This is a genomic window from Stenotrophomonas sp. Ker107b, assembly GCF_053847245.1.
Window position 1 is genome coordinate 1 of the sequence record NZ_JBSPHX010000003.1, and the last position, 57002, is coordinate 57002.

At 66.1% G+C, this 57002-nt stretch carries 51 protein-coding genes and 1 rRNA gene (1 of these 52 running past the window's edge); 33 read left to right on the top strand and 19 right to left on the bottom strand.

Annotated elements, in window-relative coordinates; translation table 11 throughout:
- Positions 1-122 precede the first annotated feature (122 nt).
- Positions 123-237 (top strand): 5S ribosomal RNA (gene rrf, locus ACWV8V_RS15310).
- A gap of 451 nt (positions 238-688) precedes the next feature.
- Here rrf and ACWV8V_RS15315 read toward each other — a convergent pair.
- Together ACWV8V_RS15315 and ACWV8V_RS15320 are read right to left on the bottom strand one after the other, a co-directional pair.
- Positions 689-2419, bottom strand: coding sequence for a M28 family metallopeptidase (locus ACWV8V_RS15315; protein WP_455900135.1), 1731 nt, complete (start codon positions 2417-2419; stop codon positions 689-691).
- Positions 2420-2473: 54 nt separating this feature from the next.
- On the bottom strand, positions 2474-3136 hold the full coding sequence (locus tag ACWV8V_RS15320; RefSeq protein WP_346467173.1) for a DUF4097 family beta strand repeat-containing protein: 663 nt from the start codon (positions 3134-3136) through the stop codon (positions 2474-2476).
- Between the two features lie 97 nt (positions 3137-3233).
- On the opposite strand from ACWV8V_RS15320, the gene ACWV8V_RS15325 reads away from it, so the two are divergent.
- Both ACWV8V_RS15325 and ACWV8V_RS15330 read left to right on the top strand, forming a co-directional pair.
- A complete protein-coding gene (locus tag ACWV8V_RS15325) occupies positions 3234-4559 on the top strand; it encodes a murein hydrolase activator EnvC family protein (RefSeq protein ID WP_455900303.1) in 1326 nt (441 codons plus the stop codon).
- A gap of 126 nt (positions 4560-4685) precedes the next feature.
- Complete coding sequence (locus tag ACWV8V_RS15330; RefSeq protein ID WP_455900136.1) at positions 4686-6200, top strand: S41 family peptidase; 1515 nt, start codon at positions 4686-4688, stop codon at positions 6198-6200.
- A 94-nt stretch (positions 6201-6294) separates the two neighbouring features.
- Here ACWV8V_RS15330 and ACWV8V_RS15335 read toward each other — a convergent pair whose 3' ends face one another.
- Positions 6295-6987 carry a rhomboid family intramembrane serine protease gene (locus tag ACWV8V_RS15335; protein ID WP_019186003.1) on the bottom strand — a complete coding sequence of 231 codons (693 nt, stop codon included), beginning with the start codon at positions 6985-6987 and terminating at the stop codon, positions 6295-6297.
- 225 nt (positions 6988-7212) lie between these two features.
- On the opposite strand from ACWV8V_RS15335, the gene ACWV8V_RS15340 reads away from it, so the two are divergent.
- From ACWV8V_RS15340 to ACWV8V_RS15350, 3 genes are all read left to right on the top strand, one after another.
- Positions 7213-8556, top strand: a complete 1344-nt coding sequence (locus ACWV8V_RS15340) for an outer membrane protein transport protein (RefSeq protein ID WP_259262086.1) — start codon at positions 7213-7215, stop codon at positions 8554-8556.
- A gap of 198 nt (positions 8557-8754) precedes the next feature.
- Entirely contained in the window at positions 8755-9279 is a 525-nt protein-coding gene (locus ACWV8V_RS15345; protein WP_455900137.1) for an SLOG cluster 4 domain-containing protein, read from the top strand.
- A gap of 89 nt (positions 9280-9368) precedes the next feature.
- A complete protein-coding gene (locus ACWV8V_RS15350) occupies positions 9369-10001 on the top strand; it encodes a hypothetical protein (protein ID WP_455900138.1) in 633 nt (210 codons plus the stop codon).
- A gap of 55 nt (positions 10002-10056) precedes the next feature.
- Here ACWV8V_RS15350 and putA read toward each other — a convergent pair whose 3' ends face one another.
- On the bottom strand, positions 10057-13296 hold the full coding sequence (gene putA / locus ACWV8V_RS15355) for a bifunctional proline dehydrogenase/L-glutamate gamma-semialdehyde dehydrogenase PutA (RefSeq protein ID WP_455900139.1): 3240 nt from the start codon (positions 13294-13296) through the stop codon (positions 10057-10059).
- Between the two features lie 276 nt (positions 13297-13572).
- Here putA and ACWV8V_RS15360 point away from each other — a divergent pair, with 276 nt between their 5' ends.
- From ACWV8V_RS15360 to ACWV8V_RS15385, 6 genes are all read left to right on the top strand, one after another.
- Entirely contained in the window at positions 13573-14049 is a 477-nt protein-coding gene (locus ACWV8V_RS15360) for a DUF2244 domain-containing protein (RefSeq protein WP_121042248.1), read from the top strand.
- Positions 14050-14060: 11 nt separating this feature from the next.
- Positions 14061-14996 carry a cytochrome c oxidase subunit II gene (gene coxB, locus ACWV8V_RS15365; RefSeq protein WP_455900140.1) on the top strand — a complete coding sequence of 312 codons (936 nt, stop codon included), beginning with the start codon at positions 14061-14063 and terminating at the stop codon, positions 14994-14996.
- A 64-nt stretch (positions 14997-15060) separates the two neighbouring features.
- Positions 15061-16671 carry a cytochrome c oxidase subunit I gene (gene ctaD / locus ACWV8V_RS15370; RefSeq protein ID WP_019185997.1) on the top strand — a complete coding sequence of 537 codons (1611 nt, stop codon included), beginning with the start codon at positions 15061-15063 and terminating at the stop codon, positions 16669-16671.
- Positions 16672-16679: 8 nt separating this feature from the next.
- On the top strand, positions 16680-16814 hold the full coding sequence (locus ACWV8V_RS15375) for a hypothetical protein (RefSeq protein ID WP_259462181.1): 135 nt from the start codon (positions 16680-16682) through the stop codon (positions 16812-16814).
- The gene (locus ACWV8V_RS15380; RefSeq protein WP_121042251.1) at positions 16811-17398 is read left to right on the top strand and encodes a cytochrome c oxidase assembly protein; all 588 of its coding nucleotides are present in this window, start codon (positions 16811-16813) and stop codon (positions 17396-17398) included. Before ACWV8V_RS15375 ends, ACWV8V_RS15380 begins: the two co-directional genes overlap by 4 nt.
- Positions 17399-17418: 20 nt before the next feature.
- On the top strand, positions 17419-18294 hold the full coding sequence (locus tag ACWV8V_RS15385; RefSeq protein WP_455900141.1) for a cytochrome c oxidase subunit 3: 876 nt from the start codon (positions 17419-17421) through the stop codon (positions 18292-18294).
- A 40-nt stretch (positions 18295-18334) separates the two neighbouring features.
- Here the strand turns inward: ACWV8V_RS15385 and ACWV8V_RS15390 are convergent, their stop codons facing one another.
- The gene (locus ACWV8V_RS15390; protein WP_019185993.1) at positions 18335-18553 is read right to left on the bottom strand and encodes a twin transmembrane helix small protein; all 219 of its coding nucleotides are present in this window, start codon (positions 18551-18553) and stop codon (positions 18335-18337) included.
- 57 nt (positions 18554-18610) lie between these two features.
- Between ACWV8V_RS15390 and ACWV8V_RS15395 the strand changes: the two genes are divergently transcribed.
- From ACWV8V_RS15395 to ACWV8V_RS15420, 6 genes are all read left to right on the top strand, one after another.
- Positions 18611-19345, top strand: a complete 735-nt coding sequence (locus ACWV8V_RS15395) for an SURF1 family protein (protein ID WP_455900142.1) — start codon at positions 18611-18613, stop codon at positions 19343-19345.
- A gap of 27 nt (positions 19346-19372) precedes the next feature.
- Positions 19373-19948, top strand: coding sequence for a hypothetical protein (locus ACWV8V_RS15400; protein ID WP_102788907.1), 576 nt, complete (start codon positions 19373-19375; stop codon positions 19946-19948).
- An 11-nt stretch (positions 19949-19959) separates the two neighbouring features.
- The gene (locus tag ACWV8V_RS15405; protein WP_455900143.1) at positions 19960-21171 is read left to right on the top strand and encodes a COX15/CtaA family protein; all 1212 of its coding nucleotides are present in this window, start codon (positions 19960-19962) and stop codon (positions 21169-21171) included.
- A gap of 4 nt (positions 21172-21175) precedes the next feature.
- Entirely contained in the window at positions 21176-22066 is an 891-nt protein-coding gene (gene cyoE / locus ACWV8V_RS15410; protein ID WP_123731371.1) for a heme o synthase, read from the top strand.
- Between the two features lie 99 nt (positions 22067-22165).
- Positions 22166-22963 (top strand): calcium-binding protein, encoded by a 798-nt coding sequence (locus ACWV8V_RS15415; RefSeq protein WP_455900144.1) that lies wholly within the window; start codon positions 22166-22168, stop codon positions 22961-22963.
- Between the two features lie 450 nt (positions 22964-23413).
- On the top strand, positions 23414-24322 hold the full coding sequence (locus tag ACWV8V_RS15420) for a hypothetical protein (RefSeq protein WP_455900145.1): 909 nt from the start codon (positions 23414-23416) through the stop codon (positions 24320-24322).
- A 98-nt stretch (positions 24323-24420) separates the two neighbouring features.
- Here the strand turns inward: ACWV8V_RS15420 and ACWV8V_RS15425 are convergent, their stop codons facing one another.
- The 3 genes from ACWV8V_RS15425 to ACWV8V_RS15435 form a co-directional block, all read right to left on the bottom strand.
- On the bottom strand, positions 24421-25401 hold the full coding sequence (locus ACWV8V_RS15425; protein WP_152153742.1) for a bile acid:sodium symporter family protein: 981 nt from the start codon (positions 25399-25401) through the stop codon (positions 24421-24423).
- Positions 25402-25501: 100 nt separating this feature from the next.
- Complete coding sequence (dnaG, locus tag ACWV8V_RS15430) at positions 25502-27232, bottom strand: DNA primase (RefSeq protein WP_455900146.1); 1731 nt, start codon at positions 27230-27232, stop codon at positions 25502-25504.
- Between the two features lie 63 nt (positions 27233-27295).
- The gene (locus ACWV8V_RS15435; RefSeq protein ID WP_455900147.1) at positions 27296-28210 is read right to left on the bottom strand and encodes a YihY/virulence factor BrkB family protein; all 915 of its coding nucleotides are present in this window, start codon (positions 28208-28210) and stop codon (positions 27296-27298) included.
- Between the two features lie 147 nt (positions 28211-28357).
- On the opposite strand from ACWV8V_RS15435, the gene ACWV8V_RS15440 reads away from it, so the two are divergent.
- Positions 28358-29293 (top strand): hypothetical protein, encoded by a 936-nt coding sequence (locus tag ACWV8V_RS15440; protein WP_259262099.1) that lies wholly within the window; start codon positions 28358-28360, stop codon positions 29291-29293.
- A 69-nt stretch (positions 29294-29362) separates the two neighbouring features.
- On the opposite strand, the gene ACWV8V_RS15445 is transcribed toward ACWV8V_RS15440, so the two are convergent.
- Both ACWV8V_RS15445 and rpsU read right to left on the bottom strand, forming a co-directional pair.
- On the bottom strand, positions 29363-29809 hold the full coding sequence (locus tag ACWV8V_RS15445; protein WP_259262100.1) for a GatB/YqeY domain-containing protein: 447 nt from the start codon (positions 29807-29809) through the stop codon (positions 29363-29365).
- Between the two features lie 136 nt (positions 29810-29945).
- Positions 29946-30161, bottom strand: a complete 216-nt coding sequence (gene rpsU / locus ACWV8V_RS15450; protein ID WP_002808376.1) for a 30S ribosomal protein S21 — start codon at positions 30159-30161, stop codon at positions 29946-29948.
- Between the two features lie 167 nt (positions 30162-30328).
- Here rpsU and tsaD point away from each other — a divergent pair, with 167 nt between their 5' ends.
- A complete protein-coding gene (tsaD, locus tag ACWV8V_RS15455) occupies positions 30329-31354 on the top strand; it encodes a tRNA (adenosine(37)-N6)-threonylcarbamoyltransferase complex transferase subunit TsaD (RefSeq protein ID WP_259262101.1) in 1026 nt (341 codons plus the stop codon).
- Positions 31355-31378: 24 nt separating this feature from the next.
- Here tsaD and ACWV8V_RS15460 read toward each other — a convergent pair whose 3' ends face one another.
- Positions 31379-32032 carry a hypothetical protein gene (locus tag ACWV8V_RS15460; RefSeq protein ID WP_455900148.1) on the bottom strand — a complete coding sequence of 218 codons (654 nt, stop codon included), beginning with the start codon at positions 32030-32032 and terminating at the stop codon, positions 31379-31381.
- Between the two features lie 396 nt (positions 32033-32428).
- On the opposite strand from ACWV8V_RS15460, the gene folB reads away from it, so the two are divergent.
- The 4 genes from folB (at position 32429) to ACWV8V_RS15480 (ending at position 37187) form a co-directional block, all read left to right on the top strand.
- Positions 32429-32797: a dihydroneopterin aldolase gene (gene folB / locus ACWV8V_RS15465; RefSeq protein WP_088434566.1), complete on the top strand. Its 369-nt coding sequence runs from the start codon at positions 32429-32431 to the stop codon at positions 32795-32797.
- Between the two features lie 26 nt (positions 32798-32823).
- Positions 32824-34098, top strand: coding sequence for a mechanosensitive ion channel family protein (locus ACWV8V_RS15470; RefSeq protein ID WP_455900149.1), 1275 nt, complete (start codon positions 32824-32826; stop codon positions 34096-34098).
- A gap of 137 nt (positions 34099-34235) precedes the next feature.
- Positions 34236-36410, top strand: coding sequence for a glycoside hydrolase family 3 N-terminal domain-containing protein (locus ACWV8V_RS15475; protein WP_455900150.1), 2175 nt, complete (start codon positions 34236-34238; stop codon positions 36408-36410).
- Positions 36411-36527: 117 nt separating this feature from the next.
- Positions 36528-37187, top strand: a complete 660-nt coding sequence (locus ACWV8V_RS15480; RefSeq protein ID WP_455900151.1) for a hypothetical protein — start codon at positions 36528-36530, stop codon at positions 37185-37187.
- Positions 37188-37256: 69 nt separating this feature from the next.
- Here ACWV8V_RS15480 and ACWV8V_RS15485 read toward each other — a convergent pair whose 3' ends face one another.
- The 7 genes from ACWV8V_RS15485 to ACWV8V_RS15515 form a co-directional block, all read right to left on the bottom strand.
- A complete protein-coding gene (locus tag ACWV8V_RS15485) occupies positions 37257-38411 on the bottom strand; it encodes a PQQ-dependent sugar dehydrogenase (RefSeq protein ID WP_455900152.1) in 1155 nt (384 codons plus the stop codon).
- A gap of 147 nt (positions 38412-38558) precedes the next feature.
- On the bottom strand, positions 38559-38906 hold the full coding sequence (locus ACWV8V_RS15490) for a hypothetical protein (protein WP_152153756.1): 348 nt from the start codon (positions 38904-38906) through the stop codon (positions 38559-38561).
- A 105-nt stretch (positions 38907-39011) separates the two neighbouring features.
- A complete protein-coding gene (locus ACWV8V_RS15495; protein WP_123731358.1) occupies positions 39012-40313 on the bottom strand; it encodes an APC family permease in 1302 nt (433 codons plus the stop codon).
- Positions 40310-41068, bottom strand: coding sequence for a L,D-transpeptidase family protein (locus tag ACWV8V_RS15500; protein ID WP_455900153.1), 759 nt, complete (start codon positions 41066-41068; stop codon positions 40310-40312). The genes ACWV8V_RS15495 and ACWV8V_RS15500 overlap by 4 nt, the downstream gene beginning before the upstream one ends.
- 18 nt (positions 41069-41086) lie before the next feature.
- On the bottom strand, positions 41087-41935 hold the full coding sequence (locus tag ACWV8V_RS15505; RefSeq protein ID WP_455900304.1) for a MurR/RpiR family transcriptional regulator: 849 nt from the start codon (positions 41933-41935) through the stop codon (positions 41087-41089).
- A 10-nt stretch (positions 41936-41945) separates the two neighbouring features.
- Positions 41946-43055 (bottom strand): dipeptide epimerase, encoded by a 1110-nt coding sequence (locus ACWV8V_RS15510; RefSeq protein ID WP_259262107.1) that lies wholly within the window; start codon positions 43053-43055, stop codon positions 41946-41948.
- On the bottom strand, positions 43056-44501 hold the full coding sequence (locus ACWV8V_RS15515; RefSeq protein WP_455900154.1) for a C40 family peptidase: 1446 nt from the start codon (positions 44499-44501) through the stop codon (positions 43056-43058).
- 134 nt (positions 44502-44635) lie between these two features.
- Here ACWV8V_RS15515 and ACWV8V_RS15520 point away from each other — a divergent pair, with 134 nt between their 5' ends.
- The 9 genes from ACWV8V_RS15520 to hglS all read left to right on the top strand — a co-directional run bounded on the left by ACWV8V_RS15520 (position 44636) and on the right by hglS (position 55533).
- Positions 44636-46120, top strand: a complete 1485-nt coding sequence (locus tag ACWV8V_RS15520; RefSeq protein ID WP_455900155.1) for a transglutaminase-like domain-containing protein — start codon at positions 44636-44638, stop codon at positions 46118-46120.
- Positions 46121-46163: 43 nt separating this feature from the next.
- Positions 46164-49190, top strand: a complete 3027-nt coding sequence (locus tag ACWV8V_RS15525) for a TonB-dependent receptor (RefSeq protein WP_152153766.1) — start codon at positions 46164-46166, stop codon at positions 49188-49190.
- A gap of 138 nt (positions 49191-49328) precedes the next feature.
- Positions 49329-50906 carry a serine hydrolase domain-containing protein gene (locus tag ACWV8V_RS15530; protein ID WP_455900156.1) on the top strand — a complete coding sequence of 526 codons (1578 nt, stop codon included), beginning with the start codon at positions 49329-49331 and terminating at the stop codon, positions 50904-50906.
- Positions 50860-51606, top strand: coding sequence for a M15 family metallopeptidase (locus ACWV8V_RS15535; RefSeq protein WP_455900157.1), 747 nt, complete (start codon positions 50860-50862; stop codon positions 51604-51606). The genes ACWV8V_RS15530 and ACWV8V_RS15535 overlap by 47 nt, the downstream gene beginning before the upstream one ends.
- Positions 51607-51649: 43 nt before the next feature.
- Positions 51650-52027: a hypothetical protein gene (locus ACWV8V_RS15540; protein WP_121042305.1), complete on the top strand. Its 378-nt coding sequence runs from the start codon at positions 51650-51652 to the stop codon at positions 52025-52027.
- 219 nt (positions 52028-52246) lie between these two features.
- The gene (locus ACWV8V_RS15545) at positions 52247-52663 is read left to right on the top strand and encodes an EF-hand domain-containing protein (protein WP_259262113.1); all 417 of its coding nucleotides are present in this window, start codon (positions 52247-52249) and stop codon (positions 52661-52663) included.
- Positions 52664-52771: 108 nt separating this feature from the next.
- Positions 52772-53524, top strand: a complete 753-nt coding sequence (locus tag ACWV8V_RS15550) for an HAD family hydrolase (RefSeq protein WP_455900158.1) — start codon at positions 52772-52774, stop codon at positions 53522-53524.
- Positions 53521-54066: a hypothetical protein gene (locus ACWV8V_RS15555; RefSeq protein ID WP_455900159.1), complete on the top strand. Its 546-nt coding sequence runs from the start codon at positions 53521-53523 to the stop codon at positions 54064-54066. The genes ACWV8V_RS15550 and ACWV8V_RS15555 overlap by 4 nt, the downstream gene beginning before the upstream one ends.
- Positions 54067-54165: 99 nt before the next feature.
- Positions 54166-55533 (top strand): 2-oxoadipate dioxygenase/decarboxylase HglS, encoded by a 1368-nt coding sequence (gene hglS, locus ACWV8V_RS15560; RefSeq protein ID WP_455900160.1) that lies wholly within the window; start codon positions 54166-54168, stop codon positions 55531-55533.
- An 83-nt stretch (positions 55534-55616) separates the two neighbouring features.
- Here hglS and ACWV8V_RS15565 read toward each other — a convergent pair whose 3' ends face one another.
- Positions 55617-57002: the 3' portion of an acetyl-CoA hydrolase/transferase family protein gene (locus tag ACWV8V_RS15565; protein ID WP_455900161.1), read on the bottom strand. 129 nt of this gene lie beyond the right edge of the window; only the last 1386 of its 1515 coding nucleotides appear in the window; the start codon falls outside the window, past its right edge; the stop codon is at positions 55617-55619.

The following is a 57002-nucleotide window of genomic DNA, read 5'->3' on the forward strand; positions in this document are numbered from 1 at the left end:
CGAAAACCCCGCTGCTCACGCAGCGGGGTTTTCTTTTTTTGCAGGCACCTGGTTTTTACAGGTACTTGTTTCTCGGAAGAGACCCCTGCTGAGCTGGCGCAATGCGCTGCTCCAACCGTCTCCCTGGTGAAATTAGCGCTGTGGCACCACCCGATCCCATCCCGAACTCGGAAGTGAAACGCAGCTGCGCCGATGGTAGTGTGGCCTAAGCCATGCGAGAGTAGGTCATCGCCAGGGTTTACACCCAAAACCCCGCTGCTCACGCAGCGGGGTTTTTTTTTGTCCTTCTCCCAACGGATGGGAGCGCCTCATTTCATGTGCGACAGCAATGAGCACGGTCATGCGTATGCGGCCAGTGTCCCCCGGTCCCCCGGCCGCCGCCTGACGGCGACGCCCTCCTCGTTGATTTTGCCCAGGGACCTACCGGCCGCTACGACGCTCGGATGCGGTACGCGCACTGCTAACCGGAGCTTGCTTTGAGGCGCCAGTGGTCTCCACACGTGGGGCGCGATGCCCTTGTGGGCGAAATCAAGGAGGAGGGCGTCGCCGCAAGGCGGCGGCCGGGGGCGTCACCGGCAAGGGTATCGCGCCCCAAAGCCCGACCAACCCAGCCGCCGACCCAAAAAAAACGGCGCCCCGAAAGGCGCCGTTTTCATGAAGCAAAGATCACGTCACAGCAATCAACCGCTCAGCGTGCAGACTCCGCGGCCGGCGCCTCAGCGCCCTTGCCCTTCATCATCGCATCGCGTGCCGCCTTGAACGGATTGCCCTCGTACCAGTTCGGCCACCGGTCGCCGCCGGCCAGTTCCTTGCCAACCCCGTACAGCAGCTGCAGATCCTCAACCGTGCCATCCAGCTTCCAGGTGGCCGGATCGAACTCGTCCTTCGGGCCGTGGTAACGGTTGCTGCCATAGTCTTCGGCGGCCTTGCGGCCCGCCTCGACACCGCCGTCGCGCAGATCCTCACCCCCGTCCGCATAGAGCGCCGGCACACCCGCCTTGGCGAAGTTGAAGTGATCCGAACGGAAGTAGAAGCCGCTCTGCACCGCCGTTTCGCCGTGCAGGGTACGACCCTGATTGGCCGCCAGCGGCTTGAGGATGTCTTCCAGCTCGGAGCTTCCGAAGCCGGTCACGGTCATGTCCTTGGCACGGCCTGCCACCGACATCGCATCGATGTTGATCACACCGGCGATCTTGTCCAGCGGGAAGGTCGGGTGGCTGACGTAGTACTTCGAGCCCAGCAAACCGGACTCTTCCAGCGTCACTGCCAGGAACACCACCGAACGCTCCGGTGCTGGCTGCTGGTGCACCATCGCATCGGCGACTTCGAGGATGCCGGCCACGCCGGTCGCGTTGTCGACAGCGCCGTTGTAGATGTTGTCGCCCTGCTCACCCTCGTGCTTGCCCAGGTGATCCCAGTGCGCCATGTAGAGCACGGCTTCATCGGCACGCTTGCTGCCCGGCAGGACACCGACCACGTTGCGCGACTTCTTCTCGGCGATGGTGCTCTTCAGATCGAAGGACACCTTGGCCTTCAGCGGGACCGGCTTGAAGCCGCGCTTGCTGGCGTCCTTGTAGGCCTTGTCCAGATCCAGGCCGGCCTCAGCGAACAGCTGACGGGCGGCATCGGCGCTCAGCCAGCCCTGTGCGGGCAGACGCGCTTCCGGGTCGTCCTTGGCCGGCAGGTCGTACTGCGGGCCGGCCCACGAGTTCTTGACCACGTCCCAACCGTAGGATGCACCGGCGGTGTCATGCACGATCAGCGCGGCGGCGGCGCCCTTGCGTGCGGCCTCTTCGAATTTGTACGTCCAGCGCCCGTAGTAGGTCATGCGCTTGCCGTCGAACAGCTTCTCGTCGTTGACGTGGAAGCCGGGATCGTTGACGAACATCACGACCGTCTTGCCCTTCCAGTCCTGGCCGGCATAGTCGTTCCATTTCTGCTCGGGCGCATCCACGCCGTAGCCGACGAAGACCAGGTCGCTCGCCTCGACCTTCACGTCCGGCTGGCCGCTGCGGGTACCGATCACCATGTCGGTGCCGAACGTCAGCTCGCGGGTCTTGCCGGCCTGGTCCAGCGTCAACACGGTCGACTCATCGGCCGTGGTCTCGGTCATCGCCACGTCCTGGAACCAGCTGTCGCCGTTGCCCGGCTGCAGGCCGATGCGCTGCATCTGGTCGCGGATGTAATTGACGGTCAGCTCTTCGCCCTTGCTGCCCGGCGAACGACCTTCGAACTCATCGGAGGCCAGGGTCTTGACCAGCTCGGCGAAGTCGCCGGCGTTGATCTCGGGCGAGAAGGCATGGCCCGGCGCGGTCGGTGCCGCGTCAGTGGCGGGTGCCGCGGTGGGCGCGTTGGATTCGCCCTTGCACGCGGTCAACGCAGCGGCAGCGGCAAGGCACAACAGAAGTTTGCGGGGCATCATCGGTTCCTGGAACGGGAAAGGCGGGTGCGCAGCGCACCAGCGACCACCATATCAATCCTGTGGCGCGGTGTCGGTATCGAAGGGAACGGCCACGGCGCCGCTGATCGGGCCGATGCGGGCAGTGCGGTGCACATACAGGGTGACCTCGCGCTCGAACTGCAGGGATCCATTGACCGACGCGTTCGGTCCGATGATCACGCGCGGTTTGCGGCCGGGCGTCAGCGACAGATTGAAGTTCGGCTTCTTGACCTCGATCCCGCCCTCGACCTGCGAGCCCACGCCGACGGTGATGTCGCCGTTGACCGTCTCGATGCCGCGCGCCACGCGCGTTTCGACCAGGCCGATGCTGCCATTGACGGTTTCCAGGCTGCCGTCGACCTGGGTGCCACGATCGAGGAAGATGCCGCCATTGACGGTGTCCACCCCGCCGCTGGCAATCACTTCGCGCCCGACCCGCACACTGCCGTTGACGGTGGAGATGCCGCCGGTACGTGCGCGATCGGCGACGCGGATGCCACCGTTGACCGTTTCAATGCGGCCGGTGACGACGCCTTCGGCGACCTTGATGCCGCCATTGACGGTCTCCAGGTTCCCGTAGGTCTGGCCGGCCTCGGCGGAGATGCTGCCGTTGACCTTGCTGATGTTGTCGTTTGCGATGGCCGGCGCACAGGGCAGCGTCAGGGCCAGCAACAGCGGAAGCAGGGAGCGTTTCATGAGGACCTCGATGGTGGAGCGCGGCTGGCAGGCCGCCTGCAGGAATGTCACCATGCATCGTTGCAATCCGCATCTGCCTGAAGTCACTGGAAAGCCCTTGCGCCACAACGCTTTTTCCTCACGCCGGGATAACAATCCGACCGATGGACGCGGTCGCACGCAGTGGCTGACCCCGGCGTTGCGTGCACTGCTGCTGGCGGTGGCCGTTCTGGGGGCCAGCCCGCTGGCCGCGCAGTCCTCCAAGGAAGCCGAGCGCAAGCTGCAGAAACTGCGCAGCGAGCTCAAGGGCGTGGCGCAGGAACGGCGGAATCTGGAAGGGCAGCGGGGACAGGCCTCGCGCCAGCTGCGCGAAGCCGACGAAAAAGTGGCCCGCACCGGGCGCGTCCTGGCCCAGACCGAAACCGCGCTGCAGCGCGAGACCCGCGCGATGAACGAACTGCAGGCCAAGCGCGATGCGCTGCAGGCCGGCCTGGAGCAGCAGCGCACCGAGCTGGCCTCGCTGCTGCGCGCGGCCTACCGCATCGGCAACAACGCACCGCTGAAACTGCTGCTGTCGCAGGATCGCGTCGCCGATGCGAACCGCAGCCTGGCCTATCACCGCTACCTGCAGCGTGAGCGCGCGCAGCGGATCCAGTCGCTGACGGCCGACCTCACCGAGCTGCAACGCGTGGAGACGGAGATCGTCGAGCGCCGCAAGGCGCTGGAAGGCACACGGCAGCAACAGAAACAGCAGGTCGCCACGCTGGCCGATGACCGCCGCGAGCGCGCGGCCACCGTGGCCACGCTGGACGAACGCTACAAGGACCGCAGCGAGCGTGAGAAGGCGCTGGGTCAGGACGCCAAGGCATTGGAAACCCTGCTCGCGAACCTGCGTGCGGCCGCCGCCCGTGCCGAAGCCGAGCGTCGTGCTGCCGCGCGACGTGCCGCTGCGGAGAAAGCGGCTGCCGACAAAGCCGATCGCGCGGCGGCTGCCAGCGGTACCCGCCCGCCGCCGCGAGCGACCAAGACGCCCCCTCCCGTTGCCTCCGCGCCTGCCCCCAAGGTGGGCGGTCTGGGCTGGCCGTTGTCGGGCAATCTGCTCGCCCGCTACGGTGGCAAGCTGCCCGATGGACGCACCAGCAGTGGCGTGCTGATCGGTGCACCCGCTGGCAGCACCATCACCGCCGTGGCGGATGGCACGGTGGTGTTTTCCGACTGGATGACCGGCTACGGCATGATCCTGATCGTGGATCACGGCAACGGCTACATGAGCCTCTATGCGCACAACGACACGCTGCTGCGTGATGCCGGCGCCACGGTGAAGAAGGGCGAGGCGGTGGCCAAGGTCGGCAATTCCGGTGGCCAAGGCGTGACCGCGCTGTACTTCGAACTGCGCCGCAATGGACAGCCGGTGGACCCGGGCAGCTGGCTGCAGCGGCGATAAACCGCGCCCAACACGGGCGCGCCGCCAGGCACGGGGTTCAACGGGAATTTATCGTCGCTTCGCGCATAATCGGGCGACGCGCCCCTGTGCGTGGTCAACCGTCCCCCGCTCATCCTGGAGTGCTTCATGCGCGTAGCCCGTTCCGCCACCTTGCTGCTGGCCCTGTTGCCCGCGGTGTCCTGGGCGCAGCAGACCGCCGAAGCGCCGGCACGCGGGGCCGATGCGGCCACCACGGAAGAAGCGGTGACCTCACGGGTTCCGTTGGAAGAGATCCGCCGCTACGTCGCCGTCTACAACGCGGTGCGCGCCGCCTACGTGGATCCGGTCGACGACAAGAAGCTGATGCAGTCCGCCATCCGTGGCCTGCTGTTGGACCTGGATCCGCACAGCACCTACTTCGACAAGGAAGACGCCGAAGCCTTCGATGAGCAGGCCAACGGCGCCTACGACGGCATCGGCGTGGAGCTGCAGCAGCAGCCCGACAACAGCAGCCTGAAAGTGATTTCGCCGATCGACGAGACCCCGGCCGCACGCGCGGGCATTCTTGCCGGCGATCTGATCATCGCCATCGACGGCAAGCCGATCAGCGCGATCGAAGCCACCGAACCGCTGCGCGGCGTGGCCGGGACCAAGGTCGTGCTGACGCTGGTGCGCGAAGGCAAGCCCAAGCCGTTCGATGTCACCGTCACCCGCGAGACCATCCGCGTCACCAGCGTGCGCAGCAGGATGCTGGAACCCGGCTATGGCTACATCCGCCTGAGCACCTTCCAGGCCGACACCGGTGCCGATTTCCAGAAGCACGTTGGCCAGCTGCAGCAGCAGGCCGGTGGCAAGCTCAAGGGCCTGGTGCTGGATCTGCGCAGCAACCCGGGTGGCCTGCTCACCGCCGCCGTGCAGGTGGCCGACGATCTGCTCGAAAAGGGGAACATCGTCAGCACCCGCGGCCGCATCTCGATCAGCGATGCCCGTTTCGATGCGACCCCGGGCGATCTGCTCAAGGGGGCGCCGGTCGTGGTGCTGGCCGACGCCGGTTCGGCCAGTGCCTCCGAAGTACTGGCCGGCGCGCTGCGCGACAACGGCCGCGCCCGCGTGGTCGGCAGCCGCACCTTCGGCAAGGGCTCGGTGCAGACCGTGCTGCCGCTGGACAATGGGGACTCGGTGAAACTCACTACCGCGCGGTATTTCACGCCGAGCGGCAAGTCGATCCAGGCCACCGGCATCATCCCCGACGTGCTGCTGCAGCCGGAAAAGCGCGCCGGCGATGACGACCTGCCGGCCAGCCTGACCGACTACAGCGAAGCCACGTTGCCCGGTCACCTGCGCGGTGATGAAGAAGGCACCGAAGGCTACAAGGCCGGTGACGTGCTGCCCGGTGATGGCCCGATCAATGACGCGCTGGCCGAATTGAAGCAGCCGGGTTCGGTGCTGGCCAGGCAGAAGGCAGAGGCGGCGAAGAAGCCGGCGGCCAAGCCGGCCGGCAAGCCTGCAGCGGCAGCGGCAGCGGCCAAGCCGGCCGACGCGAAGTCATCAGATGCGAAGCCGTCAGAGACGAAGCCGGCCGAAGCACCTGCGGGTGCACCGGCTCCTCCCGCACCTGCAAAGCCGGATGCGCCGGCGTCGACAGCACCGGTCAAGCCCTGAACGGTAGTGCCGGCCGCTGGCCGGCTCAGCAGAAATCCAACCGTACGTGGAGCCGGCCAGCGGCCGGCACTACCACAGCGCGATGGGTGTTCGCTTAGAACCCATGCCGCTTGCGCAGCCGCCGCGCGATCGCGGCGCGCACATACACGCCGTAGCCCAGGCCGAACACGAAGCCGGCGATATGCGCCCACCAGGCCACCATGCCGAAGGTCGGGCCGATGTAGGCGAACACCACCTGCAGCGCCGCCCAGACCCCGATCAGCAGATAGGCCGGGGCGCGGACGAATTCCAGGAACAGGCCCAGCGGGATCACCACGCCCAGCCGCGCGCCCGGGAACAGCGCCAGGTAGGCGCCGATCAGGGCCGACACCGCGCCGCTGGCACCGATGATGATCTGGTCCGGGCTGCCCATGGTGTAGATCGCGGTCAGGTTGGAGATCGCCCCGCCCACCAGGAACAGCAGCATCAACCGCCACGGCCCCAGCACGCGTTCGGCCGGCAGCCCGAAGATCAGCAGGAACACCAGATTGCCCAGCAGGTGCGACCAGTCCGCGTGCAGGAACAGCGCGGTGAACAGCCGCAGCACGCTGCCATCCTGCAGCGTCGCCCACCAGTCCAGCGGGTGGGTGAGACCGGTCGATAGCGCCCCCCAGTCCATCCACAGGCTGCGGCGGGCGTCATCCGGCCGCGAAATCGACCACAGGAAGGCCACCCACAGCGCGGCGAACAGCAGGGGAGTGGCCCAGCGGTAGGCGGCTTTCTTGCGGGAGGGGGTGGACACGAACATGCGGCACTAGCCTAGCGCGGAGGCCGACCTGACGGGGATATGTCGCGTTCAGCATGAATAGCCATAACGGCCAACCGCGTTATTGTTTCATTAACCGCTCTCGGTATACTCGCATACGGCGTCGTATGTCGGGAGGGGAATCCGGCGCGTTGCCCTGACCTGAAAAGGGAAGGGAAACGCAGGCGCGCGTTGCCAAACATGATCGCTATCCGGAGAGAACCAACAATGCATACCGCTTCCACGCTTGCCCGCGTCACCGCCCTGGCTGTCGGCATTGCCGGCGTCCTGGCCGTCGGCCACGTCCACGCTGCCGCCTTCCAGCTGAAGGAAAACAGCGCCAAGGGCCTCGGTCGCGCCTTCGCCGGTTCCGGCAGCGCCGCCGGCGATGCCTCCATCATGGCCGTCAACCCGGCTGGCATGCGCCAGCTCGAAGGCATGCAGGTCCAGGGTGACCTGAGCGCCATCAGCTTCTCGGCCAAGTTCAACGGTACCGGCCGCAAGCCGACCGGCCAGCCGCAGACCGGCGGTGACGGCGGCGACGCCGGCATGATCGCTCCGGTTCCGGCCGCGTACTTCCACATGCCGATCGGTGAGAAGGCCCATTTCGGCGTCTCGCTGACCGCGCCGTTCGGTTTCAAGACCGATTACGACAATGGCTGGGTCGGCCGCTACAGCGGCATGAAGACCGACATGAAGGCCATCGACCTGGGCTTCGCCGCGTCCTATGACGTCAACCCGTACGTGTCCTTCGGTGCGTCCGTGTTCGTCGAGCACCTGACCATCGAGTTGAGCAACAACATCGACTTCGGTACCGCACTGGCGCAGTCGCGCGTGCCGGGCTTCGCGCCGGGCAGCGCCGATGGCAAGCTGACCGTGGAAGGCGACAACAATGCGGTGGGCTGGACCGTCGGCGGCTTGTTCAGCCCCGATGAGAACACCCACATCGGCATCAGCTACCGCTCCAAGGTCGAGCACAAGATCACCGGCGGCGATGCCACCTTCGATGTCCCGACCAACGCTGCTGCCGTGCTGGCTGTCGCTCAGCCGGGCCGCTTCACCAGCACCTCGGGCAAGGCGACGCTGACCCTGCCGGCTTCGGCCACGCTGAGCGTCACCCACAACGTCAACGACCGCTGGACCGTGATGGGTGACGTCACCCGTACCGCCTGGTCGACCGCGTTTGACCAGGTCACCATCGATTACGCTTCCAACCAGCCCGATTCGGTGCTGGAGTTCGGCTACCGCGATACGACCTTCGTCTCGCTGGGTACCGACTTCAAGCTGAGCGACACCGTGACCCTGCGTGGCGGTATCGCGCTGGATCAGACCCCGACCACCAACGCACACCGCGACGTGCGCGTGCCGGACACCAGCCGCAAGTGGCTGTCCGTGGGCCTGGGCTGGACCCCGTCGGCGAACACCGAGTACAACTTCGGTTACACCCACCTGTTCACCAAGGATCCGGACGTGAACATCGCCGGTACCACCAACAACCAGGGCAACTCGCTGACCGGCAAGTACAAGGTCCGTGGCGACGTGCTGGCCGCTTCGTTCAACTACAAGTTCTGATCAACGCATCACTGATCGGTTGAATGCAGCAGCAGAAAACCCCGCGAAAGCGGGGTTTTTTGTTGTCTGCGCCCTGCTCGTGCGGCATCCGCTGCGCGCAGCGTCCACGGTATCGGCGTTCACGTCGAAGGCGTGACGCGATAGGATCGCACTCCTGTGCCGACCGCTACACCGGCACGATCATTTAAAAGGACATGAATGAAGTCTCCGCATCGACGACCGCAGGTCTGCATTCTGGGCAGCGCCGAACCGGGTTCCGCCGCGTACGAATTGGCTGGAGACGCTGGCGCGTTGATGGCCAGACTCGGCATCACTGTCGTCAGCGGCTGTGGAAGTCCTGCCACCCGTGTGGCCGCCGAGCGCGCGATAGCCGCAGGCGGCCTGGTGGTCAGCATCATTCCCCCTGATGTGATGCCGGCGGCTGACTGGCCGGCAACCGTCGTGTTGCCGTGTGGCATGGGCGATGCCCGCAACCTGATGATGGCCTTGGCCGGCGATGCCTGCATCGTCATTGGCGGTCGCGCGGGCACCATCTCCGAAGTCTGCCTGGCGTGGCTGCACAAGCGGCCGTTGTTGCCGCTGGAAGGATGCGGTGGCTGGTCCGATACGTTGCGGACGCATCCGCCGGATGAGCGTCAGAATTCGCCCATCCTGCCGTGGACCAGCCTGCAGACCCTGGAAGCGCAGCTGCGCCACCTCGATCTGGCATCACTGCCGGGCTAGGTATCTCCATTGAATCAACCTCCCGTTGGCGACGCAGGTCGCCAGCGCAATGCCGTTTCGCCTCCACTCTTCTCCCCACGGGTTCTCCCATGACGTCTGCTCTGCTCCGCTCCACCCTTGCCATGGCACTCGCCGCCATCTCGCTGCCCGCAGCGGCCGCGCCGGATTTCGCTGCCTGTTTCACCCTGACCCCGGGGCTGTCCTGGTCCAACGCCGATGAAACGCTGACCATCGAAAAAGTCACCTTCGCCGGCCAGAACGCCATCAAGATGCACAGTGCCGGTGGTGGCATCGGGATGGCCACGTTCCATGACATCAGCGGCCGCCAGCTGCTGGGCCAGGAGCGTTACAGCATGTCCAGCGACGGCCCCACGCGGACCGATACCTTCAAGCCGGCGCCGACGTTCCCGCAGAGCGCCAAGCCGGGCGATCGTTTCGAGGTCACCGGCGCTGGCGAGCGCATGAACCATGTCGACGAAACCGTTGAACCGATCGACTACGACGGCTTCTCCGACTACACCTTCGTCGGTTTCGAAGACATTGACGCGGACGTCGACAACCAGCCGCGCACGTTCAAGGACACCTGCCACGTCACCGCGACCTTCGAAGACAACCGCATCGAGGCGTGGTACGCCGCCGGCTTCGGGCGCATCAAGTTCGAGCGGTACATGGCTAACGAGCTGCTGATGCAGGACCAGATCGAGTCCATCGAAAGCCCGTGACCTACAAAAAACCCCGCTTTCGCGGGGTTTTTTGTTTACCGCAGGACGCTGGGAATCAGTCGCCCAGGGTCAGCAGCGAGGCATTGCCGCCGGCTGCCGTGGTGTTCACGGTGACGGTCTTCTCGGTGGCAAAGCGCAGCAGGTAGTGCGGGCCGCCGGCCTTCGGGCCGGTGCCGGACAGGCCCTGGCCGCCGAACGGCTGCACGCCGACTACGGCACCGATCTGGTTGCGGTTGACGTACACATTGCCGACATTGATGCGCGATGAAATGCGGTCCACGGTTTCATCGATGCGCGAATGCACGCCCAGGGTCAAGCCGTAGCCGGTCGCGTTGATCTGGTCGATCACCGCATCGAGCTGGTCGCCCTTCCAGCGGATCACGTGCAGCACCGGCCCGAAGATCTCCTTGTGCAGCTGGTCCAGGTTCTTCAGTTCGTACGCACGCGGGGCGAAGAAGGTGCCGTGCGCGGCGTCGTCGCTGAGCGTGGCAGCGGCGATCAGGCGCGCGTCCTTCTCCATGCGCACGGCGTGATCCTTGAGGATCTGCAGCGCGTCGGCGTCGATCACCGGGCCGACATCGGTCGACAGCAGGCCCGGGTCACCGACCTTGAGTTCGGCCATCGCGCCGGACAGCATGGTCATCACCTTGTCGGCGATGTCGTCCTGCACGAACAGCACGCGTGCGGCCGAGCAGCGCTGGCCAGCGGAGGTGAAGGCCGACCCGATCGCATCCTTGACCAGCTGCTCCGGGAGCGCCGAGGAGTCGGCGATGAAGGCGTTCTGGCCGCCGGTCTCGGCGATCAGCACACCGATCGCAGCGTCGCGTGCGGCCATCGCGCGGTTGATCGCACGGGCGGTGTCGGTCGAGCCGGTGAAGGCCACGCCGGCCACGCGCGGGTCGGCGGTCAGGGCGGCACCGACGGTCGCGCCGTCGCCCGGCAGGAACTGCAGCACGCCTTCGGGCACGCCGGCATCGAGCAGCAGCTTCACCGCGTAATAGCCGATCAGGTTGGTCTGCTCGGCCGGCTTGGCGATCACGCTGTTGCCGGCGGCGAGCGCGGCGCTGACCTGGCCCAGGAAGATCGCCAGCGGGAAGTTCCACGGGCTGATGCAGACGAACACGCCGCGGCCGTGCAGCTGCAGTTCGTTGGATTCACCGGTCGGGCTCGGCAGCGTTTCGGCGTGGCCGAACTGCTCGCGCGCCTGCTTGGCGTAGTAGCGCAGGAAGTCGACCGCTTCGCGCACTTCGGCGATGCCGTCGGGCAGGCTCTTGCCGGCTTCCTTGACGCACAGCGCCATGAACTCGGGCATGCGCGCTTCCAGCTGGTCGGCGGCGTGTTCCAGGATCGCCGCGCGGCTGGCGGCGGGGGTGCGGTTCCAGGCCGGCTGCGCGGCCACGGCATTGGCCAGCGCCTTCTCGACGGTGGCGCTGTCGGCCGGCTGCCACTGGCCCACCACCTGGCGCGTGTCGGCCGGGTTGGTCACGTTCAACAGCGCGCCGGTCGGGTTGGCACCCGGCACCAGCGGCGCGGCGTGCCACCCGCTCTTACCCGGCGCGGGCACGGCGGCGTTGAGCTGCTCGGCCAGGGCGCGCAGATCGTTGTCGTTGGCGAGATTGACGCCCATGGAGTTCTTCCTGTCATGGTTCTGGCTGCGCAGCAGATCGACCGGCAGCGGGATTTTCGGATGCGGGATGGACGCGAACGAGGAGACCACCTCGACCGGATCGCGGATCAGGTCGTCGATGGCCACGTTCTCGTCGGTGATGCGGTTGACGAAGCTGGAATTGGCGCCATTTTCAAGCAGACGACGCACCAGGTACGGCAGCAGGTCCTCATGCGAACCGACCGGCGCATACACGCGGCACGGCACGTTCAGACGGTCGGCCGGCACCACTTCGGCATACAGGTCATCGCCCATGCCGTGCAGTTTCTGGTGCTCGTACTGGCCGCCCTTGGCGATCGCCTGCACGGCCGCGATGGTGTGCGCGTTGTGCGTGGCGAACATCGGGTAGATCGCATCGCTGTGCGTGAACAGACGCTTGGCGCAGGCCAGGTAGGAGACGTCGGTGTTCTGCTTGCGGGTGAACACCGGGTAGGCCGGCAGGCCGTCGATCTGCGCGCGCTTGATCTCCGCATCCCAGTACGCGCCCTTGACCAGGCGCACCTGCAGGCGGCGACCGATGCGACGGGCCAGGTCGGCCAGATAGTCGATCGTGTACGGGGTGCGCTTCTGGTACGACTGCACGACCACACCGAAGCCTTCCCAACCGGCCAGCGAGGCATCGCTGACCACGGTCTCGATGATGTCCAGCGACAGTTCCAGACGGTCGGTTTCTTCGGCATCGACGGTGCAGCCGATGCCGTAGGACTTGGCCAGCTGCGCCAGTTCCAGCACGCCCGGCACCAGGTCGGCCATGACGCGTGCGCGCTTGGCGTGCTCGTAGCGCGGGTACAGCGCGGAGAGCTTGATCGAGATGCCCGGTGCCGAATTGACGTCGCCATCGGGACGGCCGCCGCGGGCCTTGTGGTCGCCGCCGATCGAGTGGATCGCGCGACGGTAGTCTTCCAGGTAACGCTTGGCGTCCTTCATGGTCAGCGCGCCTTCGCCGAGCATATCGAACGAATAGCGGTAGCTGGCGTTGTCGCCCTTGTGCGAGCGCGACAGTGCTTCGTCGATGGTGCGGCCCATGACGAACTGGTGGCCCATGATCTTCATCGCCTGGCGCACGGCCAGGCGGATCACCGGCTCACCCACGCGGCCGATCAGGCGCTTGAATGCGCCCGGCACATCGGCGCGGGTGGCATCGTTGATCTGGACCAGGCGGCCGGTCAGCATCAGGCCCCAGGTGGAGGCGTTGACCAGCACCGAGTCGCTGCCGCCCATGTGCTTCTTCCAGTCGGCATCGCCGAGCTTGTCGCGGATCAGCTTGTCGGCGGTCTCCTGGTCCGGAATGCGCAGCAGGGCTTCGGCCACGCACATCAGCAGCACGCCTTCTTCGCTGCCCAGATCGTACTGGCGCATGAAGGCTTCGATCGCGCCCTGGTCCTGGGCGCGCACCCGCACGCGCTTGACCAGATCGGCAGCGGTGGCCTGCACCTTGGCCTGCTCGGCGGCCGGCAGACGTGCCTGCTCGAGCAGCTCGCGCACATGGGTGGCCTCGTCCTTCAACCAGGCATCGGTGATCGCCTGGCGGAACGCGTTGGGAACGGTCGGCAGCTCGGGGGCGAGCAGCGGCGGGCGGGCGGCGCCGGACGATGCCGGGGCAAGGGGAAGGACAGAGGATGCAGTCATGCCGGTCGGCTCGTGGAGAACTTGACCATTTTAATCGTTTTTTTGGCGAGTCAAGGGGTTTTCATGGTCGCGCCCATGCGGCGCATAGCCTTTCATACAGGGGGATTCGGCGGATTCGACCCGCCTGCCATTTATTGTGCTGTTTTCGTCAAAACGGCCGCCGCAGGTGATGCTGTATTGCAACATTCCTGAAACTGTGAATGGACCCTTGCTACTCGCTGGAGAGCGGGGCTACCATCGAGACGTTTCCCGCGGCAGGAAAAACGCGGTTGCGACATGATCGAGGTGCTCATCGCTCCGGACGGATCAGGGACGCAACTGCGGCTGCGCCCCCCACGGGCGCTCGATGCCCGGCAGTTCGTCCTGTTGTTTGTGGTGTTGGCGGGGGTGATGTGGCTGGCGGCCGGCCTGGGCTGGTTCACCGGCAACGTATTCGCCCCCGTGTTTGCTCTGCTGTACAGCGTGTTGCTGGCAGTGGCGCTGCGCACGGTGTGGCGCAGTGGAGAACGGCAGGAAGAGATCCGGGTAGTGCCGGCGTGCGTGGAAGTGATTCCTGCACCCGGGCATTCGCCGGTGTTCAGCGCCCACCCGCACTGGGTGAGGCTGATCGCCGACGAACGCAGAGTCCGGCTGGCATCCAGCGGTCGGCAGGTGGACGTGGGGAGTTTCCTCGCACCGGCCGAACGCCAGGTACTGGCTCAGAAACTAGAAGGCTTGCTCGCGGCCAATGACGGCCGCAACCGACGACGCTAAGGGTCTAGGCAATGAAGCAATGCAGAAAGTGGGGCAGGACGTTCGGGAAGTCAGTGTTGGGCGGGGCTGCGCTGCTGGCGCCGGCCATGGCGTGGGCCCAGGCGGCCGACCCCAAACCGTGGCAATTGAACATGGGCAAGGGGGTGACCCAGAGCTCGCGGTTGGCGTGGGAGTCCAACCTGTTCTCGCTGTGGGTCTGTACCGTGATCGGGGTGCTGGTGTTCGGCGCGCTGTTCTACGCGATCTTCAAATTCCGCAAATCCAAGGGCGCGGTGGCCGCCACCTTCAGCCACAACACCAAGGCCGAGGTCATCTGGACGGTGATCCCGGTGATCATCCTGGTGGTGATGGCCTGGCCGGCCACGGCCAATCTGATCAAGTTCTACGACACCCGCGATTCGGAAATGACCGTCAAGGTCACCGGGTATCAGTGGATGTGGAAGTACGAATACCTCGGCGAGAACGTCAGCTTCACCAGCCGCCTGGACCGTGAGTCCGACCGTGTGCGCCAGAGTGGCGTGGTTCCGACCCGCGACAGCCATCCGCATTACCTGCTGGATGTCGACAACCGCCTGGTGCTGCCGGTCGATACCAAGGTGCGCTTCGTGATCACCTCCGACGACGTCATCCACGCATGGTGGGTGCCGGCGCTGGGCTGGAAGCAGGATGCGATTCCCGGCTTCATCAACGAGGCCTGGACCAACATCGAACAGGTCGGCGTGTACCGCGGCCAGTGCGCCGAGTTGTGCGGCAAGGATCACGGCTTCATGCCGATCGTGGTCGAGGCGGTCTCCAAGGAGGATTACCAGAAATGGCTGGCCTCCAAAAAGCCTGCGCCGGCCCCTGCACCGCAGGCGGCTCCGGCGCCCGCGCCGGCTGCCCCGGCCGAGGCGGCCCCGGCACCGGCCGCTGAGCCTGCCGCGGCAGCAACAGACAGCAACGCCTGAAATCGAGCCGCGTCCGCCAGCCGGCGGATGCGGGTACCACCGGATACAGTGAGGTGTAGTTGCGATGGCGCATTCCGCAGTTGACCACGACGGGCATCACGGGCATCAGCAGGGGTTCTTCGAGCGTTGGTTCTTCTCGACCAACCACAAGGACATCGGCACGCTCTACCTGCTTTTCAGCTTCATCATGTTCATCATCGGTGCGGCGATGAGCGTGATCATCCGTGCTGAGCTGGCGCAACCGGGCCTGCAGTTCGTCAAGCCCGAGTTCTTCAACCAGATGACCACCGTGCATGCGCTGGTGATGATCTTCGGCGGCGTGATGCCGGCCTTCGTCGGCCTGGCCAACTGGATGATCCCGCTGCAGATCGGCGCGCCGGACATGGCGTTGCCGCGCATGAACAACTGGTCGTTCTGGCTGCTGCCGGTGGCCTTCAGCCTGCTGCTGCTGACCCTGTTCCTGCCCGGCGGCGCACCGGCCGGTGGCTGGACGCTGTACCCGCCGCTGTCGCTGCAGGGTGGCTACAACGTGGCCTTCAGCGTGTTCGCCATCCACGTGGCCGGCATCAGCTCGATCATGGGCGCGATCAACATCATCGCCACCGTGCTCAACATGCGCGCGCCCGGCATCGATCTGCTGAAGATGCCGATCTTCTGCTGGGCCTGGCTGATCACCGCCTTCCTGCTGATCGCGGTGATGCCGGTGCTGGCCGGCGCGGTGACGATGCTGCTCACCGACAAGTTCTTCGGCACCAGCTTCTTCAACGCCGCCGGTGGCGGTGACCCGGTGATGTACCAGCACATCTTCTGGTTCTTCGGGCACCCGGAGGTCTACATCATGATCCTGCCGGCGTTCGGCGTGGTCAGCGAGATCATCCCCACCTTCAGCCGCAAGCCGCTGTTTGGTTACCAGGCCATGGTCTATGCGATCGCCGCGATCGCGTTCCTGTCCTTCATCGTCTGGGCCCACCACATGTTCACCGTGGGCATGCCGCTGGGCGGTGAGATCTACTTCATGTTCGCCACGATGCTCATCTCCATCCCGACCGGGGTGAAGGTGTTCAACTGGGTCAGCACCATGTGGCGCGGCTCGCTCACCTTCGAAGCGCCGATGCTGTGGGCGGTGGCCTTCGTGATCCTGTTCACCATCGGCGGCTTCTCCGGCCTGATGCTGGCGATCGTGGTGGCCGATTTCCAATACCACGACACTTATTTCGTCGTCGCACATTTCCACTACGTACTGGTCACCGGTGCGGTGTTCGGGTTGATCGCCGCGGTGTATTACTGGTGGCCGAAATGGACCGGACGCATGTACAGCGAAACCTGGGCCAAGGTGCATTTCTGGTGGTCGATCGTGTTCGTGAACCTGCTGTTCTTCCCGCAGCACTTCCTCGGCCTGGCCGGCATGCCGCGGCGTATTCCCGATTACAGCGTGGCCTTCGCGGACTGGAACCTAATCAGCTCGATCGGCGCGTTCGGCATGTTCGTCACGCCCTTCATGATGGCCGCGATCCTGTGGCACTCGCTGCGTCACGGCGCGAAGGCCGCCGACCGCTGCTGGGAAGGCGCACGTGGCCTGGAGTGGACGATTCCCTCGCCCGCACCGGCGCATACCTTCACCACGCCGCCGACCATCCGTCCGGGTGATCTGGCCCATGACGACATCACCCATTGAGGCCGCTCATGACCAGTACCACCCGCACGCCGGATGAGCAGGCCCTGCAACGTCGCCGCGCGCATCGCACCGCGTGGGCGGTCGGGATCGTCGCGCTGATGGTCTATGGCGGCTTCATCCTCAGCGGGGTGATCGGGCGATGAGCGATCCGCGCCCGGCACCCGCGCGTCATGCGGGCCTGCCCCGCCTGATCGGGGTGGCGCTGGCGGTGTTCGTGCTGACCTTCTCGCTGGTGCCGCTGTACCGCATCGCCTGCGAGAAGGTGTTCGGCGTGCGCCTGGAGCGTGGCCCCGGCGCGGCGGCGGGCACTGCAGCCGCCACCGGCAAGCGCACCGTGCGGGTGGAGTTCGATGGCGGCGTGAATTCCAAGTTGCCGTGGGCGTTCCATCCCGAACAGCTGACGATGGACGTGGTGCCCGGCGAGCTCAACGAGGCGCTGTATTACGCGCGCAATGACAGCGATCGCGCGCTGGTCGGCAGCGCCGTGCCGTCGGTGGCACCGGCCAAGGCGTCGGGCTACTTCAGCAAGACCGAGTGCTTCTGCTTCACCGCGCAGACCCTGCAGGCCGGTGAGAAGCGCGACATGCCGGTGCGCTTCATCGTCGATCCCGACCTGCCGGCCAACATCACCACGATCACCCTGTCCTACACCTTCTACAAGAACGACGCCTTGTCCGCGCAGCTGGCCCCGGCCAGCCTGCCGACCGGCGCGCGTGCAGCTCCCTGATCCGGACCGGACCCAAGACCATGGCCCAGCAAAGCCCCGATGCGAACGTGTACTTCGTGCCCACGCACAGCAAATGGCCGTTCATCGGTTCCATTGCGATGATGGTGACCATGGTCGGCGTGGCCAGCTGGCTCAACGATTCCGGCTGGGGCAAGTGGACCTTCTACGCCGGCATCGCGATGCTGGTGCTGACCCTGTTCTGGTGGTTCAGCGACGTGGTGCGCGAATCGCAGGCCGGCAGCTACAACCGCCAGGTGGATGGCTCGTTCCGGATGGGGATGGTGTGGTTCATCTTCTCCGAAGTGATGTTCTTCGGCGCGTTCTTCGGGGCGCTGTTCTACACCCGCAACCTGGGCCTGCCGTGGCTGGGAGGCGCGGGCGATGGCGTGATGACCAATGAGTTGCTGTGGGACGGGTATTCGGCGGCGTGGCCGACCAATGGCCCGGGTGCGATCGGCGGCCATTTCCAGACCATTCCGGCCTGGGGTCTGCCGCTGATCAATACGCTGATCCTGCTCACCTCCGGCGTCACCCTCACCATCGCGCATCACGCGCTCAAGGCCGGTCATCGCCGCCAGCTGCTGGCCTGGCTGGGCATCACCGTGCTGCTCGGCGTGGGCTTCCTCACCCTGCAGGTGGAGGAGTACATCCACGCCTACAAGGAACTCAACCTCACCCTGGGCTCGGGCATCTACGGCTCGACCTTCTTCATGCTCACCGGCTTCCACGGCGCGCACGTGCTGCTCGGCACGATCATGCTGGCGGTGATGTGGCTGCGCTCGTCGAAAGGGCATTTCACCCGCGACAATCACTTCGGCTTCGAAGCCGCCGCGTGGTACTGGCACTTCGTCGACGTGGTGTGGCTGATGCTGTTCCTGTTCGTCTACGTGCTGTAGCGTCGGTGCGACGTCCTGCCGCATCGACGCCGGTGCGGCCTCAGCCGCCGATGCCGTGGGGCTTGATCCAACCGCTGTAGATGCCGATGACCACCAGCACGATCAGCGCCACCGATACCGCGATGCGGCGGGTGAGGGCATTGACGGTGCGCTTGGTCTGGCCGCGATCGACCAGCAGGTAATACAGCCCGGCGCCCAGATTCCAGACGATGACGATCAGAAACGCGATTACCAGCAGGGTCTTCAACGAATCATTCATGCGCGGCTCGATGGCGTGGCGGGTGCGCCTATATCACCGCGTTTTGCCGGCGTTGTCATGATGCGCAAGCACACACGCCTGATCGGCTGGATCGCCGCGGTGCTGGTCATCCTCGCGTTCTGCCAGCTGGGCCGCTGGCAACTGCAGCGCATGCACGCCAAAGAGGCGTTGCTGGCCCAGCAGTTACCCGCCCGCGCGCAGTCGCTCACGCTGCGTCAGGCCCAGGCCGCCCCGCCGTTGCTGCGCTGGGTGGAGGATCACGGTCGCTTCCTGCCCGGCACGATCCTGCTCGACAACCAGACCCGCGAAGGCCGCGCCGGCCTCAAGGTGTATCAGCCGTTCCAGAGCGATGACGGCGCACGCGTGCTGGTCGATCTGGGCTGGCTGCCGATGCCGCCGGATCGTGTCATCCCACCGATCACACCGCTTGCCGGCCATACGGCCATCAGCGGCCTGCTGGCGCCGTCACCGGCCACCGGGCTGGCCCTGGGGCCGGCGCTGTCGTCCGCGCCACAGCCGGGCGTCTGGCTGGCCAGCCGGATGCCACCCGACGACCTGGCCCGCGCGCTGTCACTGCCGACGGGCAGCCTTGGCGCGCGCGTGCTGCGGCTCGATCCGGCACTGCCAGGCGGTTACGCGCGCGATCTGGAGCTGCTGCCCAATACCCTGCCGCCCAGTCGCCATCTGGGCTACGCCGTGCAATGGTTCGGGCTGGCGTTGACCGTGCTGGTGGTCGCGCTGGTCCTGGAACTCCGTCGCCATCGCCGCCGGCGTGGCACTCCCCGGCGCTGACCGGCTCAACATGAGAAAATGCCGCCCATGAATGCCACTTCCCCGGCTCGGCTGCCGTCCCGTTCACGCGGCCGCTGGACCCTGATCGCGTTGTTCGGCGTGTTCTTCGGCGCCATGGCGCTGGCGGGCGTGCTGCGCTTCTCCGGCTGGCAGCCGACCTCGCACCGCAATACCGGGCAACTGCTGCAGCCGCCGGCCGATCTGCGCGCGCTGCCGCCGACCTTGGCCGATGGTCAGCCGTACCCGTGGAACCCCAACGATCGCACCTGGCGGATCCTGGTGGCCCCGTCTGCCAGCTGTACCAGCGAGTGCGTCACTTTGTCGCAGGGATTGGGCAAGGTGTGGCAGCTGTTCGGCCATAACGCCGATAATGTCGAGATCCTGTGGCTGGGCACGCCGCCGGCCGAGGTCCAGGGCATGCCCGCACTGCGCGCGCTGCGCGCCCAACCGGACCTGCGTGCCGCTTTGCCCGCCGTGGATGACGCCGCCGGCACGCCTGTGTATGTGATCGATCCCAATGGATTCGTGATCATGCGGTACGCGCCGGGATTCGATATGGCCGGTCTGCGCAAAGACCTGGCCACGCTGCTGAAACTGAAGTGAGTTCCGTTTAGATGAGCCTCTCCGCACGCCCGGTGCTGCACCGCAATTTCCACCGTCTGGCGTGGTTTGCGCTGATCATGACCGCCAGCACGATCATGTTCGGTTCGTTCGTGCGCCTGTCCGATGCGGGCCTGAGCTGCCCGGACTGGCCGACCTGCTATGGCCGTGTCACCTGGCCGCAGCACGCCGAGGAAGTGATCGGCCACGAGGCCGCCAAGATCCGCCCGCTGGAAACGCACAAGGCGTGGCGCGAGCAGGTGCACCGTTTCCTGGCCGGTGCACTCGGTATCGAGATCCTCACCCTGGCGCTGCTGGCCACGCGCCGCCGTTGCTGGGGCAGTACGGCGGTGATCACCGCCTGTGTGCTGGTGGCGACCGGCATACCGCTGTACATGATGGGCATGCACGTGCCGGCGAGCATCCTGGCGATCATCGGCGAGGCGATCCTGCTGATCGCCGCGCTGCGCTGGACCAACATCGACCTGGCCCGCGCCGCGTTGCTGACGCTGGCGGTGGTGATCTTCCAGGCGCTGCTCGGCATGTGGACGGTCACCTGGCTGCTCAAGCCGATCGTGGTCATGGGCCATCTGCTCGGCGGCATGCTCATGTTCGGCCTGCTGGTATGGATGGCGTGGCGCGCCACGCATATGCCGATCACCCTGGCCGAGGCGCCCAAGCTGAAATGGCTGATCCGCGCCGGCGTGGCCGTGCTGGTCGCGCAGATCGCCCTCGGCGGCTGGGTCAGCGCCAACTACGCCGCACTCGCCTGCGGTGGCGGCAGCGCCTCGCTGGACAATTTCCCGCGCTGCGTCAGCCAGTGGTGGCCGCCGCATGATTTCAAGGAAGGCTTCACCCTGTGGCGTGGCATCGGCGTGGATTACGAAGGGGGCGTGCTCGACGGCGCCTCGCGTATCGCGATCCAGATGGCGCACCGCGTGATGGCGATCGTGGTCGCCGTGTACCTGCTGTGGCTGTCGGTGCGCCTGTTCCGCCTGCCGAGCATGCGCGGCTGGGCGAGTGCCCTAGGTCTGCTTGTGGTACTGCAGATCACCCTGGGCATCCTCAACGTGAAGCTGGCGGTGCCGCTGGAAGTGGCCGTCGCGCACAGCGGGGGCGCCGTGGCCCTGCTGTTCGTGCTGGTGACCTTGCTGGCGCGCCTGCGCGCGCCGGATGCCGAGGGTGGCAAGGCCAGCGCTGCGTCCACTTCCGTGCAGGCAGGCTGACGGCATGGCCAGTTACCGTCAGTACTGGGATCTGACCAAGCCCAAGGTCGTCGCCCTGATCGTGTTCACCGCGCTGGTGGGCATGTTCCTGGCCATCCCCGGCGTGCCCACCGCGCAGCAGGCGCTGGACGGCGCCCTCGGCTTCCTCGGCATCTGGCTGGCCGCTTCGGCCGCCGCAGCGATCAACCAGCTGCTGGACGCGCGCATCGATGCGCAGATGGCGCGCACCTCGTGGCGCCCGCTGGTGGTGGGCAAGGTCAAACCGTGGCAGGTGCTCGTCTTCGCCGGCCTGTTGATCGCGCTGTCGATGACGATCCTGGTGGTCTGGGTCAACGTGATCACCGCCGTGCTGACCTTCGCCTCGCTGATCGGGTACGCGGTGATCTACACCGTGTACCTCAAGCGCGCGACCTCGCAGAACATCGTCATCGGCGGTCTCGCCGGTGCTACCCCGCCGATGCTCGGCTGGGCCGCGATCACCGGCATGCAGGGCCCGTGGGACTGGGCCTACGCGTCGCTGCTGGTGCTGATCATCTTCATCTGGACCCCGCCGCACTTCTGGGCACTGGCGATCTTCCGCCGCGAGGATTACGCCAAGGCGGAAATCCCGATGCTGCCGGTCACCCACGGCGTGGCCTACACCCGCAAGTCGATCATGGTCTATTCGATCGCGCTGGCCATCGTCAGCATCCTGCCGGTCGTGGTCGGCATGAGCGGCATGTTCTACCTGGGCGGTGCGATCGTGCTCAACGCGGTCTTCCTCTGGTACGCCTGGCGCATGCTGAATCCGCCGGATGAACTGTTCTCGATGAAGATGTTCGGCTACTCCATCGTCTACCTGATGGCGCTGTTCGCCTTCCTGATGGTGGACCACTGGATGCTGCCGTTCCTGTGAGCTACCTGCGCCGGCCTTGAAACCGGCCATAGCATCGCCATTGCTTTCATGACCCCAACAGGACGTGACGGTATGAAGCGATGGCTCTGGATGGCTGTAATGGTGGCTTCGATGGTGTGCGGCACAGCCGCTGCCGTGCCGGCAGGCAGTGTCGCTGACACCGCAACGCAGATAGTGACCTTGGCGGGCAACCACCGGCTGGTGATGCTGGGCGAATACCACGGCACCGCCGAGACACCGCTGCTGGTGACCGACCTGATGGAACGCTACAGCCGCGACAACGCACCGGTGCGGTTGGGCTTGGAACTGCCGATGAGCGAGAACGCCGCGCTGGCGCGTTACCTGCGCTCCAGCGGCGATGCTGATGCGCGGGCGGCACTGCGCACCTCGCCGTTCTGGCAGGTAAAGGACGACCAGCACGACGGGCGCCGCAGCCGGGACATGCTGGCGCTGATCGAGACGCTGCGCGTGCTGCGCCTGCAGGGGCGCGACGTAGGCGTGGCTGGCTATGACATTGAAATCAGTACGTACGACACCGATATGGATCGCGACGCTGCGATGGCCACGCACTTGCGCCAGCAGTTCAACGCACTGCCGGCCGGGGCGCGGATGGTGGTGCTCACTGGTAACGTGCACGCGATGCGCCACCCCTTCGCGGACGCGCCGCCGGAGATGAAGCACCGCACCATGGCGTCGTACCTGCTGGACCTTCCGCTGTACAGCGTGCGCGTGGAAGCGCTGCGTGGGCAGTTCTGGGGCTGCATGAACCCCTGCCGCGCGCTCACGCTGCGTGAATTGCCGGCGCAGAATCCGGTCGTCGAAACGGATCCGGAACGGTCCTACGACGTGTGGGTGCATCTGCCGGCGCTGAGCGTGGGGACACTGACGGACCCGTAGCGAGGCCGAATGCCGACGATGCGGTGCCCTGGTAGGGTCGCTTCCCAAACGACCGCACGCAGACACCACCAGCCCGGCAAGGCATGACCTTTACCGGAGTTCGGCTTTGTAAGCGCCGTTACGTTTGCGACCGCGCTTACCCTCCGCCAATCATCGATACCGGCGGGGCGCTTCTCCGCATCCTGCGACCGCGCCGCGCTGCATCCATGCGCGGTGTCATCTGGGAGACGACCTCCCGGCACTCCCCTCACATGGATGGCGCTTGAGGCACGGTCTCTTGTAAGGAACCCCCGCGTCGAGGGGGGGGGAACCGATTGCACGACCTGCAACGATACACAGCGCTCACTTTCATCAGAAACAACCCCGTAGAAATGACGTCGCGAGACTTTGCTCGCTCAATCTCATGGTGCTCAAGTGACGTCCATAAGAGACATCGGGGTCGTAGCCGCGATGGCTACTGCCCTGCTCATCAGTGCAGAAGCATCTGCTGCGATGAAAACCCTGAGCCGTGCCAACTGTCTGTTGTCCGTCAATGAATCAATCATGTATGACAGGCCGCTTTTGCCGAGAATGCCGGGATCAGCAGCGAGCACACATCATGCGCAAGGTGTGACCTTCATGAATTCTTTGGCCGTGTCGTTGCTGATTGTCGCGTCGCTGTACAGTGCCCCGAGCTTCAGTGCCCAGAACGACGTGGATGCGGTAGGAAAGTGGTTGAATGAGCGAACCATGCGCGCCGCAATGGAAGACAGCAGCAATGGAGTGCGCCGCTCGTCGGAGCAGGGTACCTATCAGGTCATTCCCCTGTCTGAGTTGGATGCACCCGAAGAAGTCAAGCAACACTTCCGTGCCGAAATAGCGCTAAGTCGAGCCGGAGTGCGACGGGTTTCCAATGGCGAGATCCCATCGCAGGGCCAGCTGATCTCTTCGCTTCCGAGAACCGTACGTTCCAACGCAGAACTGCGTCGGCGATTGCCTTCGCCGCCATCCGATCTCCAACGCACAATTCTCGGTGCGGCGGAGCTGATCGGAATGGAGCCAAGCGGCGCACTGGATGGGCTCAAATCCACCGGTCTAACCCGTTTCTATCGCGTGAATGGCGTGGGTATCGTCGAGTTCAATGAACACAACTTTCGTGCCCCAGGCAGCAAAGTAGAGGTGATCGCAGAGTTTCAGAACATCCGCGTTAACGGTGTGCCTGCGCAGCTGGAACAAGTCTCGGATGATCTTGGGCGCAGCCGCGCAACGTTGGAATGGGCAGGGGAAAACAAGGCCTACTCGCTGATCGCTATCGGGGAAGGCGACGTGGAGCAAAAAGCCATCGTGTTGCAACAGATCGCCGCTGGTGTGAAAGATTGAGACGACGGCGATAACAGCGCAACGCTTCCACGGGCGGTCCTCCGGTAGGGTCGCTCGACAGACGACTTCCGGTATCGGCGGTCGTCTGTCGAGCGACCCTACCGCGGGGTGACCGGGTCACGTGCATACCGCTGCGCGATCATCGCGCAGACGATCAACTGGATCTGGTGGTAGATCATGATCGGCAGCACGATCGCACCGAGGCTGCCGCCGGCGAACAGCACCTTGGCGATCGGCACGCCGGTGGCCAGGCTCTTCTTGGAGCCGCAGAACAGGATGGTGATCTCGTCTTCGCGGTTGAAGCCCAGCCGGCGCGCGATGAAGCGGATCAGCGGCATCGCGATGCCGAGCAGCACCGCCGCCACCACCGCCACACTGAGCAGCGACAACAGCGGCGTCTTGCTCCACAGCCCTTCGCTGACCGCTTCGCCGAAGGCGGAGTAGACCACCAGCAGGATCGTGCCCTGGTCGGTATAGCGCAGCAGCGCGCGCTGCTTCTCGACCCAGCGGGCGATCCACGGGCGCAGCAGATGGCCGGCCACGAACGGCACCAGCAACTGCAGCATGATGCTGACGATGGCCTGGCCGGGGTTGTGCATGCCGCCTTCGGTGCCGGCCAGCAGGGCCAGCAGCAGCGGGGTCAGGAAGACGCCGAGGATGCTCGACAGCGAGGCGCTGCACACCGCCGCCGGGACGTTGCCACGGGCGATCGAGGTGAACGCGATCGAGGACTGCACGGTGGACGGCAGCGCACACAGGAACAGCACGCCGATGTACAACTCGGGCGTGAGCAGCCAGCCATCCAGCGGTTTGAACATCAGGCCCAGCAGCGGGAACATCACGAACGTGCAGGCCAGGATGGTCAGGTGCAGGCGCCAGTGCAGCAGGCCGGCGACGATCGACTCCCGTGGCAGGCGCGCGCCGTGCAGGAAGAACAGCGCGGCGATGGCGACGTCGGTGACATCGTCGAGCACCATCGCGGCGGCGCCGTGCATCGGCAGGAAGGACGCCAACAGCACGGTGCAGAGCAGGGCGAGGGTGAAGTTGTCCGGTCGCAGGCGCGACCACCAGCGGGTCATGGTGGGCAGGCTCCTGTAGAGCAGGGAAATAAACGGGGGAACGAAGACGGCATCGCTGCAGCGGGGTTCGCGAGGTGGGATGCCACGGCGGCTCCGTTGGTCAGAAGCGGAGGGTGCTGCGCGCCTTGAGCAGTTCGCGCAGCTCGTACTTGTCAGTATCGTCCAGACCCTGCTGGCTCTGCTTTGCCTGAAGCTCGTCCAGACGTTGCATCAGCAGCTGTTTCTCCAACTGGGCCACCGCGTCATGCAGTTCCTGGGTCCACATCGCCTCGTCGCCGGGCAGGGTCTGCGCGGCCAGCTTGTGCAGCGACTCCTGCTCCTCGCGGCCTTCGAAGTGCTCCAGCAACGCCCCGGTACTGATGTCCGGGCGCTGCTCGACCAGGGTCAGCAGTTCGGTCAGCAGTTCGATGCCGGGCAGGCGCAGGCCGGTGAAGTGATGGCCGTCCAGGGTCATCGCCAGCGAGGGCTGCTGCAGCAGGATCGCGATGGCCGCGCGCACCAGGCTGCGGCGCTGGGCCGGTGCCACCGCGCGCTGCGGTGGGCGAGAGGGCTGCGCGGACGCACTGGGCTTGGCGCCCAGGCCGGTCAGCGTGGTCAGCTGCTGCTTCATCAGGTCGCCGAAGGCGCCATCGGGAATCTGCGCCAGCATCGGCTTGGCCCGTTCGGCCAGCCGCGCCTTGCCGTCGAGCGTGCCCATGTTGACCTCACGGGTGAGCTCGTCGAAGAAGAACTGCGACAGCGGCGTGGCCTGCTGCAGGCGGGCATCGAAGCCCTCGCGGCCTTCCTTGCGCACGATGGTGTCCGGGTCTTCGCCATCGGGCAGGAACAGGAAGAAGGCCTGGCGGCCGTCCTTCATGCGCGGCAGCACCGACTCCAGCGCACGCCAGCCGGCGCGGCGGCCGGCGGCATCGCCATCGAAGCAGAAGAACACGTCCGGCGCATTGCGGAACAACAGCTCGGCGTGGTCCGGCGTGGTCGCCGTGCCCAGTGTCGCCACCGCCTGGGTGACGCCGAACTGGAACAGCGAGACCACGTCCATGTAGCCCTCGACCACGATCAGCCGCTCGATCTTCTGGTTGGCCTGGCGCACCTGCCACAGGCCGTACAGCTCGCGGCCCTTGTGGAACAGCGCGGTCTCGGGTGAGTTGAGGTACTTCGGGCCGTCGTCTTTTTCCATGACCCGACCGCCGTAGGCGATCACGCGGCCACGGCGGTCGAAGATCGGGAACATGACCCGGTCGCGGAACTTGTCGTAGACGTGGCCGCGGTCGTTCTTGGAGAACAGGCCGGCGCGGTCGAGCAGCTTCATCCGCCGCTCGTCCTTGCCCAGGGCATCCTTCAGCGCGCTGTAGCCGTCCGGTGCGTAACCGATGGCGAAGCGCTCGCGGTTCTCTTCATCGACTCCGCGCTGGTCCAGGTAGGCGCGTGCCTTGTCGCTGCCCTTCAGCGCGGTCTGGAAGAAGCGCGTGGCCGCGTCCAGCGCCGAGTACAGATCGCGGCTGTCGTCCTGCTGCTGTGCGGTGCGCGGCTGGGTATCGCGCGGCACTTCCATGCCCACGCGCTTGGCCAGCTCATCGACCGCGTCGAGAAACTCGAGGCGGTCGTAATTCATCAGGAAGCTGATCGCCGTGCCATGCGCGCCGCAGCCGAAGCAGTGATAGAACTGCTTGGTCGGCGAGACCGTGAACGAGGCCGAGCGCTCGTCATGGAACGGGCAGCGCGCTGCGTATTCCTTGCCCTGGCGCTTCAGCGGCACGCGACTGCCCACCACCTCGACTATGTCGGAGCGGGCCAGCAGGTCGTCGATGAATGCGTCGGGGATACGGGCCATGGGCAGCAGGCGGGGGCATGGCCGGTCACGGCCACGCGCGGAAGCGGGGGTGCCGCTAGTCTACTAGCTGCCGGCCGTTTCGCCCGGTTTCGGTGGCTCCACCCCAGCCTCGGCGAGCACGGCATGGGCGCGCAGGCGCTCATCGATCACCGAGGTCATCAGTGCACCGACGAAGAAGACCACGGTGGCGTAGTAGATCCACACCAGTGAGATCACCAGGGCGCCCATGGAGCCATACGCGCTGCCCGGTGCGACGGTGGCGATGTACAGGCCGATGCCATAGCGGCCCAGGGCGAACAGGGCCGAGGTGATCGCACCGCCGATGAAGGCCTGGCGCCATGCCACGCGGCGGTCGGGCAGGTAGTGGTAGAGGAAGGCGAAGCCCACGGTGTACAGCGCCAGGCTGGTCAGGTAGCCGATCGCCGGCAGTACCGAGGGCAGGTGCGCGAACACGACCTGCAGCATGGTGGTCGCGGTCATCGAGAGGATCAGCAGGAACCCCAGCGCCAGCACTACGCCGAAGGAGAACACGCGCTTGCGCAACCAGGCCACGATGCCATCCAGGCGCTCGCCGCTGGTATTGAAGATCAGGTTCAGGGCGTTCTGCAGCTGGGCGAACACCGCCGTGGCACCAATGAACAGCAACAGGGTGCTCCACACGCCGGCCAGCGTGCCGATGTCGGGCTGGTTGTTGGCATTGCTGAGCACGGTCTCCGCCACCGAGGCGGCGCTGGTGCCGGCCACGTCATTGATCTGGCCCAGCAGCGCCTGCTGCGCCGGCGGGTACAGCGAGGCGGTCAGCCACAGCAGCAGCACCAGCAGCGGCGCCATCGAGAGCAGGGCGTAGAAGGCCAGCGCGGCGGCCTGGGTCATCACGTCCGCATCGATGAAGCGGCGCAGCAGCACGGCGGGGAAGCTCTGCTCCAGCCGCGCCATGTGTTTGCGGATCCTGGAGAGGGAATGGCTCGGCGGGTGCATGGACGGCATCAGGTCGGAAGCGAGGCCCCCGTTCTAGCAAATGGACGGATTGCACCGGGTGAAGTGATCCGATCAGGTCAAGATCTTGACGGATATCGCGCTATCCTTTTGCCCGGTTTTCCACCTTCACAGCAGAAAGGACGCTTCATGAAAGGAATGGTCTACACGACGATGGTGCTGTTGGCCGCTGCGGGCCCGGCGGCGGCTTCCGGGGCCTGCGACAAGGCTTTCAAGACGGTAGGGGATGCGCGCAACGGTGCGCTGTACATGGCCGATGTCACGGTGCCGGGCCTGAAGGTGCAGAGCGCACTGGACCAGCTGCGCAAGATCGGCGGCGATGACAAGTTCGAAGTCGCGGGGCAGCTGGTGGAGGGCGATACCGGCGACCAGTACCTGATCCAGCGCACAGGGCTGCGTGTCCCGTTGGTCCTGGTGGGCACCGCCGATCGCACCGGTCGCGTCACGCTGGCGACCAAGCTGGCCCGTGGTCAGTCGATCGAGCCGGCGGCGGCCAAGCAGTCGATGTGCGGGATGCTGGACAAACTCAAGGCGGGCAGCCAGGGCGACACGGTGGCCGCGGCCGGGCGCACCCAGTACCCGATGCCGGCCATCGAGGCAGTGGCCGCCCCGGATCTGTCCAAGCGGATGGGCAAGGAAGTGAAAGACACGATGGCGCTGTACCGCAGTGCCGGTGCCTTCAAGGATCTGATGCTGGGGACCAACACGAACAAGGAAGACAAGGGCGACCGTTCGGCCACCTTCCTGCCGCTGTACGCAACCTACGTGGGGCGGCGCTATCAGATCGATGGCCAGATCTATACGGTCAATCCGAGTACGTATTCGACCAAGCCCGGTGACATCGGCTCGATCAACTACCTGGTCACGCCGACCCGCGGCCTGCTGCGCGTCCGCCAGAACGACACGTACAACAACAACAACTACACCATCCGCTGCGAATTCGCGTCGGACCAGGCCGCCAACTTCACCATGCTGCGCGAGCGCGACTGGGCCAAGCTGGAAGGTGAGATCAGTTCGATCGAGGAAAGCTCGATGACGCTGCGCAACTGTCGCCAGGCCTCGTAACAACGGACCTGTTGAAACGGAAAAGGCCCGCGAGATGCGGGCCTTTTCACTGCGGCGTGGCGGCGCGATTCAGCCAGCCAGCTGCTGCTTGACCAGCTTGGACACCAGGCCCATGTCGGCCTGACCGGCCAGACGCGGCTTGAGGGCGCCCATCAGCTTGCCGATGTCGGCCGGGGTGGTCGCGCCGGTTTCGGCGATGGCGGCCTGGATGGCGGCCACGATCTCGGCCTCGCCCAGCTTGGCCGGCAGGTACTGGTCGATCACCACGATTTCCTCGCGCTCGATCACGGCCAGGTCTTCGCGGTTGGCGGCTTCGAACTGGGTGACCGAGTCCTTGCGCTGCTTGACCATCTTTTCCAGCACGGCCAACGCGGTGGCGTCGTCCAGCTCGATGCGCTCGTCCACTTCCTTGCGCTTGATGTCGGCCAGCATCAGGCGGATCACGCCCAGGCGGTGTTTCTCGCCGGCCTTCATGGCGGCCTTCATGTCATCGGTGAGCTGCTGCTTCAGGCTCATGGGAACACCTCGTGTCGGTGGAAAAGGAAAGCGGGGCGCCGAAGCGCTGGAACGCAAAAAGCCGGTAACGCTCGCGCGTTCCGGCTTCGGCTCCGTCACGACAGGCCAAGGCCTGCCGTATCGAAGTTGCGTCCGATCAGTACAGGCGCTGACGCTTGGTAACGTCGCGCGACGAACGGCGCAGCTGACGCTTCACAGCAGCGGCAGCCTTACGCTTACGCTCCTGGGTCGGCTTTTCATAGAACTCGCGCTTGCGGGTTTCGGCCAGCACGCCGGCCTTTTCGCAGGTGCGCTTGAAGCGACGGAGCGCAAACTCGAAGGGCTCGTTCTCGCGGACTTTAACGCTGGGCATGGAATCTCCGGGACACAGTAGAACCGGGTCACGCCCGGTGAGAGCCGCACATTATAGCGGCGAGAAAAGAAGTTGCAACCCACCCCGGCGAACTTCTTGGCCAAGGGTGATGCGCAGACAGGCCAGCGTACGTCTGCCGGGGCCTGAAGAGGTCCATAATACCCGTTATGCGAGTCCTTGGTATCGAATCTTCCTGCGATGAGACCGGCGTGGCGGTGTATGACACCTCCCTGTCCGGGATCGACGCCCTGCGCGCCCACGCCGTCTACAGCCAGATCGCCCTCCACGCTGAATACGGCGGGGTGGTGCCCGAGCTGGCCAGCCGCGACCACGTGCGCAAGCTGCTGCCGCTGATCCGGCAGACCCTGGCCGAGGCCGACATGACCGTGGCCGACATCGACGGGGTGGCCTATACGGCCGGCCCCGGGCTGGTCGGTGCGCTGCTGGTGGGGGCGGGCGTGGCCCGTTCGCTGGCCTGGGCGCTGGAGGTGCCGGCGGTCGGTGTACATCATATGGAAGGCCACTTGCTGGCCCCACTGATGGAAGACGACCCGCCGCAGGCGCCCTTCGTGGCGCTGCTGGTGTCCGGTGGGCATACCCAGCTGGTCGCCGTGGACCGGATCGGCCAGTACCGCCTGCTCGGCGAGACCCTGGACGACGCCGCTGGCGAGGCCTTCGACAAGACCGCCAAGCTGATGGGCCTGCCGTACCCCGGTGGCCCGCAGCTGGCCGCCCTGGCCGAGCGCGGCACGCCGGGCCGGTTCAAATTCACCCGCCCGATGACGGACCGCCCCGGTCTGGATTTCAGCTTCTCCGGGTTGAAGACCCAGGTCCTGCTGGCCTGGCGCGACAGCGACCAGAGCGAGCAGACCCGCGCCGACATTGCCCGTGGCTTTGAAGATGCGGTGGTCGACACCTTGGCGATCAAGTGCGAGCGCGCGCTGGATGCGGCCGGCACCGATGTGATCGTGGTGGCCGGCGGGGTCGGGGCCAACAAGCGCCTGCGTGCCAAGCTGCAGCAGATGGCCGCCCGCCGCGGTGGCCGCGCCTGCTTCCCGCGCCCGGCGCTGTGCACCGACAACGGCGCGATGATCGCCTTCGCTGGCGCGCTGCGTCTGGAAGCTGGCCAGCACACGCCGCCCCAGGTGCAGGTGACGCCGCGCTGGGATATGGCGACGCTGCCGGCGGTGTGAGGTTGGCGGCTGGCCTGCAACACCTCAGACAGGCCTCCGCTTCAGCCACGATGTTACGGACTCATGGCGGGTCATCCACCGCTCGGTATGGGGGCAACGCATCTGGACGATTCGTCCAATCGTGGCCAGATCCAGCGCGAGATCGCGTGCGAAGATCGGTTCGTGATGCGCAATCCGGTTGCGCAACTGCCTTACCTGTTCCAAGTCGCCATGCAACTGCGCGCGCAGAAGGTATTCCGGCGTGTCCGGATCCGCGCCTGGAAGGACGCGCCTTAGAGCCTTGGACCACAGCGTTCTGTCGAACCGTTGGGTAAACAGGTGCTGCCAGAACGCGAATCTCAACGACGCAATGACGGCTGCCGTTGACGTGTGGTTCGACGCCACGCATCGCAGCTCTTCGCGTGCGTTGTAGCGCGCCGTGCCGCCGGGAAGACTGTTGCGAAACCCCTCCTGCCAAGGCCAGAGTGCACCATGCTGCTGGGCTGCCGCTTCAGCCACCGCATTGCGGATGACTACTTCGCAGGTGTGGAGCGGCAGGAGAAACGCGCCACTGACACGCATGTTCCATTGATACAGTTCAAAGGGATGGGCGCGTAGTTGGGCGCGTGCAACGGCTTGTTCATACGTTGTCATGCGTGCTGCGGAGAATGAGCGGTGGATCAGGTGCTGATCGCGCACGACAGAGCTTCGCGGTATCCATGGGCCTCCACCGTAGAGGGCAGTTCTGGCGCGCGGTATCAGGGAAGTCGGTCAGTGGCGGCGTAGCTGGTCAATTGAAAATGCTCTTTGGATCAATGAGCTACTAAGCTCTAGTGGGGTGATGAGCACCACGTCGTAAATCCGGGTCGTGGCCATTGACCCTTTTGGGCCACCCCAGTACCGTTGCAGTGTGTGCCACCGGGATCAGCTGATGGGTCAGCCCATTTCCCCCGGGGACAGTGGTGGTAAGCAAAGGGTCCCGCGCGGGGCCCTTTGTCTTTTCCGGCACCGGTGCGGAAGGCCCCCTCACCCCGGTTCCCGGCACATTCCGGACAGCCCCGTTACCATGGTCGCCATCTTCCACGTGGCATGGCTATGGACAAGGTATTCATTGAAGGGCTCGAAATCGATGCCCTGATCGGGATCTACGACTGGGAACGGCGGATCCGCCAGACCCTGCGTTTCGATCTCGAAATGGGCTTCGACAACCGCCGCCCGGCGGCCAGCGACGACATCGCCGATACCCTCAATTACAAAGCCGTCAGCAAGCGCATCGAGCAGTTCGTGCGTGACTCGGACTATGGCCTGGTCGAAACCCTGGCCGAGCGCATCGCCGAGATCGTGCTGCGTGAATTCAACGTGCAATGGCTGCGGCTCAAACTCAGCAAGCCCGGTGCGGTACGCGGCGCGCGCGCGGTCGGCGTGATCATCGAGCGCAGCGCGCAGGACCTGGCAACGCCCTGATACCCCTGATAGGAGAGCGATACACGATGTTGGATGCGGTAGTGGCAACCCGATGGCTGGACGGCCTGCAGAACACCCTGGAACCCTGGCCCTGGGCCTACACCCTGCTGGTGCTGGCGGCGCTGGCCCTGGCGGCCTGGCTGGCCAACTTCGTCACCAAGAAGATCCTGCTGCGCGGTCTGCGCAAGCTGGTCAACCGCCTGCCTGGCCACAGCGCGGGCAATGAAGGCGGCAACAACCTGCGGGTGATCTCGCGGCTGTCCAACGTGGTGCCGAGCATGGTCATCGCCGCCGGCATCCGGATCGTGCCGGACCTGCCGCCGGAGCTGGTGGAGTTCGTGATCGGGGCGTGCCGGGCGTGGGCGGTGCTGACCGTGGCGCTGGCGGTCTCGCATGCGCTGGACGCCGCCAACGATCTGTACGAGCGCCGCCCGGATGCGCGCAACAAACCGATCAAGGGCTACCTGCAGGTCGTGAAGATCATCGTCTTCGTGATCGCCGGCCTGTCGATCGTGGCGACCCTGCTGGGGGTGAAGCTCGGCCCGCTGGTCACCGGCCTCGGCGCGGCCACCGCGGTACTCATGCTGATCTTCCAGGACACCATCCTGTCGCTGGTGGCCAGCGTGCAGATCAGCGGCGATGGCCGGGTGCGGTTGGGCGACTGGATCGAAATGCCCAGCCAGAACGCCGATGGCGATGTGATCGATATCGCCCTGCACACCATCACCGTGCAGAACTTCGACAAGACCATCACCACCATCCCGACCAAGAAGCTGGTGACCGAGTCGTTCAAGAACTGGCGCGGCATGCAGGAAGCGGGCGGGCGCCGGATCAAGCGCGCGCTGTACCTGGACCAGCACAGTGTCGGCTTCGTCGATGCGCCGATGCTGGCCGAGCTGGAGCAGTTCGCGGTGCTGGGCGATTACCTGCGGGAGAAGCAGGCCGAGCTGCAGCAATACAACGCCGGGCTGCAGGCCAAGGGCATGGCGGCGGTGAACGCGCGCCGGGTCACCAACCTAGGCACGTTCCGCGCGTATGTGGAGCGCTATCTGAAGCAGCATCCGGGCATCCATACGGAGATGACCCTGCTGGTACGGCAGCTGCAACCGACCACCGAAGGCCTGCCGCTGGAGATCTACTGCTTCACCCGCAGCACCGCCTGGGGTGAGTACGAAGGCGTGCAGTCGGACGTGTTCGATCACCTGCTGGCGATCCTGCCGGCCTTTGGGCTCCGCGTGTTCCAGGCCTCCAGCGATGCGATGCTGATGGCCGGGCAGCAGCGGCTGGCGGCGGAAGAGTAAGCTCCTCTGCCCCCGTCGGCGTGCCGGCGGGGGTGGAGATCTTCCCGCGGGGAAGAAAAATGAACGCAAAAGTCATTCACAACCGCTTCGGGAACGCTAGAATCCCGGGCTTGTAAACGTTTTCATAAGGACAGCCGGTGGCCGCCGATCGTATCGAAACCCTCATTGCCCAGATGACCGTCGAAGAAAAAGTCGGCCAGTTGGGTGTGTTCGCCGACATGGTCCGCCCGTTCGCCCCGGACGTGAACCCGGAAGCCAATGTCCTCAACGCCGACCAGGTGCTGCAGCAGGTGCGCGAGGGCAAGGTGGGCTCGCTGTTCAACGGCGTCGGCGTGGAAGCCGGCCGCCGGATCCAGCAGGTCGCGCTGGAAGAAAGCCGCCTGAAGATCCCGGTGATCCTGGCTGCCGACGTGATCCACGGTATGCGCACTGTGTTCCCGATCCCGCTGGGCGAGGCCGCGAGCTTCGAGCCGGACCTGGCTGAGCGCACCGCCCGTGCCACCGCGGTGGAAGCCACCGCTGCCGGCCTGCACTGGACCTATGCACCGGCCGTGGATATCGCCCGCGACCAGCGTTGGGGCCGGGGTGCCGAGGGTGCCGGTGAAGACGTGGTGCTGGGCTGTGCATTCGCCGCCGCCCGTGTGCGCGGCTTCCAGGGCCCGGACCTGCGCGCCGACGATGCGCTGCTGGCCACGCCGAAGCATTTCGCCGCCTACGGCGCGGTGATGGCCGGCATGGAATACAACATGGTGGACATCTCGCCGCAGACCCTGCGCGACGTCCACCTGCCGCCGTTCAAGGCCGCCTTCGACGCGGGCGCGTTGACCGTGATGTCCTCGTTCAACGACATCAACGGCGTGCCGGCCAGCGCCAACGCCGAGCTGCTGACCGACATCCTGCGCGGGGAGTGGAACTTCCCGGGCGTGGTGATCTCCGATTACACCGCCGACATGGAACTGGTCGCGCACGGCTATGCCGCCGATGACCGCGACGCCACCGCCAAGGCCTTCACTGCCGGCCTGGACCTGAGCATGCAGAGCGGCTTCTACGCCGAGCACCTGCCGGGCCTGATCGAGAGCGGCGAAGTGCCGATGGCCACGCTGGACGAATCGGTGCGCCGCATCCTGCGACTGAAGGACGCGATCGGTCTGTTCGATGACCCGTACCGCTCGCTGGATGCGGCACGCGAAGCGGACACCTCGCATATCGCCGCGCATGACGAGCTCTCGCGCGATGCCGCGCGCCGCTCGATCGTGCTGCTCAAGAACGCCGAGTCGGTGCTGCCGCTGAAGAAGGTCGGCCAGAAGATCGCGCTGATCGGGCCGTTCGTGCAGGACCGCGAGAACATCGAAGGCTGCTGGACGCTGTTCGGCGACAAGTCGCGTTACGTCACCCTGGAAGCCGGTGTACGTGCGGCGATCAGCGACGAATCGCTGCTGGAGATCGTGCCGGGCTGTGATCTGGAAGCGGCCGTGCAGGACGGTATCGAACAGGCGGTCGCTGCCGCGCTGCGTGCCGATGTGGTGGTACTCGCGCTGGGCGAACCGCAGCGGTACAGCGGTGAAGCGCAGTCGCGCGTGGAGATCACGTTGCCGCCGGCACAGCAGGCGCTGGCGGAAGCGGTGGCGATGACCGGCAAGCCGCTGGTCGTACTGCTGCGCAATGGCCGCGCGCTGGCCCTGCAGGGCGCCGTGCGCAATGCGCATGCCGTGGCGATCACCTGGTACCTGGGCACCCAGACCGGGCACGCCGTGGCCGATGTGCTGTTCGGTGACTACAACCCGTCCGGGCGCCTGCCGGTCAGCTTCCCGCAGGTCTCCGGCCAGCAGCCGTACTTCTACAACCACGCGCGTACCGGTCGCCCGGAACTGCCGACCATGTCCGAGTTCAAGGCACGTTGGCGCGAGATTCCGAACGAGCCGGCGTACGCCTTCGGCCACGGCATCGGCTACACGACGTTCGCCTATGGCGTGCCGCAGCTGAGCAGCGCGCAGCTGGGCTGGGACGACACCCTGACCATCACCACCACGCTGACCAACACCGGTGCGGTGGCGGGAGAGGAAGTGGTGCAGCTGTACATCCACGACCGTGTGGCCAGCCGTGTGCGGCCGGTGCGCGAGCTGAAGGGCTTCGACAAGATCGCCCTGCAGCCGGGTGAGAGCACCGAGGTGCAGTTCACGCTGGACCGCCATGCGCTGGGCTTCACCGGCCGCGATGGCGTGTTCCGCGCCGAGCCGGGCCAGTTCGAGCTGTGGGTGTGCGCATCGTCGGCCAGCGGCGAGCCGGTGATCTTCGAGCTGCTGGCCGCCTGAGCCGGCCTCGCGTCACCCGGTAGTGCCGGCCGCTGGCCGGCGCCACCGTGAGCCATCATCGGCGGCTGACGTTTCGGCAGTTAGGCTGGCTTCCTCGTGAAACCGATGGAGCCACCCATGCGCCTGACCCGTACCCCGTTGCTGTTGGCCCTGGCCAGCCCGTTGTGGCTGGCCGCCTGTAGTCCGTCGGCGCCGCCGCCGGCCGAGACCGCCGCCGCCGATCCCGCCCAGGGCCCGGCCACGGCCATTCCCGAAGGCCGGCCGACGCCCGGTGACAGCGTGCCGTCCTCGGGTCTCTCGCCGGATGCGGTCACTGCCGGCAGCCCCGCGCCGGATGCCGCTGTGCCTGCTTCGGGCGGTGCCACGACACCTGCTGCGGACGCCACCGCCACACCCGCCGCGCCGACCAGCGCTGGCACCCGCGATGTCCGTCAGCGCATCGACCAGGTCCTCGGCGATTCTGCCCAGTACGAAACAGTCTTCAATGCCTTCCAGAAAGCCGTCAATGGCGGCGATCGCGCCGCCGTGGTCGAGGAAGTCCGCTTCCCCTTGAACATCGCCAACGGCGCCAGGATCACCGGCCCCGGCGAGTTCCAGCGCAACTACGAGCGCATCCTGACCCCGGCCGTGCGCAAGGCCATTGCGGCGCAGAAATTCGACGACGTCATGGTCAACCAGCAGGGGGTGATGATCGGTGACGGCCAGGTCTGGCTCAACGGCACCTGCCTGGATCAGGCGTGCAGCCGCACCGAGGTCAAGGTCGTGACCATCCAGTAAGCCGGTGCAGCGCCGGAACGCGCGTGAGTCATGCAGGCTGCCGGCGATGCGCCGGCAGCCTGCCAAGACTCAGGCCTTCGGCGTGAGCTTGAGCAGCTTGCCGTTGCTGCCGTCTTCCAGCAGCCAGATCGCGCCATCCGGACCCTGTTCGATCTCGCGGATGCGCTCACCCATGTCGAAGCGCTCGGCCTCGCGGGCGTTGTCGCCGTCGAAGGCCACGCGGACCAGCGCCTTGGACGACAGGCCGCCGATGAAGCCGCTGCCCTTCCACGCCGGGAACTGCGTACCGTTGTAGATGATGAAACCGGCCGGGGAGATCACCGGGGTCCAGGTCACCTTGGGTGCAGCGAACTCCGGACGGGTGTCGTGGTCGGGGATGTCGCGGCCGTCGTAGTGGCTGCCGTTGGAGACGACCGGGTAGCCATAGTTGGCACCGCGCTCGATCAGATTCAACTCGTCGCCGCCGGCCGGGCCCATTTCGTGCACCCACAGCTTGCCGCGCGCATCGAAGGCGATACCCAGCGCATTACGATGGCCCAGCGACCACACCTGCGCGGCCACGCCACCCTGCGAGGCGAACGGATTGTCGGCCGGTACGCTGCCGTCGTCGTTGAGGCGGATCAGCTTGCCGAGATTGCCGCTCATATCCTGGGCGGGGTCGAACTTCTGGCGCTCGCTGGAGGTGATCCACAGTTTGCCGTCCGGACCTAAGGCGAGACGGTGGCCGTAATGCCCCTTGCCGCTGACCTTCGGGGTCTGGCGCCAGATCACCTTGAGGTCTTCCAGCGTGCCGCTGCCATCGGCGGCCAGTGCCAGGCGCGCACGCGCGACCGCAGCGCCACGGGTATCGCCATCGCCTTCCTCGGCGTAGCTGAGATAGATCAGCTGGTTCGTCGCGAAGTCAGGGTGCGGCAGCACATCGCCGAAACCGCCCTGGCCGCCGTAGGCGACCTCGGGCACGCCGGTGATGGTGGCGGTCTTGCGGGTCTGCACGTTGAAGTGCTTCAGCGCGCCTTTCTTCTCGGTGACCAGCAGGCTGCCATCGGGCAGGAAGCTCATCGCCCACGGTTCGTCGAAACGGGCGAACTCGGTGGCGGCGAATGGCCACTGGGCTTTCTTGAGGACCGGTGCGGTGGGGCTGGCCGTGTCTGCCGCGACACAGGCGGTGGTGAACAGGGCGGGGGTGAGACTGATGGCGAGGGTGAGCAACAGCTTGCGGGTCATGGAAGTCTCCGTCGGGGAGGCGATGGCCAGCCCCTGTTGTACACCATGGCCATCAAGGCCGCGTGGACCAAAGGTCCTGCAGACAGGACAACGGCGACCCGAAGGCCGCCGTTGTCGTTTGCGCCGTTGCTCTGCGGGCAAGCGCGATCAGGTGCCGCGCGGCACGCCCTTGTCCAGGTGCGCCTGGCGCAGCGCGGTGGATTCATCCCAGCCGCGGCGCACGGCATTGCGGGCCTGTTCCCAGCTCAGCTTGCTCTGGCCGTGTTCCTGCGCCCAACGGGACTGCAGCTCCGCCTCCACTTCTTCATACGCGCGGATCATGTCGTCGGCACGGGTGCGATGACCGAGCTGATATGCGGGCTCGTAATCATCGAAGAACTGGTTGTTGTCGTAGTACGGTTCGCTTGGAAAGCGCTCACGCCAATAGTCCGATACGGCCTGGCGCGGGACACCGTCTTCCGGCACCCGGCCGGGAATCTGATAGTCAGTGCTCATGTGTTGGCTCCGGTTGGGTGAGGTTTCACCGTACCCAAAGCCGGGTTAACGTCATGGACCGGCGAGGTGAATGACACATCAAGCGCCATTCACCTGCGCATCTGCTCAGCCCTGGTGATCGCGGCGCGGGAACATGTAGATCACCGCACCGACGGCGAACGCGATGCCCGCCGCGGCGATGTTCTGCCAGCTCGCACTGGCGAACAGGGCCAGGCACAGCACCAGCGCGAGGATCGGAATCAACGGGCCACCCGGCAGCTTCAGTGCACCCGGGCGATCACGGAAACGCCGCGCCAGCACCAGCACCGCGGCGGCCGTGCCGATGTAGGCGAACAGGCGCGTGGTCATCGACAACAGCGCCAGTTGCACGAACGAACCGGACAAGGCCAGCGCCAGCGCGATCAGGCCCTGCGCGATGATCGCCGCCGCCGGTGTGCGCAAGCGCGGGTGCACCTGGGCCAGGATCTTCGGCCCGTAGCCATCGCGCGCCAAGGCGAACAGGAAGCGCGGGCCCATCATCATCGTGTTGCTGTTGGTGCCGAGGATGGAGATCGTCGCGCCCACCGTCAGGATCAAAGCGAGCGTGAGTCCACCGAAGCTGGCGGCGGCATCGGCCAGCGGCGTCGGCGAGCTGGCCAACCCGGCCAGCGTGCCCTGCGCGATGAACTGCACCGCGCCGTAGATCACGGTGACGGTGATGATCATGGTGATCAACGCGAACGGAATATCGCGGCGCGGGTTCTTGTACTCGCCGGCGGCGGCCGGAATGTTCTCGAAGCCGGCGTAGGCATACAGCAGCAGCAGCGCGGCTTCGCCCATGCGCTGCAGATCGTGCGGGTCCGGGCGCACGCCGGAGAAGGCCAGATCGGTATCGACGTAGAACACGCCGATGGCCACGAACAACAGCAGCGGCAACAGCTTGCCGATCACCAGGATGACCCCGGTGCGTGCCGCCGAGCGCACGCCGGCCACGTTCACCGCGGTGAGGAAACCGAGCGAGACGACGATGATCGCGACGCGGCCGATGTCATGCCCGGCCCACGGCCAGAAGCGTGCCACCGCATCGGCCAGTGCATTGCTGAGCGCGGCAGCGGAGCTGATGCGGGTCAGCCAGATCATCCAGCCGATCTCGAACCCGGCAAACCGGCCGAACGCCTCACGCGCATACAGATAGCTGCCACCGGGCTCGTCGAAGTAGCTGGCCGCCTGCGCGTAACAGAGCACCAGCAGCGCGACCACGATGCCGGCGGCGACCACGCCCCACAGGCTGAAGGGGCCGAGCAGGGCAACGGTGGCGGCCGGCAGCAGGTAGATGCCGCTGCCGATCACATCGTTGATCGAGAGCCCGACGATCTGCCAGCGGCTGACCGCGCGTTCGAGCTGCGGATCCGGCGGTGCGGTGCTCAATGCGCGCTCCCGGTCAGCACGGGCAGCTGCCACTCGGCCTGCAGGCGCTGGTACTCCGCGCGCGGCAGCAGCACGAAGCGCGGCCGCGCACTGGCATTCAACCAGGCCAGCAGCGTGGTCATCCGTGCAGGCTCCATCGCGGTGCAGCCGGCGGTGGCCTCACCGGGCGCGCGCCACAGGTGGGCGAAGATGCAGCTGCCACGGCCGGGCGTCGCTTTCGGGTTGTGATCGATCACGAAGCCTTCGCGATAGCGCACGTCGCCCTTGTTGTGCAGGTCCAGCCGCATCGGCTCGGTCGAGCCTTCCACCGCCTCGGAGCCGACCACCTCCGCATCGACGATGCGGTTGTAGTACGGCGAATCCGGTACATCCATGCAGTAGCTGGTATCGCGCATCGGCTGGTAGGGCAGGCCGCTGGTGACGCCGGGCGCATACCCGAACGCCGGGCCGATCGAGAAAATGCCGGCCGGGCTGCGGCCGTCGCCTTCCTGCTTCTGCGGGGCTGCGGACTGGGCCGGGTGCAATCCTTCGCCCCAAGCGCTGCCGCTGCGGCCCACGGCCACATCGAAGGCGGCGCCATGTGGCTGCCAGCCCGTGTCGGTGCGCTCGAAAGCCTGCAGCCTGCCCTGGGTGGCCTCCCAGCCTTCGGTGGTGACCACGACCAGCTGCGTGCTGCCCTCCAGCGTGGCGGCGAAAACGGGCGCGCTGACGACCAGCAACACGGCGGCGGTGACGGAACGGAACAGCGACATCATCGTGGCGGACTCCAGGGATCAGCTGTCGATCAGGTGTTCGATCCGTTCCAGGTTCACCCCGAGCTGGCGGTGGCGGTCCGGGTTGGCGTGGCACAGCAGGACGAAGACAACATCCAGCAGGGACTGCAATGAGGAACGGTACAGCAGTTGCGCCACGTGCGGCGCCGGGTCGTGGGCGCACAGCACCAGGCTGGCATCGGCATGCGCGCGCAGCGGGTTGGCGCTGTGGCGGGTGATCGAGACCACCTTGCCGCCCATGTCCTGGAACTGGCGCGACAGCTGGAACAACTGCGGCAGCTTGCCGAACTCGGAGAACACCAGCATCGCATCCCCGGGCCGCGCGGCCGAGAGGTTGGCCATCATCAGGATCGGATCGGCGTGGTGCACGGTGAGCATGCCGAGCAGCGACAGCCGCGTGGCGAACTCACGCGCGTACAGGCCGTCATCGCCCAGACCGTAGACGAACACCTTGGGCGCCCCGTCGATCAGCTGCACGATGGCTTCGATGTCGGCCTGTGGATTGGCCAGCCAGGTTTCTTCTTCGGCGGCGGCTTTGCTTGCGCGCAGCCGCTCGGCGATCTGGGAGAAGCCGTCGGCCGCCTCCGGCGCGGGTGGTCGGCTGTGCGGATCGTTGCCGGCGCGCGCGACGGCCTCGCCGATGGAGTACTTGAGATCGGGGTAGCCCTTGAAGCCGAGCTTCTGGCTGAACTTGACCACGCTGGACTGGCTGATCCCCAATGCACTGGCCAACTGCTGGGAGGAGTAATCGCGCAGGAGGTGGGCGTTGTCGAGGATGAAGTCGGCGATGCGACGTTCGATCGCCGACATGTGGTCACGCTCGGAGCGGATTTTCACCAGGGGCGGCATGGGCACGGGGTCAGGACCACCGCCGCGGCGTGATCATGTCCAGCCCACGTACTTCCGTGATGCCCAGCCCGGGCGCATCGCTGATGGTGATCTCCGATTCGTTGAAGTTGACCCCACCGGTGACCGGGTTGAACTGGCCCAGTGATGGCCCGTCCAGATCCACCTTGGTGATGATGTCGCTCTTGGCGACGGCCAGGTGCACGGCGGCGGCCACCGAGATGCTCGATTCGATCATGCAGCCGATCATGCACGGCACGCCGTAGATCGCGGCGATGTCGGCGATGCGGATCGCGTTGGACAACCCGCCGGTCTTCATCAGCTTGATGTTGATGATGTCGGCGGCGCGCTGCTGGATCAGGTCGAACACCTGGCCGGGGTTGAACACGCTTTCATCGGCCATCACCGGGGTGTTGACGCGGTCGGTGACGTACTTCAGGCCACTGATGTCGGCGGCCTTGACCGGCTGCTCCAGAAGCTCCAGTACCACGCCGGCTTCTTCCAGCGCACGCATCGCGTGCACGGCCTGCTTGGCGGTCCAGCCCTGGTTGGCATCCAGCCGCAGCAGGGCGCGACCCTGCACCGCAGCGTGGATCGCCTTGACGCGCTCAATGTCCAGGCCGATGTCCTTGCCGACCTTGATCTTCAGCGACTCGAAGCCGCGTTCGATCGCCGAGAGCGAGTCGGCCACCATCTTGTCGATGTAATCCACGCTGATGGTGATGTCGGTGGTGATCACCGGGTCGCCACCGCCGAGCATGCGGTACAGCGGTGCGTTGTGCAGCTGCGCCCACAGATCGTAGACCGCGATCTCCACCGCCGCCTTGGCGCTGGTGTTGCGTTCCATCGAGGTCTGGATCAGCCCGCAGAGCCGGTTGAGGTTAGCCACGTCCTCGCCGATCAGGCGCGGTTTTATGAAGCTGTCGATGGCCTCGATGATCGAGCCGTGGGTATCGCCGGTGATCACCGCCGTGGCCGGCGCCTCACCGTAGCCGGTGTGGCCGCTGTCGGTGCGGACCAGCACCACCACGTCTTCAACGGTGTCCACGGTGCGCAGCGCGGTCTTGAACGGGGTCTTCAGCGGCACGCGCAGCATGCCGAGTTCGATGTCGGTGATCTTCATTCAGGGGGTCTGTGGCCGAAGGCGCTGGATGTTGGTGATGCGGTCGATGTAGCTCACGGTATCGCTGGCCATCATCGGCTCCAGCGGAGTGACCGACACGCCGTTGAGATGGGCCTGCACGCGCTTGCCGTCCGCGCCGATCCAGCCGCCGCCGGCGGTGTCATGGATCAGCCAGGTACGGCCGTCGATGTGGCCGATCGCCATCATCACGTGGCCGGGGATGTAGACCAGATCGCCGACCTGCAGTGCTTTTACCGCGGCATCGCGCGTGGGCTTGCGGTCCTTCGCGGTGAAGGCGATGCGGTCCAGCGCGGGGCTGATCGCCTGCGCGCTGGTGTTGCGTGGCATCAGCACGCCGACGCTGCGGTAGATTTCCGAGACGAAGCCGCTGCAGTCGCGGGTGTCGTAATCGTGGCCCCAGCCGTAGCGTTCGCCGAGGAACTTGAAGGCCTGGGTCAGCAGTGTGCGCGGGGTCAGCGGCAGGTAGTCGTCCGCGGTGTCCTGCGAGCGCGGCAGCAGCGCCGGGATCAGTGCCAGACGGCCCTCGGCATCGCGCACCGGCAACTGCACCACATGCGCCGCGTGGGCCTGTTGGCCATTGACGGTCTTCTCCAGCGGCCACTCGGCGATCACCGGCAGGCGCACGCCCATGTCCAGTTGAAGCCGCGACACGCGCGGTTCCTCGGGGGTGTAGGCGGTGAACGCCGTGGCGCCGGTGACCACGCGGTAAGGACCGTGCTGACCGTAGCCGAGCACGGTGTCCGCATCACCGATACCCACGAAGCGCTTCTCGATCCACGCCGAATACCGTTCACTGGTGATGAACAGCCAGCGCCCGTCGGCGCTTTCATGCAGCACCGCCACCGCGTCGCCGGGGAACAGCGCCGACTCCTGGAAGCGGTCGATGTCGGTGTCGCCCTGGCTGCTGAAGACCCGCAGCGTGGTCGGGAACGCCCGCAGCGCGGCACGATGGGTGACCAGGCCGTACTGCAGGGCGCGCTGCGCCGGTATCGCGTCCAGTGCGAGATTGGCCAGCGTCTCACTGCGCTGCCCGTCGCTGATGGGCTTGCCATCCTGGCCATACAGCGTGCGCTCCGGCCACGTGGACAGCGACTGGATGCTGCCCAGCACCTGGTCGCGGGGCAGCTGCGCTGGCAGCGTGCGGAGATCGTGGATCGAGCCGTCTTCGGCACGCATGCGGGCGTTCTGCGCGGCGATAGCCGCGCGATCGAGGATCACGCGGTCCGGATCGGGCAGGCGATCGGCCCAGAAGCCGGGCGCGAGATACGCCTCGCGCAGGGCGATGACCCCGCCGAAATTGGCGGTGGGCGCAGCACGCGGCGCCTCGGCCCATGTCGGCGCGAGGTTGGCCGCGAGCACCGCAGCCAACACGGTGCGCGACAACCAGCGGGACCGCACGGGGCGGTGGGGGGAAGCCAGGATCATCACGCGGTCACCCTCCTCGGAAGCATCAGGAATATTTATTCCTTTTTTCGGCGAAAGCAAGAATAAATTATTGACCGGCTATCAGGCCCGTGTTACACAGCGATTACCCCACCCGCACCTTGGGAAGTGTCGCCGTGGATCCTGTGATGCGCAAACCGCGATTGCCTCTGCCTGCTGTCTGGTGCCTGTGCGCTGGTCTGCTGGCAACGCCGTGGGGGCTGGCCGCTGCGCCGGCCGCGCTGCCGACGGTGATCGCCGGGATCGACCGCGGTGCGTTCGCGCAGGCCGAGGCCGACATCGCGACGGCGTTGCAGGATCCGCGCCTGTCGGCAGCCGATCGTCAGGCCTATGCCTTCGAGCGCGAACGCATGCGACGCATGCGCCTGGACTTCACCCTGGATGCGGCGGCTGCCAAAGCGCAGCTGCGCAAGCAGATCCCCGACCTTCGCGAGGACGAGTTCGCACGCTGGGAGGCGGCCGGCTTGCTCGAACACCTGGATATCGATGGCCAGCGCCGCTACTTCAAACGCGCGCCGTCCAATCTGTTCCGGATCAGCGCCGAGGCACGCGCCCGGCGCGCGCCCGATGCCCCGGTGCCGAAGGACGGCCCTTACGAGCACCTGCACCCTCACCACAAAGAGATCGTCGCCGCCGCCCGCGCTACCGGCGCGACCAGCCTGGTGCCGCGCCGCATCGAGGTGACCCAGTCGCTGGTGGTCACACCCGATGCCGTGCCTGCCGGCGAAACGATCCGCGCGTGGATTCCTTACCCGCGCGCCATTGCTGGCCAGCAGGAAGACATCACCTGGATCGCGAGTACGCCGGCCGGTGCGCAGGTGGCGCCTGAAGCCACGCTGCAGCGGACCGCCTACCTGGAGCGCAAGGCGGTGGCCGGCACGCCCACGGAGTTCCAGATCCGCTACGCAGTGACTGTGTACGCGCGGCATATCGAGATCGATCCGGCCAGGGTCCAGCCCACCCCGGACGATCCTGCGCTGAAGCCGTACCTCGCCGAGCAGGCGCCGCACATCCTGTTCACCCCGGCGCTGCGTGCGTACTCGCAGCAGGTGGTCGGGACTGAGACCGATCCCTACCGGATCGTGCAGACGCTGTTCGACGCGGTGGACGCCATTCCGTGGGCCGGTGCGCGCGAGTACGCGACGATCGCCAACATCAGCGATTACGCCCTGCACGCCGGCCATGCCGACTGCGGGCAGCAGACGCTGCTGCTGATCGCCCTGTTGCGCCTGAACGGTATTCCCGCGCGCTGGCAGTCCGGCATGGTGTATTCGGACGATGCGGTCGGTTACAACAATCTGCACGATTGGGGCGCGGTGTATCTGGCCCCGTATGGCTGGGTGCCGATGGATGTCACCACCGGGCGGCTGGACAGCCTGCAGCCGGCGCTGCGCGATTTCTATCTGGGCGGGCTGGATGCCTATCGCATCGCCTTCAACGACGACTACGGCCAGCCGCTGGTGCCAGCCAAGCAGCACGTCCGCTCGGACACGGTGGATTCCCAGCGCGGTGAGGCCGAGTGGTCCGGCGGCAACCTGTACTTCGATCAATGGAATTACGACGTCCAGTCGCACGTGGTGCCACTGGCGGCAAAGCGGTAAACGGCGGTATCCACGATTCCACATCTGCAGGAGAGAGCAGGGAATGAATGCAAAGCGATTGAAGCGTGCGGCGTTGTACGCCGCGCTGGGGGTGTGTCTGGGCAGCTTGGTGCCGATGGGCGCTTCGGCACAGAACGTCAGTGGTGCCGTGGCCGGTCGTGCCACGGCCGGTGACCAGGTGACGGTGGTCAGCAACGCGACCGGCCTGACCCGTACGGTCACCGCCAGTGGCGATGGCAGCTACCGCCTGGGCCAGTTGCCGGTCGGCGATTACCAGCTGCAGCTCAGCCGTGATGGCCAGAAGCTGGGCGAGCCGTTCGCGGTGAGCGTGGCAGTCGGCGGTACCACCACGGTCAACCTGGCCAGCAGCGGCGACGTGGTCAACCTCGATGCGCTGCAGGTGATCGGTGCCCGCGTGGTCAATCGCGTGGATGTGTATTCCACCGAAACCTCGTTCAACGTCAACCGCCAGGAGCTGTCGCGCCTGCCCGTGGCGCAGGATCTATCGGCAGTGGCATTGCTGGCACCCGGCGTGGTCGGCGGCAATTCCTCGTTCGGTGGCTTGTCCTTCGCCGGTTCCTCGGTGGCTGAGAACGCGGTCTTCATCAACGGCCTGAACGTCACCGACATGTACACCCGTCGTGGCTTCTCCAGCGCGCCGTTCGGGTTCTTCAACGAATTCCAGGTCAAGACCGGTGGCTACTCGGTCGAGTTCGGGCGCTCCACCGGCGGCGTGATCAACGCGGTGACACGCTCGGGCACCAACGAGTTCCAGGGCGGTGTGGAAGTCACCGCCGAACCGAGCGCGCTGCGCTCCAGCCCGCGTGACCATTTCCACCGCGACGGCACGCCGCATTCCTATGCCAGCCGCGACAACAGCTCGTTCCTGAAGACCAACGTCTGGGGCTCCGGCCCGATCATCAAGGACAAGCTGTTCCTGTTCGCGATGTATGAAGATCGCGACGACACCGGCCACAACACCTCCTCCGACGCGCTGAGCTGGTTCAAGAACAAGAGCGACAACGGCTTCTGGGGCGCCAAGCTGGATTGGAACATCAACGACAACCACAGCCTGGCGCTGCTGGCGTTCTCCGATGAAGGCGAGATCACCAACGGCGCGTACAACTACGATTGGGATGACGATCAGATCGGTGCCTGGGGTGGCGACTCGGTCACCGAGACCGGTGGCAAGAACTGGTCGGCAACCTACACCGGTCACTTCGGCGAGAACTTCACCGCGCGTGCCATGGTGGGCGAGAACAATCAGCGCGCCTTCACCAGCTCCTCGCTGGATGAAGCGTGCAGCCCGGTATTCACCGATGCCAGCTATGCATCACGTCTGGGCAAGCTCAACGGCCTGCGCCCGGGCTGCCATCCCACCGGCGCCGCCGTTGCCGAACGCGACGACACGCGTGAAGTCGCGCGGTTGGACTTCGAATGGCAGCTGGGCACGCACCTGCTGCGCTTCGGCGTTGACCGCGAGCTGATGACCACCGAGCAGTCTACCCGCTACCCGGGCCCGACCCAGCTCAGCTACACCGCCTACGTCGCCCGGCCCGGCGATGAAGTGTGGGATGGCGCCAACGCCTATGTGCCGGCCGGTGTGACCGAGATGCTGCGCGCACGCAACCGCGTGTCCGGCGGCACCTTCGAGACGGAAGCCAACGCGTTCTACCTGGAAGACATCTGGAACATCACCCCGAACCTGATGTTGAACCTCGGCGTGCGCTGGGACCGCTTCGAGAACCGCACCGCCGATGGCGACGCCTTCATCAAGATGGACGACCTGATCGCGCCGCGCTTCGGCTTCTCTTGGGACATGAAGGGCGACGGCAGCACCAAGCTGTTCGGCAATGCCGGCCGCTATTACCTGCCGGTGACCAACAACATCAACGTCAACTTCGCCGGTGGGCTCACCGACGAGTACTCCTACTACGTGCTCAACGGCTGGCAGCAGCAGGCCAACCCGGTCACCGGCGCGCCGTACATGGCCCCGGTCATCGGCCAGCAGATCGGGCCGGTCGATACCCGCATGAACACCGGCGCGGCCGACCTGCGCCAGAGCGTGGACAAGGACCTGAAGGCGGTCTACCAGGACGAGTACATCCTCGGCTTCCAGACCATGATCAACCAGGCCTGGTCGTGGGGCGTCAACGCGACCTACCGCAAGATGGACCGCGCGCTGGATGACATGCGCATCAACCACACCCCGTGCGGCCCGACGGGCACCACCCTGTGGCCGATCGCCAACCCGGGCGAGAGCCTGACCATCTGGGGCGACTCCAGTATCGGCTGCGCCACCGAAGGCTGGATCACCATCGACACCTCCAAGGATGGCTACCGCAAGGGCGGCAGCCTGGAGGTGGTGGGCTATTCCAAGCCCAAGCGCACCTACAAGGCGCTGGAATTCCAGATCGACCGTGCGTGGGATGAGAAGTGGCTGTTCAACGCGTCCTATCTGTGGTCGCGCAGCGATGGCAACTTCGAAGGTCCGGTCAATTCGGATACCAACTACGGCGACACCGGCATGGTCCAGCACTGGGATCATCCGTCCAACAACCAGCGCTATGGCCCGCTGTTCAACGACTTCCGCCATCAGTTCAAGTTCCGCGCCGCCTACGCGCTGAACGAGCAGTGGTCGTTCGGCACCACGCTGCAGGTGGTGTCCGGTGGCCCGATCACCGCCTTCGGCGTGATGTGGCCCAACGACACCGTGGCCGGCGGCAGCACCTCCAGTGAAGGCAGCGGCGGCGGTACCGGCTGGCTGTGCGTGGCCAACTGCTCGGGCGCGTACAACCAGCGCCAGTTCGAGTACAGCCCGCGCGGCGCCTTCGGTCGCCTGCCGTGGACCTGGACCATGGGCGCCAACGTCACCTGGCGGCTGCCGGTGGAGGGCATCGACCTGAGCGCACGCCTGTCGGTCTACAACCTGTTCAACAACCAGACCGTCATCAACGTGCACCAGCGTTATGAAGCCCAGCCGGGCCAGGTGCGCGAGAACACCTTCAACACCGGCACCCGCTGGCAGGCCCCGCGGTACACGCAGCTGATGGTGACCTGGAACTTCTGATCCGGTGCGCACGTGGCAGGTGCCGACCGTGAGTCGGCACCTGCCTTCACCGCCATCCGGTAGGTACCGACCGGTGGTCGGTACAGCTTTCAACCGGCGGCCAAAGAAGCACGCCCTCCGGTCATGACGAGGGAACCCATGCCGTCACGCGCTTCAACACACAGTCGATCCCGCCTTCTCACGCTTGGCCTGGCCTGCACCCTGGCCATCGCCCCCAGCGCATGGGCAGCCGAGCCCGCTGACACCTTCAATCGCCTGCTCGATCAGACGGTCGCCCACGAACAGCTGCCGGGCATCGCCATGGCCGTCGTCGACGATGGCAACCCCGTCTTCATCGGCACCCGCGGCGAGCGCCGCGCCGGGCAGGGCGAGGCCATCGATCCGGATACCCTGTTCAAGATCGCCTCCAACAGCAAGGCGATGACCGCCGCGCTGCTCGCCCGGCTGGTCGACCGCGGTCTCCTGCGCTGGGACGATCCAGTCATCAAGTACCTGCCGCAGTTCCGCATGCACGACCCGTGGGTCACGCAGCAGATGCAGGTGCGTGATCTGCTGATCCACAACAGCGGCCTGGGCCTGGGCGCGGGCGATCTGATGCTGTGGCCCGAGCCGAACCGCTTCACCCGCCAGGACATCATCGCCGGGCTGGCCCACCTCAAGCCGGTCACCAGCTTCCGCAGCGGCTATGCCTACGACAACCTGATGTATGTGGTCGCCGGCGAAGTCGCCGCCGCCGCCGGTGGCAAGCCGTACGATCAACTGCTGCGCGAGGAAGTCTTCTCGCCACTGGGCATGGATCGCTGCCAGGTCGGCGCGTGGTCGGTCGCGGCGGTCGGCAACGTTGCCCAGCCGCACACGCGGAAAGACGGCCGCAATGTGGTGCGTGGTGCCGATGGTGACACCAGTGCCGATCTGACCTCGATGGCCGCCGGTGGCATCCGCTGCAGCCTGCGCGACATGACCCGCTGGATGCAGGTGCTGCTCGATCCGGCGCTGGTTCCTGGTTGGCTGAGCACGGCGCAGCGCCGCGCGCTGTGGACCGCGCACATGCCGATGCCGCTGGGCGAGCGCCAACGTCGCTGGGACAACGCACATGTGTCCGCCTACGGCTACGGCTGGCGCGTGTCGGACATGGACGGCCAGTGGAAGGTGGCCCACACCGGCACGCTGTCCGGGATGTACTCCTCGCTCGCGCTGCTGCCGGACCGCAAGGTCGGCGTGGTAATCCTGATCAACAGCGACGCCGAGGATGCACGCACCGCGCTGATGCAGGCCGCGTTGAAGCACTACACCGCACCGGAAGAAACGGTAGACGCGAGCCATTATCTGGCGTTGCTGGACCAGGAGCGCACTGGCCGCCGCGAAGCCGGGCAGGTGCGCCCGGATACCGGCGCGCGCCGACCCGCCTCGCTTCGCACCACCGCCGCCGCGCACGGCCGTTATCGCGATCCGTGGCTGGGCGAGGCGCTGCTCTGCCCGGAGCAGGGCGTGCTGCGTTTCAGCGTCGCCAAGTCGCCGATGCTGCGCGGCCAGGTCATGCAGCTCGGTGAGCGCTGGCTGGTGCAGTGGGATACGCTCGGGGCCGATGCCGAGCCCTGGTTGCAGTTGCAGCCAGGCGCGACGCCCGCCCTGACCTTGGCCGCGATCGATCCGGAGATCGACTTCAGTTATGACTACCAGGACCTGCACTTCACCCGCACCGGCGATTGTCCGTAGCGCGCTGCTGCTGGCGCTGCTGGCGCTGCTGGCCGGCAGTGCCCACGCGGCAGCGCCAGCGGTGACGATCTCGCCCGCGCGCGATGTGGCCGAGGCCGGACTGGTCGACATCCGCACGCTGGCACCGGTGATCGAACAGGACATCCGGTACGCCGGCCCCGACAACTTCACCGGCCAGCGTGTGCCCGGCTATGACGCACCCAAGTGCTATCTGCTCGCCCCGGCGGCCACCGCGCTCGCACAGGTGGAGGCCGACCTGCGGGCACACGGCTACGCGCTGCGTCTCTACGATTGCTACCGCCCGGCTCACGCGGTGAAGGCCTTCGTCGCCTGGGCACAGGATCCCAAGGAGCAGTCGCGCAAGGCTTTGCAGTACCCGGACATCGACAAGCCGGCCCTGCTTGGCGACTACATCGCCGAGACCTCCGGCCACAGCCGGGCTGCCACGGTCGATCTGACCCTGCTCGATTGCCGCGACGGCTCCTGCGCGCCCGTGGACATGGGCACCGACTTCGATTTCTTCGGCCCGCGCGCGCATACCGATGCGCCGGAGATCAGCGAGGCCCAGCGCAGCCACCGCCAGCACCTGCGCCAGGCGATGGCACGGCATGGCTTCGCCAACTACCCGATGGAGTGGTGGCATTTCACCCTGCAGCCCGAGCCGGCGCCGACCACCGCCTACGATGTGCCGGTCCGCTGAGGCACACCGCTACACTGTGCACTGACCGCCGGATCGGACCACGATGAACCTGCCGCTGCACGTTGGATTGCTGGGAACGCTGGAGGCAGGGCTGATCGCGCTGTTGGTCGGGCTGCTGGTGTATGCGCTGTGGCATCGCCTGTGTCGCTGGGCAGGCTGGACCGACGGGCATGCGATCGGCTGGGCCTGCGTGATCGCGGTGGTGGCCTCGGCCGGCATCGATGCGTGGAATCTCTTCTATATGGGCATGATGCGGCTGGAGTCGCCGCTGTATGCGCGGTTGTTCCTCGCCGGTATCCATGATCCGAACGAGCTGGGCTCGCGCGTGGTGCTCGAAGTGGCCGGTGCGATCGGCGGTGTGGCACTGGGGTGGCTTTTGTTCAGTTCCCGCTCAGGCGAAAAAAACAGCAACACCGCGTGAGATTGCGTTCGCATCCGGTTAAATCCGGGGCCAATGAATGGGCGTATTACCAACCGCTCACCTGTGGCTAACCACTGCGGTAATGCACGCGTTCGCGCAGGTGGTTAAGGCCGCGTGCGCAGCGCGGTCGAGGGGCAATATCGATTCACAAACGGGGTGGCAGTGTGGGGCCGTGCGGAAACAACAGGCCGCGCAATACCTACCAAGGAGACCACCCCAATGACTATTCGCAACCGCAAGCCCCTGATCGCCCTGATCGTCGCCGCAGGCAGTGTGCTGGCCATTCCGGCGATGGCGCAGTCGGCACAGCAGAGTGCCGCGCAGGCGCAGAATCAGGCCGCCCAGGCACAGCAGGCGGCAGCGCAGGCCGGTGACGCAGCAGATACCGCTGCCAACGCCGCAGCGCAGGCCTCCGCGCAGGCCGGTGGTGGCGGTGGCCAGACGTGGGCCAGCGTCGATACCGACGGCAACGGCACCATCAGCAAGGCCGAGGCACAGGTGAACGCGGGCCTTGCCCAGGTGTTCGACCAGGCCGACACCAACAAGGACGGCGAGCTCTCGCCGGATGAATACAAGGCGTACGTGGCCGCCCAGCAGGGCAAGGCCGCCGGCAATGGCGCCCAGCAGAGCAAGTAAGGACCGGGGACACCGGTAGCGCAGTGAGGGGGAAGGGCGGCTTCGGCCGCCCTTTCTTTATGGGCCGCCGGGGTGGGGCCGCTCGGCCGCTGTTGGTATCCTTGGCCGATGATGACTTCCCTGCCCACGCCGCAAGGCGCTATCGGCCTGGTTGGTTTTGACGGTGATGACACGCTGTGGAAGAGCGAGGATTTCTACCGCAAGGCCGAGCAGGACTACCTGGATATCCTGTCGCGCTACATCGACGTGCACGACACGCAGACCGCACGCCACCTGCTGGAAGTGCAGCAGCGCAACCTCGGCGTGTTCGGCTATGGCGTGAAGGGCATGACCCTGTCAATGGTGGAAGCCGCCATCGAGATCACCAACCAGACCATCAGCGCCCGCGACCTGCAGCAGATGCTGGACATAGGCCACGACACCCTGCGCCACCCGGTCGAGCTGATCGACGGCGTGCGTGAGTCGGTCACCGAGATCGCCCGCGATTACCCGGTCGTGCTGATCACCAAGGGCGACCTGTTCCATCAGGAGGCCAAGATCAAGGTGGCCAACCTGCGCGACCTGTTCCCGCGCATCGAGATCGTCTCCGAGAAAGACCCGGAAACCTATGCTCGCGTGCTGGAAGAGTTCGATCTGCCGATCAAGCGCTTCGTGATGGTCGGCAATTCGCTGCGCTCGGATATCGAGCCGGTGATCACCCTCGGTGGCTGGGGTATCCACACCCCGTACGCAGTCACCTGGGCGCACGAGACCCAGCACGGCGTGGCCGACGACGAGCCGCGCATGGTCGACGCACCGACCGCCTTCGACTGGCCGCAGGCCCTGCGGACCATCGATGCCAAGGCCGCACAGGCCGGATGATGCGCGCCGGCCTGCTCGCGCTGCTGCTGATGCTGCCCTGTGCAGCCACGGCCGAGCAGACCCCGGAGAAGTCTGCCGCCTACGTGGTCGACACCGGCGATGCCTGGGTGGATGCCCAGCTGCAGGACATCAACCACTACGCCGAGCGCTACCCGGACAGCTTTCTGGATGAAGTCTCGCGCTATGCCGGTGTCTCGCGCGGCTATATCGCCGCGCTGATGCACACCCACGGCTGGCAGGCGGGCGACATCTACTTCGCCTGTTTCTGGGCGCATGTGATCGAACGTTCCTGCCGCGAGAGCGTGCAGACGTGGTCGCGCACGGTACCGGAGGAGGGTGAGGCCAAACGCTGGGATGCGGTGGTGGCCCAGCTGCCGGTCACGCCGACCAACCTGCACTGGCGCGCCCTGCGCCACGCCATCGTCGCCAGCCATGACCACTGGGACCGACCGGTGACGCTGGACGCGACGCTGCAGCGCCAGCTCGGCAACCGCGAGCAGCGCCAGCGTGCGGCGAGCAGCCCCACGCCACCCGCGCGCTGAGGGACTTCTTTGTTGCTGTGCAGATCGCGGTAACCCCTGCCCTCGGCGACAATGCAGCGCTTGCTGCACCTTCCCCCGTGATCCGTTGCCGAGTACGTCATGAGCACCGACCGTTTCGTTTCACCCGACGATATCCGCAGCCTGTTCGCCCAGGCGATGTCCACCATGTACCGCACCGAGGTGCCGCTGTACGGCACGCTGGTCGACCTGGTGGCCGAGATCAACGATGCCGTGCTGACCGCCCATCCGGCGCTGGCCGAGCAGCTGGACCGCACCGATGAACGCGCCCGGCTGGACCAGGAACGCCACGGTGCGATCCGGGTCGGCACGGCCGAAGAACTGGCCACGCTGGGCCGCCTGTTCGCGCTGATGGGCATGTACCCGATCGGCTACTACGACCTCTCGGTGGCCGGCGTGCCGGTGCATTCCACCGCCTTCCGCCCGCGCACCGCGCAGGCGCTGGCGCGCAATCCGTTCCGCGTGTTCACCTCGCTGCTGCGGCTGGAGCTGATCGAGAACGCCGCGCTGCGTGAGCAGTCCGCTGCCATTCTTGCCCAGCGCCGGATCTTCACCGACACCGCGCTGGCCCTGATCGCGCAGGCCGAACGCGAGGGTGGCCTCGACGAAGCCGATGCGCGCCGCTTCGTCATCGAGGCGCTGGAGACCTTCCGTTGGCATGGCGACGCCACGGTGTCACTGGATACCTATCACGCGCTGCATGACGCGCACCGGCTGATCGCCGACGTGGTCAGCTTCCGCGGCCCGCATATCAATCACCTGACCCCGCGCACGCTGGACATCGACGCCGCGCAGGACGGCATGCTGGCCCGTGGCATCGACGCCAAGGCCGTGATCGAAGGCCCACCACCGCGTCGGTGCCCGATCCTGCTGCGCCAGACCAGCTTCAAGGCGCTGGAAGAAACCGTGCACTTCCCCTCTGGGGACGCTGGCGATGCCGGCACGCATACCGCGCGTTTCGGTGAGATCGAACAGCGCGGCCTCGCGCTGACGCCCAAGGGCCGCGCGCTGTATGACCAGTTGCTTGCGCGGGCGCGCGACAGTGGAGGTGCCGGCAGCACCGGCCAGGATTACCCGACGCGTCTGGCCGCGGCCTTCATCGCCTTCCCGGATGACCACGACACCCTGCGCCGCGAGGGCCTGGGGTACTACCGCTACGACCTGACCGACGCCGGTCGCGCCAACCCAGGTGCGGTGGGTGATCTGCCGGCCGAAGCGCTGATTGCCGCCGGGTTGGCCAGTGCCGATCCGATCGTCTACGAGGATTTCCTGCCGGTCAGCGCCGCGGGCATCTTCCAGTCCAATCTCGGCGGCGATGAACAGCGCGCCTACGCCGCACATGCCAACCGCGATGCCTTCGAGCAGGCGTTGGGCATGACGGTGGAGGACGAGTTCGCGATCTACGCGCGGCTGCAGGCCGAATCGCTGGCGAGCCTGCGGGGCGGCTGACGGAAGGAGCCGGCCAGCGGCCGGCACTACCCGGAAACAGAACGTCCCGGCAGGTACCGACCCTTGGTCGGTACCGTGCATCATCAGGCTTTCATCGTCCCGGTATCCAGCCACCGCTGGTGCCACGACAGCGCTTCGGGCAGCAGATGCGGGGTGTGCTTGCCATAGCTCTCGCGGCTGGCACGGTCGAAATAGTCATTCAATTGATCGCGGAAATCCGGATGCGCGCAGTTGTCGATCACCACCCGCGCGCGCTTGCGCGGAGTCAGGCCGCGCAGATCGGCCAGGCCCTGTTCGGTGACGATCACCGACACATCGTGTTCGGTGTGATCCACGTGGCTGACCATCGGCACGATCGCCGAGATGCTGCCGTTCTTCGCCGTCGAAGGACTCAGGAACGCGGACAGGAACCCGTTGCGCGCGAAGTCGCCCGAGCCGCCGATACCGTTCATGATCCGGCTGCCCATCACGTGGGTCGAGTTGACGTTGCCGTACAGGTCGGCCTCGATCATGCCGTTCATGCCGATGCAGCCCAGGCGGCGCACCAGCTCCGGATGGTTCGAAATTTCCTGCGTGCGCATGATGATGCGCTCGCGGTAGAAATCGATGTGTTCCTTGAAGGTCTCGTTCGCCTGCGGGCTCAGCGCGAAACCGGTGCAGGAGGCGTAGCTCAGCACGCCATCGCGCAGCAGATCGAGCATGCCGTCCTGGATCACCTCGGTGAACGCGCTCAGATCGCGGAAACCGCTCTTGGCCAGCCCGGCCAGCACCGCGTTCGGAATGTTGCCCACGCCGCTCTGCAGCGGCAGCAGGTTGGCCGGCAGGCGGCCCTTGGCCACCTCGTGCTTGAGGAACTCGATCAGATACTCCGCGATCTGCTCGCTGGTGGTGTCGATCGGGCTGAACGGACTGTTGCGGTCCGGGCCGTTGGTACGCACCACGGCGACGATCTTGTCCGGGTCGCAGCGCAGCGCGGTCTCACCGATGCGGTCGTTGGCGTGCACCAGCGGGATCGGCTTGCGGTGCGGCGGCAGTGCGGTGCCGTAGTAGATGTCATGCATGCCGTCCACGCCGGCCGGCTGCCATTCGTTGACCTCGACGATGACCTTTTTGGCCAGGTCCAGCCAGGTCTTGTTGTTGCCGACCGAGGTGGAGGGCACCAGCGAGCCGTCCTCGCGGATCGCCGAGACCTCGATCACCGCGGTATCGATATCGCCATAGAAGCCGAACCACACGTGCTGGGCGACATGGCTGAGGTGGATATCGATGTAATCCAGCTTGCCCTCGTTGATGCGGTTGCGCGCATCCGGGTCGCTCTGGAAGGGCATGCGCATCGCGATGCCATCGGCCTTGGCCAGCGCGCCATCCAGCTCCGGCGCGGTCGAGGCGCCGGTCATCAGGCTGATCTGGAAGGGCAGGCCCTGGGCGTGCACCGCTTCGATGCGCTGCGCCAGCGCGACCGGCACCGC

Coding starts and splice junctions, on each gene's coding strand:
- ACWV8V_RS15525 (WP_152153766.1), top strand. CDS start 46,164: ATGAATGCAAAGCGATTGAAGCGTGCGGCGTTGTACGCCGCGCTGGGG.
- ACWV8V_RS15415 (WP_455900144.1), top strand. CDS start 22,166: ATGGTGGCTTCGATGGTGTGCGGCACAGCCGCTGCCGTGCCGGCAGGC.
- ACWV8V_RS15510 (WP_259262107.1), bottom strand. CDS start 43,055: ATGAAGATCACCGACATCGAACTCGGCATGCTGCGCGTGCCGCTGAAG.
- ACWV8V_RS15440 (WP_259262099.1), top strand. CDS start 28,358: ATGAAAGGAATGGTCTACACGACGATGGTGCTGTTGGCCGCTGCGGGC.
- cyoE (WP_123731371.1), top strand. CDS start 21,176: ATGGCCAGTTACCGTCAGTACTGGGATCTGACCAAGCCCAAGGTCGTC.
- ACWV8V_RS15485 (WP_455900152.1), bottom strand. CDS start 38,411: ATGACCCGCAAGCTGTTGCTCACCCTCGCCATCAGTCTCACCCCCGCC.
- ctaD (WP_019185997.1), top strand. CDS start 15,061: ATGGCGCATTCCGCAGTTGACCACGACGGGCATCACGGGCATCAGCAG.
- ACWV8V_RS15555 (WP_455900159.1), top strand. CDS start 53,521: ATGATGCGCGCCGGCCTGCTCGCGCTGCTGCTGATGCTGCCCTGTGCA.
- rpsU (WP_002808376.1), bottom strand. CDS start 30,161: ATGCCCAGCGTTAAAGTCCGCGAGAACGAGCCCTTCGAGTTTGCGCTC.
- ACWV8V_RS15360 (WP_121042248.1), top strand. CDS start 13,573: ATGATCGAGGTGCTCATCGCTCCGGACGGATCAGGGACGCAACTGCGG.
- coxB (WP_455900140.1), top strand. CDS start 14,061: ATGAAGCAATGCAGAAAGTGGGGCAGGACGTTCGGGAAGTCAGTGTTG.
- ACWV8V_RS15390 (WP_019185993.1), bottom strand. CDS start 18,553: ATGAATGATTCGTTGAAGACCCTGCTGGTAATCGCGTTTCTGATCGTC.
- ACWV8V_RS15315 (WP_455900135.1), bottom strand. CDS start 2,419: ATGCCCCGCAAACTTCTGTTGTGCCTTGCCGCTGCCGCTGCGTTGACC.
- ACWV8V_RS15530 (WP_455900156.1), top strand. CDS start 49,329: ATGCCGTCACGCGCTTCAACACACAGTCGATCCCGCCTTCTCACGCTT.
- tsaD (WP_259262101.1), top strand. CDS start 30,329: ATGCGAGTCCTTGGTATCGAATCTTCCTGCGATGAGACCGGCGTGGCG.
- ACWV8V_RS15500 (WP_455900153.1), bottom strand. CDS start 41,068: ATGATGTCGCTGTTCCGTTCCGTCACCGCCGCCGTGTTGCTGGTCGTC.
- hglS (WP_455900160.1), top strand. CDS start 54,166: ATGAGCACCGACCGTTTCGTTTCACCCGACGATATCCGCAGCCTGTTC.
- ACWV8V_RS15340 (WP_259262086.1), top strand. CDS start 7,213: ATGCATACCGCTTCCACGCTTGCCCGCGTCACCGCCCTGGCTGTCGGC.
- ACWV8V_RS15395 (WP_455900142.1), top strand. CDS start 18,611: ATGATGCGCAAGCACACACGCCTGATCGGCTGGATCGCCGCGGTGCTG.
- ACWV8V_RS15375 (WP_259462181.1), top strand. CDS start 16,680: ATGACCAGTACCACCCGCACGCCGGATGAGCAGGCCCTGCAACGTCGC.
- ACWV8V_RS15400 (WP_102788907.1), top strand. CDS start 19,373: ATGAATGCCACTTCCCCGGCTCGGCTGCCGTCCCGTTCACGCGGCCGC.
- ACWV8V_RS15545 (WP_259262113.1), top strand. CDS start 52,247: ATGACTATTCGCAACCGCAAGCCCCTGATCGCCCTGATCGTCGCCGCA.
- ACWV8V_RS15470 (WP_455900149.1), top strand. CDS start 32,824: ATGTTGGATGCGGTAGTGGCAACCCGATGGCTGGACGGCCTGCAGAAC.
- ACWV8V_RS15505 (WP_455900304.1), bottom strand. CDS start 41,935: ATGCCGCCCCTGGTGAAAATCCGCTCCGAGCGTGACCACATGTCGGCG.
- folB (WP_088434566.1), top strand. CDS start 32,429: ATGGACAAGGTATTCATTGAAGGGCTCGAAATCGATGCCCTGATCGGG.
- ACWV8V_RS15540 (WP_121042305.1), top strand. CDS start 51,650: ATGAACCTGCCGCTGCACGTTGGATTGCTGGGAACGCTGGAGGCAGGG.
- ACWV8V_RS15405 (WP_455900143.1), top strand. CDS start 19,960: ATGAGCCTCTCCGCACGCCCGGTGCTGCACCGCAATTTCCACCGTCTG.
- ACWV8V_RS15350 (WP_455900138.1), top strand. CDS start 9,369: ATGACGTCTGCTCTGCTCCGCTCCACCCTTGCCATGGCACTCGCCGCC.
- ACWV8V_RS15385 (WP_455900141.1), top strand. CDS start 17,419: ATGGCCCAGCAAAGCCCCGATGCGAACGTGTACTTCGTGCCCACGCAC.
- ACWV8V_RS15550 (WP_455900158.1), top strand. CDS start 52,772: ATGATGACTTCCCTGCCCACGCCGCAAGGCGCTATCGGCCTGGTTGGT.
- ACWV8V_RS15435 (WP_455900147.1), bottom strand. CDS start 28,210: ATGCACCCGCCGAGCCATTCCCTCTCCAGGATCCGCAAACACATGGCG.
- ACWV8V_RS15515 (WP_455900154.1), bottom strand. CDS start 44,501: ATGATCCTGGCTTCCCCCCACCGCCCCGTGCGGTCCCGCTGGTTGTCG.
- ACWV8V_RS15445 (WP_259262100.1), bottom strand. CDS start 29,809: ATGAGCCTGAAGCAGCAGCTCACCGATGACATGAAGGCCGCCATGAAG.
- ACWV8V_RS15535 (WP_455900157.1), top strand. CDS start 50,860: ATGACTACCAGGACCTGCACTTCACCCGCACCGGCGATTGTCCGTAGC.
- ACWV8V_RS15335 (WP_019186003.1), bottom strand. CDS start 6,987: ATGTTCGTGTCCACCCCCTCCCGCAAGAAAGCCGCCTACCGCTGGGCC.
- putA (WP_455900139.1), bottom strand. CDS start 13,296: ATGACTGCATCCTCTGTCCTTCCCCTTGCCCCGGCATCGTCCGGCGCC.
- ACWV8V_RS15490 (WP_152153756.1), bottom strand. CDS start 38,906: ATGAGCACTGACTATCAGATTCCCGGCCGGGTGCCGGAAGACGGTGTC.
- ACWV8V_RS15380 (WP_121042251.1), top strand. CDS start 16,811: ATGAGCGATCCGCGCCCGGCACCCGCGCGTCATGCGGGCCTGCCCCGC.
- ACWV8V_RS15330 (WP_455900136.1), top strand. CDS start 4,686: ATGCGCGTAGCCCGTTCCGCCACCTTGCTGCTGGCCCTGTTGCCCGCG.
- ACWV8V_RS15420 (WP_455900145.1), top strand. CDS start 23,414: ATGGCTACTGCCCTGCTCATCAGTGCAGAAGCATCTGCTGCGATGAAA.
- ACWV8V_RS15480 (WP_455900151.1), top strand. CDS start 36,528: ATGCGCCTGACCCGTACCCCGTTGCTGTTGGCCCTGGCCAGCCCGTTG.
- ACWV8V_RS15425 (WP_152153742.1), bottom strand. CDS start 25,401: ATGACCCGCTGGTGGTCGCGCCTGCGACCGGACAACTTCACCCTCGCC.
- ACWV8V_RS15320 (WP_346467173.1), bottom strand. CDS start 3,136: ATGAAACGCTCCCTGCTTCCGCTGTTGCTGGCCCTGACGCTGCCCTGT.
- ACWV8V_RS15345 (WP_455900137.1), top strand. CDS start 8,755: ATGAAGTCTCCGCATCGACGACCGCAGGTCTGCATTCTGGGCAGCGCC.
- dnaG (WP_455900146.1), bottom strand. CDS start 27,232: ATGGCCCGTATCCCCGACGCATTCATCGACGACCTGCTGGCCCGCTCC.